This is a genomic window from Terrabacter koreensis, from assembly GCF_054783315.1.
In genome coordinates this window covers 113532-169122 of the sequence record NZ_BAAGQU010000004.1, presented here as the reverse complement: position 1 = coordinate 169122, position 55591 = coordinate 113532, and the positions used below count along the sequence as shown (strand labels likewise).

Below are 55591 nucleotides of genomic sequence, written 5' to 3'. Positions count from 1 at the left end.
ACGGCCACGTTGAGGATGCCGGCGACGTGGCCGTCGGCGTCGTGGATGGCGCCGTAGGACCACGTGAAGTAGGCCTCCTCGAGGAAGCCGAACCGGTCGACGACTAGCAGCTCGTCCTCGACCCAGGTCGCGGGCCCACCCCCGAGCACCCCGTCGAACATGGGGCCGATGACGTCCCAGACCTCGGGCCAGACCTGCCGCACCGGGCGGCCGAGGGCCTCCGGGTGCTTGCTGCGGCCGAGCAGGGTGCGGTAGCCGTCGTTGTAGACCATGGTCAGCTCCGGCCCCCAGCACACGAGCATGGGGAAGCCCGACGACAGGCAGATGTCGACGATGGAGCGCAGGTTGTCGGGCCAGGCATCGACCGGCCCCAGCGGCGTCGCGGACCAGTCGTGGCGGGCGAAGAGCTCCTGCATCTCGACCGAGCGGCGTACGGGCGTGCCGAGATCGGACCCCAGGACTCGGTTCACGGAGTCACCGTCGGGGTATGAGGGGGTCACACGACCTCCGGAAAGTGGAACACGCAACGGCCTCCGGCGGCATACAGCGGGACAGACACCCCGTCTGCTCGAGGCTGGCACAGTGTTGCACACGGCACCGACGAGGGGGCCGGCTCGGGCGCCGGCGTCCGCTGCTCGCTAGCGCTCCGGGCGCCAGACCACCAGCGCCTGCGAGGCCGGCGTGCGCGGTGGGCGCTGCCCGGGCCGGACGGCCACGACCTCCCCGCGCGGACCGACGGCGAAGACCCGTGCGCCCGAGGCTCCGGCCGCGAGGGCCGCGCGGGCCGTGCTCAGCTCTTCGGTCAGCTCCTGGACACGCGACTGCAGCGCGTTCACGTGGTTCTCGAGGTCGAGGATGCGCTGGATCCCGGCGAGCGAGACGCCTTCCTGCGAGAGGCGCTGGACCTCGCGGAGCAGCGCGACGTCGCGCGAGCTGTAGCGACGGCCGCCGCCGCGCGTGCGGGACGGCGAGACGAGGCCGAGCCGGTCGTACTGCCGCAGGGTCTGCGCGTGCATGCCGGCCAGCTCGGCCGCGACGGAGATGACGAAGACGGGCGCGTCGTCGTCGTGGCCGCCGGGTCGGGCGCTCCTGCGAGCCATTCCAGCCACCTCCTCCTCCTCGTCGTTCGTGTGGTTCGTCGCGTATGCCGTCAGGCGCGGGCGCGCTCGAAGAGCTCGGCCCGCGGGTCGTGGCCACTCTCGGCCGCGGCCATCTTCTCGACGGCCTCGCGGGCCTCGTCGGTGAGCCGCTGCGGCACGACGACCTGCACCTTGGCGAGCAGATCGCCTGTGTGGTCGCCGCGCTTCACGCCGCGCCCCTTGAGGCGCAGCACCCGGCCGCTCGGGGTGCCGGGCGCCACCTTGACCTTGACCGAACCGCCGTCGAGCGTCGGGACCGCGACGGTCGCGCCGAGCGCGGCCTCCGCGAAGGTCACCGGCAGGTCGAGGGTGAGGTTGTCGCCGTCACGCCCGAAGACGGGGTGCTTGTCGACGGACACCGTGAGGATCAGGTCGCCGGCCGGAGCGCCAGGATCACCCTGACGCCCCTTGCCGCGCAGGCGGATCCGCTGGCCGTCCTTGACGCCCGCCGGGATGCGGGCGTTGATGCGGCCGAGGTCGGGCGAGCTGAGCGAGACGGTCGAACCCTCGACGGCGTCGCGGAAGCCGATGCGGGTGCTGGCCTGCACGTCGGCGCCGGGGCGGGGCCCCGCGGGGGCTCCGTAGCCGCCGTAGCCGGCGCCGGGTCCGGCCGCACCGCCACCGAACATCTGGCCGAGGATGTCCTCGAGGTTCGGCTGGCCACCGGCACCGCCGGTGCTGAAACGCACGCGCTGCCCACCGCCACCGGCACCGCCGAACGCGGAGAAGATATCCTCGAAGCCGGCGCCGCCGCCACCGGGGCCACCCGCGGTGAAGCGGGCGCCGCCGTGCGACATGGCGCGGATGGCGTCGTACTCGCGGCGCTGCTCGGGGTCGGAGAGGACGGCATACGCCTCGCCGATCTCCTTGAAGCGCTCCTCCGCCTTGGCGTCGCCGACGTTGTGGTCGGGGTGCATCGTGCGGGCGAGCTTGCGGTACGTCTTCTTGATCGTCGCCGCATCGGCATCCTGGGGCACGCCGAGGATGCCGTAGAAGTCCTTCTCGAACCAGTCCTGGCTAGCCAAGGCGCACCTCCTTCGTCACGGTGGGACTCACGCTGCTCCCATCATCGGGTATGCCGCCGGGCTGCGCGTGCAGCCCGGCGGCGGACGTCTCAGGCGGGGTCGGCAACCGACACCCGCGCGGCACGGACGAGCCGGTCACCGATGCGGTATCCCGGCTGCAGCACCTGGACGACGGTCGTGCCGGTGGCACCCTCGGGCAGCTCGGCCTCGACGTGCATGAGGGCTTCGTGCACGTTGGGATCGAACTCCTGACCGGCCTCGCCGAGGCGCTCGACGCCGTAGCGGCCCAGTGTCGCCTCGAGCTTTTCGGCGATCGCGGCGAACGGCCCCGCGGCGAGGTCGCCGGCCTGCCGGGCCATGTGGATGTCGTCGAGCACCGGCAGCAGCGACTCGACGACGCTGCCGACCGCGGAGTGGCGGATCACCTCACGGTCGCGGTCGACGCGCTTCTTGTAGTTGACGTACTCGGCCTGCAGTCGCTGCAGGTCGGCGAGCAACGTCGCGGCCATGGTGTCCTCCTCGGCGAGGGCGACGCCCTCCGACTCCTCGGACTCCTGCGCCGCGGCCGACCCCTTGGGGGCGTGGTCGTACTCGTCCTCGCCGCCGGGCTCGGACGAGGCGCCGGAGCCGCCCTCGTAGTACGTGTGGTGGCGCTTGCCGTCAGCCGGCGCCTCGTCGGCGGCCGGCCCCGGGGTGCCGGCAGCGTCACCGCTGCCGGCACCCTGTGCACCCGTGGCGGTCACGTCGGGCTGCTCGCCCGTCGGGCCGTTGCCGGTGGGGTCGGTCGACTCGGTCACTTGGCTTCCTTGGCCTCGTCGTCGTCGACGACCTCGGCGTCGACCACGTCGTCGTCGGCACCGGCCGACGCGCCCGCCGACGCACCAGCGTGCGAACCGTCCTGGGCGTCAGCGGAGCCCGCGGCGCCGGCGCCCGCCTGCTCGGACGCGTAGACCGCCTGGCCCATGGCCTGCGACTTGGTGTTGAGGTCCTCGACCTTCGCCTTGATGTCGTCGGCGCTGGCCTCGGAGCCCTCGGCGATGGCGGCCTTGAGGTCGGCGAGCGACTCCTCGACCGGCGTCTTCACGTCGGCGGGGATTTTGTCGCCGGACTCCTTGAGGAAGTTCTCGGTCGAGAAGACGAGCTGCTCGGCCTGGTTCTTGACCTCGGCCTCCTCGCGGCGCTTCTTGTCCTCGTCGGCGTGCGCCTCGGCGTCCTTGACCATGCGGTCGATCTCGTCCTTCGACAGGGCCGAGCCGCCGGTGATCGTCATCTTCTGCTCCTTGCCGGTGCCCTGGTCCTTGGCACTGACGTTGACGATGCCGTTGGCGTCGATGTCGAAGGTGACCTCGATCTTCGGCACGCCGCGCGGGGCCGGCGCGATGCCGGTCAGCTCGAAGGTGCCGAGCGACTTGTTGTGCTGGGCGATCTCGCGCTCACCCTGGAAGACCTGGATGAGGACCGACGGCTGGTTGTCGTCGGCGGTGCTGAAGATCTCCGAGCGCTTCGTCGGGATCGCGGTGTTGCGCTCGATGAGCTTGGTGAAGAGGCCACCCTTGGTCTCGATGCCGAGCGAGAGCGGCGTGACGTCGATGAGCAGGACGTCCTTGCGCTCGCCCTTGAGGACACCGGCCTGCAGGCTCGCGCCCATCGCGACGACCTCGTCGGGGTTGACGCCCTTGTTGGGCTCCTTGCCGCCGGTCAGCTCCTTGACGAGGTTCGAGACGGCCGGCATGCGGGTCGAGCCGCCGACGAGCACGACGTGGTCGATGTCGGAGACCTTGATGCCGGCGTCCTCGATGACCTTGTGGAACGGGGCCTTCGTGCGGTCGAGGAGGGACTTGGTCATCTGCTCGAACTGCGCGCGCGACAGGGTCTCGTCGAGGTGGATCGGACCCTCGGGCGTCATCGAGATGTACTGCGCCGAGATGTTGGTGCTCGTCGCGGTGGAGAGCTCCTTCTTGGCGCGCTCGGCCTCGTCGCGCAGGCGCTGCATCGCGATCTTGTCCTTGGACAGGTCCTGGCCGGTCTTGTTCTTCACCTGCGTGATGAGGTGCTGGACGACGACGTCGTCCCAGTCGTCGCCACCGAGGTGGTTGTCGCCGTTCGTGGCGCGCACCTGGATGGTGGCGAAGCCGTCCTCGGCGTCCTTGCCGACCTCGAGGAGGGACACGTCGAACGTGCCGCCACCGAGGTCGAAGACGAGGATGAGCTCGTCCTCCTTGCCCTTGTCGAGGCCGTAGGCGAGCGCCGCGGCGGTGGGCTCGTTGACGATGCGCAGCACGTTGAGGCCCGCGATCTCACCGGCCTCCTTGGTGGCCTGGCGCTCGGCGTCGTCGAAGTACGCGGGGACGGTGATGACGGCGTCGGTCACGGTCTCGCCGAGGTAGGACTCGGCGTCGCGCTTCAGCTTCTGCAGGATGCGGGCGCTGATCTCCTGCGCCGTGTACGTCTTGCCGTCGATCTCGGGCGACTTCCAGTCGGTGCCCATGTGGCGCTTGACGGAGCGGATCGTCCGGTCGACGTTGGTGACGGCCTGGCGCTTGGCGACCTCGCCGACGAGCACCTCGCCGTTCTTGGAGAACGCGACGACGGACGGCGTCGTGCGCCCGCCCTCGGCGTTCGCGATGATGCTCGGCTCGCCGCCCTCGAGGACGGAGACGGCCGAGTTGGTGGTACCGAGGTCGATGCCGACGGCACGTGCCATGGGTGACTCCTTGATGGTCTGGATGGGTCCGGTGTCTGCCGGTCCCGGGGTAGCTGTCCGGAAACTGGCCCTCGCTCAATGTGCTCCGCCCGGCCCGTGATTGTCAAAGCCGGACTCGCAAATCTTGCGTTCACTCGACTCAACTCTTGGTTCGCGGGCTTTGTTCCTCGACCTGCGGACTTTCTGCCGAGGGCCTCCGGAGCGGCGTCAGACGACCCTGCGGAGCTCGAAGGCCTGGCGCAGCTGCGTCACGTCGGCGGCCGGGGCGTGCTCTCGCGCCAGGGCGTACGTCTCGTCGACCAGAGCGACCAGCGCGCGGACGGCATCGTGCGGGCCGGCGACGAGCAGCTGCCGGATGCGGGCGGCGAGACGGTCCGGCCGATGCGGCAGCAGCGACTCCTCCCAGTCGAGCCACTTGTGGAACGGGTGCGGCATCCACACCCGGTTCAGGCCGAACAGCGCGTCGAGCACGCCCTGCACGCCGTCGAGCAGGTCGCGGTGCAGCAGCAGCACGTCGTCGCGGGCCGCGAGCATCTCCAGCCGTTCGCGGCTGCGCAGGTCGAGGCCCTGCTCCACCATCGCCACCGCGAGCGCCTCGGGGTAGTCGGCGCACCGCGCCCGCCACACCTCGATGACGCCCTGCCCGTGCAGCGGTATGCCGTCACGCAGGGCGGTCACGCGCACCTGCAGCTCCGCCTCGGTGTCGCCCACGAGCGCCCGGTCGAGGTAGGTGTCGATCGTGGAGGTGACGAAGCCGCTGACGTCGATCTTGACGCCGTCGACGAGCAGGCCGTCGGCCCACTCGTGCTCGTCCTCCTCGGCGTAGACCCGCTCGAAACCGGCTCCCTCGACGGCCGCCTCGCGGTCGGCCGAGGACGGCGGAGCCGTCCAGTAGACGTCGAGCTCGATGTCGGACGCCGCGTCGGCGAGGCCGCGGGCCACCGACCCGCCGACGAGCGCTGCGGCGACACGGTCGTTGCCGGCATACGCCCGGACCGCCAGGCGTGCGATGTCGACCCGGCGAGCCACCTCGTCGACCTGCTGGCCCGCCGTCATGACGAGACGGCCGCCGGGATGCGCACGCTGGAGACGGTCGTGAGCACGGGGTGCGCGTCGTCGCCGTCGCGCACCTCGCCCCCGCGCCAGACGATCGAGAGGTCGCGCCCCTGGACGGTCAGCTCGGCGAGGCAGTTGTCGAACCACGGGCCGTCGGTGACGCGCCACGGGTAGGCGGGGTCGGGCACGTGCTTCGAGTGGCCGGCGACGAACCGCATCGGCCGCACCAGGCCGCGCGCGAAGAGCGACATCATGACGCGCACGCCTCGCGGCATCGGGTTGCGGATCGGTGAGCAGACCGCCTGCACGATGCGCGAGCGGGCGCCGTGGCGCGACCTCGCGTCGACGACCTCGGCCACATAGGAGTTGTGGACGTCGCCCGACAGGAAGACGACGGTGGCCGGCGGCTTCCCCCGCTCCCCGCGCGCCACCTGCATCACCGACTCGAAGACCTCGACGAAGCCGTCGTTGAAGGCCGCCCAGTGCTCGAGGTCGATCGACTGGCGAGCCTTCTCGGCGCCCTGGGCGATGAGGCGGCCGTGCGTGCCCATGGCGAGCACCTCGTCGATCGCCTCGAAGTCGTGCAGGCCCGGCGGCAGCATGAAGGGCAGCGACGTGCCGATGAGCAGGTGCTCGACGTCGCCGGTGAGCTGCTCGTCGAGCCACCGCATCTCGTCGGGGTCGAGCATCGACCGGTGGTGCGGCTCGAGCACGCGCGCGGCGCGGGAGTCGACGACGACGAGGCGGCTGTCGCCGAGGTCACGGCGGAAGCTCCACCGGTAGACCTCCGGGTGCCGGTCGGAGCGACGGGCGAGGTCGAAGACGGCGTCGGTGAGGTCGAGCTCGGAGCTGCCGTCGACCCAGCTCGCTTCTGCCGCAAGCACCTTCGCGTAGATCTCGTCGTCGGCGAGCTGAGCCGGCGACAGGTTGCCGATGTGCTGGTAGACCCAGTACGACGAGAGACCGCCCATGAGCCGCTCGTGCCACCACGCCGTCCGGTTGATCTCCTGGTGCCACGTCCACGACGTGTTCCAGTCGTCACGGATGTCGTGGTCGTCGAAGATCATGCAGCTCGGCACCGTGGACAGCAGCCAGCGGTTGGCGTCGTCGTTCCAGGCGAGCCAGTAGAGGTGGGCGTACTCCTCGTAGTCCTTGATCTCCTCGCCCGGGGGCGCCTCGATGTCGCGGCGGCCGGCGATGAACTCGCGCATCGCCTCGGACGTCTCGTCGGCGTAGACCTGGTCGCCGAGGAAGGCCACGAGGTCGGGCCACTCCTCCTCGCCCCGGGACAGGGCGAGGGCGAGCGTGCGCAGCGCGTCGACGCCGTTGGTGCGGTGCCCCTCCCGGTCGTGCGGCACCGTGGTGCGGCACGACCCGAAGAGCAGGCGGGTCGGCCGCGACCGGTCGATGGTGCTGATGCGGGACGGCGGGAAGGGGCTGTCGGGCTCGGGCCAGGCGAGCACGCCGTCGACCGTCACGGTGTAGTCCCAGCTGCCGCCCGGCTCCAGGCCGTCGACGACGACGAGCGCGTAGTGGTGCCCCTTGACCGAGAAGGTCGGGGCGCTCCACGAGCGGCCGTCGGCCTCCACGGCCACGCGCGCGGGCCCCGGAGTCTCGACCCACACCGTCGCCTCGGTCTCGCCGACGTAGCGCAGCATGGGTCCGAGGACGAGCAGGCTGGTCGGGTCGGGTCGCGAGGGCTCGTCGGTCATGCCCCAGACTTACTCCACCGCGGCGTCACTCGGGGACGAAAGCGCTGTGAGAACTCTGTGGCTCAGCGCGCGCCGCCCAGGTGCGCCTCGAGGAAGGCGAGCGTGCGCTGCCACGCGTCGGCGGCCACCTCCGCGTTGTACCTCGACGGCGAGTCGTCGTTGAAGAAGGCGTGACCGACCCCGTGGTAGACGCGTGCCGTGAAGTCCACGCCGGCGTCCGCCATGCGACCCTCGAGCTCGGGAACGCCGTCGGTGATCCCGTGGTCCTCCTCGCCGTAGAAGGCGAGGACGGGGCAGGCGATCGTCGCGGGGTCGGCGTGGTCGGGGAACGTGCCGTAGAAGGGGACCGCCGCCCGCAGCCGGGCGTCCGCGGCCGCGAGGGCGAACGCGTACGTGCCCCCGAAGCAGAAGCCCACCACGGCGACCCGACCCTCGACGCCCGGCTCCTCCACCAGCGAGTCGACGACCGCCGTCAGGGCCGGGACGGCCCACGCCGCGAACTCCGGCTGGCGCGCCGGTGTCGTCGCCGCCCGCAGGTCGGGCTGGGCCGCGAGCCGCTGCTCCTCGGTGCCTCGCGACACGAGGTCGAAGAGGCGGGAGCCGACGTCGGGCGTGAGTCCGACGTGGCGCAGCAGGTCGGGCGCCACCGCGACGTAGCCCTGCGCCGCGAAACGGTCGGTGACGTCCCTGACGTGGTCGGTCAGGCCCCAGATCTCCTGGATGACGACGACGGCCCCGCGGGCCTGGCCCGGCGGGTCGGCGCGGTAGGCGGTGAGGTCGTGCTCGGGGAAGTCGGTCATCGTGCCCATGGGACAGTCCTACTCCCTGCTCCGCGAAGCTGGCCCGGCCGGCGGCAGCGAGAATCGGGACGTGACCGATGATGCGCACCCCGGTGCGGAGCCCGACGCCGCCCTCGACGCGGCCCTCGACAGGTGGCTCGCGGCGTGGCTCGGTGCGGTCGAGCGACGCACGACGCCCTCCGGCGCCGAGATCGCCTTTGCCGCCGAGGCGGTCGCCAAGGTGCACCATCGCCGGACCCGCGCCGTCGAGCTCGTCCAGCGCCTCCGTGCGGTCGCCGAGCCCGGGCCGGCCCCGTGGTGGGTGCAGCCCGTCGAGGCCATTCCCCGCACCACTCCCGACGGCCGGCTCGTCACGCTGTGGCCGCGGGTCGAGGTGCTCACCGAGGACGCGCCGGAGCACCCGTGGGCCGACGCGGGGCGGCTGCTCGCCCGCCTGCACCGGACGCCCGTCGAGCCCCCGGTGCTCAGCGCTCTCCCGCCACAGGGCGGCCCGGCCCGTGTGAGCCGCGCCCTCGACCGGGCGCGTCGGCTGGACCACCCTGCTCGCTCGATGCTCGCCGGCCTCGGCAGGCGGCTCGTGGGCGAGCTGACCGGCTCGTCGCCGGCCCCGCCGCACGTCGTGCACGGCGACTGGCACCTCGGCCAGCTCGCGGTGGGCACGGACCGACTGCGCCTGCTCGACGTCGACGACCTCGGTCTGGGCGACCCGGCGTGGGATCTCGCCCGACCTGCCGGCTTCTGGGCCGCCGGGGCGCTCGACGACGCGTCGTGGGAGACGTTCCTCGACGCGTACCGCGACGCCGGTGGACCCGCGGTCGCGAGGGCCGGCGACCCGTGGCGCGTCCTCGACCTGCCGGCTCGCTGCGCCGTGTTCGTCGCGGCCGTACGCACGGCGACCGTCCAGCCGGCTCACAGCGACGACCCAGCCCACTCCCTGTTGGAAGCGTGCGCCCGGATGTGAGGATGGCCCCATGAGCCAGCAACCGCCGCCCTTCCCCCACCAGGACCAGACCGGCGCCGCCTACCAACCGCAGGGCTTCGTCTGCCCCAAGTGCCGGGGCACCATGCGCACCTACGACCGCAACGGCGTGCACGTCGAGCAGTGCGACCAGTGCCGGGGCCTCTTCCTCGACTTCGGCGAGTTCGAGCACCTCAGCCAGCTCGAGAGCCGGTTCGCGGCGCAGCCGCCGCCCCAGCAGTACGGCGGCCCGGCCTGGGGCAACCGGGGCGGCAAGCACTACCGCAAGAAGGGCATGGCGGGACTCTTCTTCTCCAGCTGACGCGGAGGGTGTGAGGATGGCGCCGTGCCCGACCAGCCCGCTGCCGTCGCCGAGCCTGTCACGAGGGCGATCGCCCACGTCACGAGGCTCGCGACCGGGCCGGCGCTGAGCCCCGACCTGCGGGTCACCCTCAACTTCCACCCGGACCGGCTCGTCGAGGACTCGTCCGTGCTCGCGGCGATGGCGCGCGACGGCGTCTACCGCTCCCAGTTCGAGACCGGCACGAGCAACGGCGGGCTCACCGCCCACCCGGGCGGTGACCGCTGGACGTGGGAGAGCCGCATCTTCGGCGGCGCCTACGACGACGCGGACGGCTCGCTGCGACCGAAGTACGGGGCGCTCGACCGGCACCGCTCCCCCGTCGGCGCGGCGCCGCGATTCGGCTCCGCGCACGTGCGCCTCGCGCCGCACACCCTCGCGATCACGACCTTCTGCTTCCCCGACAGCGTGTTCCGTCCCGAGCACTTCGGGGTGGCGGCTGCGTACGCGTTGAGCGAGCTCGCCGACGACCGCCCGGCACTCTTCCCGGGCGAGAGCGAGCCCGACCCGCTCGACGACTACGTGGAGGCCCATGTGCACGGGGTCGTCGACCTCGCGTCCGACGTCGAGGCTCTCGTGCTCGACCCGTCGTTCCGGGGCACCGAGGTCGAGGACGACGCGCAGGCGTGGGACCGTCTCGGCGTCCCCGTCGAGTGGCACGACGGGTGGGTGCTGCCCGTCGAGGAGCTGCGCGCGCACCCCGACTACCGCGGGCCCGAGTTCGTCGAGCTGGGCGAGGCCGTCGCGGTCGACGGGGTGCTGACGCCCCGCATCGTCGGCGACGCGGTGCGCACCGGCCGGCACGACCCGCAGCACCTCAAGCGGGTCTGGCACCTCGTCGCGAGGTTCGGACGGTCGTCACGACCGTCGTGACCGAGGGTGTGCGCGGCGTCGACGAGAACCCGAAACGGCACGGCGGGTCGACCGGCGCCAGCGCCCCCAGCGGCGAGCCCTCGAGACTGCCCGCCATCCCCACCACCCGGTGCAGGTCGGTCGCGCCGTAGAACTCCCGCCGTCCCTCGAGGGCCGTGCCGCGCGTGCGCACGCCGCGCAGGGCGACGCGTGCCACCGGGTCGACCACCGTGGCCCACGCGGGACTCGCGGCGACGCGGAACGGCACGGCACGCAGCAGCCGGCCCAACGGCATACGCCCGCCGACCGTCAGGTCGAGCGTCAGCGACGGGGAGCACACCTGCCACTGCCCTGCGACCCGCGTCACCTCGACAGGCTCCAGGCGCACCTCGTCGAACGCGTACGTCGACTCGATGAACGCGGCGACGTCGGCCGTCGGCGCGAGCAGCAGACGGTGGCCGTCGGCCCGCTCGACCATCGCGTCGCCGAAGGAACCGAGGGGCGTGCGGTCCCACGACCCGACGACGACGCGCACGCCGGAGGTCGAGCCGATGCCGGCGATGCGGCCGTGGAAACGGTGGACGCTCACTCGACCCGGTTCACCGTCTCGTCGACGCCCTCGACGATCTTCGAGTAGTCGTCGGTCGGCGAGCCGCCGAGCACCGACCCCCACGCCGGCACGAGCTCGGCGCCGTAGCGGTGGCCGTAGCCGTCGGGTGGGTCGTGCCCGACGGCCATGTCGGTGGTCAGCTGCCAGAACGTGACGAAGGGGATCCACGTGACGTCGGGGTTGACGTCGCGCCCCCGCGGCTCGCGCAGCCAGTCGGGCTCGGCGCCGAGCAGGGCCGGGTTCCACCAGACGACGGGGTCGGACGGGTGCTGCGCGTAGACGAAGCGGGGGAAGTCCCACGTGCCGTAGTCGCGGCCGTAGTAGTCGTGGGTCAGCTGGTCGCCGCTCGCGGCGAACCGGATGTGGCGGCCGTCGTCGACGACCGGCACGATCTCGGGCGAGCCCTCGTTGCGTCGCGCCGTGAGCGACTCGGCGATGGCGGTGAAGCTCGGGGTGCCCACCCAGACCCCGCCCTGCGCCCGGGCCATCATGTCGTCGGCGTCGGCGAACGCGGCCTGGCCCCCGTAGGCGCCCAGCGACTCACCGCCGACGACGAGCTGCGGGCGCTCGTCCTCGGGCAGCGCCCGCCACACGGCATACACCTTGTCGAAGAGCGCCTTGCCCGCCTCGCGGGGGGTGTCGCGGTCGGTCATGATCGACATCGCGCTCGGCAGGTAGGAGTACTGCATCGCGGCGATGGCGCTGTCGCCGTCGGCGAGGTACTCGACCGACTGCGCCGACCAGTCGTCGACCCAGCCCGTGCCCGTCGTCGTGAACACGGCCAGCACCCGGCGCTGGAAGGCGTTGGTGCGCTTCAGCTCGGCCACGACCGCGTCGGCCACGTCGGCCACGGTGCGGTCGCTCGTGCGGCCTGCGTAGACGCGGATCGGGTCGATGGCGCCGCGCCCGGTCGCCCGCGAGATCTCCGACGCCGTCGGCGCGCTCGTGACGAACATCTGGCCCTGGTAGCCGAGCGTGTCGTAGCGCTCGAACGAGCCGACGCTGCCCGACAGCAGCGGCGAGGTCGGCGCCGACCGGCCGCTCGGCGAGCTCGAGTTCACCTGGGCGGCGACGCCGGCGAACGCCTGCATGCCCCGGTGGAACAGCACGCTGTCGGTCACCCAGGCCGTGGTGAGCGCGACGACGAGGACGGCGATGACGCTGGCCAGCGCCCGGGGCAGCACCTGGCCCGCCGCCTCGGCCAGGTGGTGCGTCGCGCTGCGCAGGCCCCGCGCGATGGCGAGGAACACCACGGAGATGACGGTGGCGAGCGCGAGGGCGAGAGCCCAGTCGAGGGGGTCGAGCGGGGCCAGCCGCACGACGGCCGCGGTGCGGGCCTGTGCGCGCACGTTGGCGACGGTGAGGCCGAGCACGGCCACCCCGCCGAAGACCGGGGCCGCGACGAGCAGCCAGTGCCGGGCCTCGCCACTGACCATGACGCGCAGGTCGATGAGCCGCGCGACGGTGCGCACCACCCATGCCACGCAGACCCCGAGGGCGTAGCCGGCGACGGCGCAGAGACCGCTGATGAGGCCCTGGTAGTACCACGTGCGCGGCAGCAGGCTCGGCGACATGGACGTGAGGAAGTACGCCGCACCGAAGAACAGACCGGTGCGCGACAGGTGCCACCACGGGCGCCCGGCGCGCGCCGGTGCGCGCGGACCGGACCCCAGGGACATGCCTCAACAGTAGGTGGGGGCGTGTGCCGCGCGCCTCCGGTTTGCCCCCTACGGGAACACCCCGGCCGTGCCGGGCAGGATGGGGACATGCGCCACCCCTACGAGCGGACCACGACGTTCAGCCGCGACGGCCTCACCTTCGACGTCACCGACACGGGTCCGCTCGGGGGCGAGGTCGTGGTGCTGCTGCACGGCTTCCCGACGGACCGGTCGAGCTGGGACCGCGTCGCCCGACGCCTGCACGAGGTGGGCCTGCGCACCCTCGCCCCCGACCAGCGGGGCTACTCGCCCGGGGCCAGCCCGAGCGGGCTCGACGCGTACCGCCTCGACGAGCTCGTGGCCGACGTGCTGGCCCTCGTCGACGCGTCGGGGCGCGAGCGGGTGCACCTCGTCGGGCACGACTGGGGCGGCGCACTCGCGTGGCTGGTCGCGGCGAACCACCCGCACCGCATCGCCTCCCTCACCGTCCTGTCGACGCCCCACCCGGCCGCGATGGGCCGCGCCTGGCGCCGCGGCCTCGAGCAGAAGCGCATGTCCTGGTACATGGCCGCGTTCCAGGTGCCGTGGGCGCCGGAGCGGGCCCTCGCCGCGAGCTTCCACTCCGTGCTGACGCGCACCGGGCTGCCCGCCGAGGACCGCACGAGGTATGCCGCCCGGCTGGCCCGTCCCGACGCGCTCGCCGGGCCGATCAACTGGTACCGCGCCGCCCGCCGCTCGCACGTGCGGGCGCACCGCGTGGAGGTGCCGACGACCTACGTCTGGGGCAGCCGCGACCCGTTCCTGGGGCGCACCGCCGCCGAGCTGACCCGCGAGCACGTGACGGGCGACTACGAGTTCGTCGAGCTCGACGCCGGGCACTGGCTGCCCGAGACCCACGACGACCGGGTGGCATCGGCCATCGTGGGCCGCATCACGCGCGATGCGGGGAACACCGACGCGCGCCGGTAGGTTTCACGTCCGTGAAGATCGACATCTGGTCCGACATCGTGTGCCCGTTCTGCTACCTCGGCAAGCGGCGCCTCGAGGCCGCCGTCGCGCAGTTCGAGCACGCCGACGAGCTGGAGATCCAGTGGCACAGCTTCGAGCTGGACCGCGGGGCCGAGGCGGTGTCGGACGTGCCGCTCGTCGACCTCGTCGCCGCCAAGTACGGCACGAGCCGCGAGCAGGCCGTCGCGCAGCACGAGTCGATGGCGGCTGCCGCCACCGAGCTGGGGCTCGAGTTCAACTGGCAAGGGGCCCGCTACGGCAACACCTTCGACGCCCACCGGGTCGTGCACCTGGCGGCCGACCGGGGCCTTGCCGACGCCGCCCACGAGCGGCTCATGCGGGCCTACTTCACCGAGGGCCTCGCCGTCGGCGACCGCGAGACCCTCGTCGGTCTCGCCACCGACATCGGGCTCGAGGCCGAGGTCGTGCGCGAGATGCTCGACTCCGACGACTACGGCAACCACGTGCGCAGCGACGAGGCCACCGCGAAGATGCTCGGCATCGAGTCGGTGCCGTTCTTCGTGCTCGACCGCAAGTACGGCGTCTCGGGCGCGCAGCCGGTGGAGGTCTTCACCCAGGCGCTCGAGACCGCCTGGTCGACCCGGCACGAGGTGCCCGAGCCGGTGGCCGCCGGCGGCGGCTGCGGCGGCGGCTGCGGCGCCGGGGGCTGCGGCGGCGTCTGCGGCGCCTGACCCCGACACCCCGTCCTGCCCCAAGCCTCCCGTGACGCCCCCGGACGCGTAAGGTACCGGTCGCCGGTCGACGAAAGGCGCTCATGGGCAGGCACAACGACCCCGCGGACCGTGGTTCGCGGCGCGCGGTCGTGCTGACGCTCGTCGCCTCGGCACTGCTCGTGCTGGGCGGCGTGGCGGTGCTGCGCTCGGCGGGCGACCTGCGGCTGGGTCACGCCGGGCCGACCGGCCGCACCGGACAGGCCACGCCGTCGGCCACCAGCACCATCGGCGAGACGGAGGAGCCCGACCCGGCGTCCGCCACCCCCACGCCGACGGCCGCGTCCACACCCGCGACGCCCACCCCCGACGCGTCCACGTGGCCGGCCACGTCCTCGCCTCCCACCCCGCGCGACGACGTGGCCCGTGCCGTCGTGACCATCGTCAACGCCGAGCGCGCCCGGGCCGGGTGCGCGCCGGTCACGTCCCACGCAGCGCTCACCCGGGCCGCCCAGGACCACAGCGAGGACATGGCCGCCCGGGGCTACTTCTCGCACACGAGCCCCGACGGGCGCACCTTCGGGCAGCGCATCCGGGCGGCGGGCTGGGCAGGCGGCGCGGTCGCCGAGAACATCGCGGCGGGCCAGGCGAGCGCCGCCGCCGTCATGAAGGACTGGATGGGCAGCGCGGGCCACCGCGCGAACATCCTCGACTGCACCTACCGCACCATCGGCGTCGGCTACGCGACGGGCGGCCGCTACGGCACGTACTGGACCCAGGCGTTCGGGGCGTGAGCCTCCCCTAGGTTGGGGGCATGCAGCCGTGGCACTCACAGGACCGGCACGTCGTCCGCCTCGACTGGGGTCCCACGGCCGCCGACAGGCTGACCACGTATGCCGTCGCCGCCGGTTCGCCCGTGTGCGCCGTCGTCGTCGACGTGCTGAGCTTCACGACCTGCGTGTCGGTCGCGGTGGACGCCGGCACCGCCGTGCACCCGTACCCGTGGAAGGACGACTCGGCCGAGGCGTTCGCCGCAGAGCGCGGCGCGACCCTCGCGGTGCCGCGCAGCCGGTCACGGGACGGGGGCGGGGTGAGCTTGTCGCCGTCGTCGATCCGGGCGGCCGGCCCCCTGCAGGACCTCGTGCTCCCCTCTCCCAACGGCTCGACGATCGCCGCCCGCCTGGCCGGGGCGGGCGCGCAGGTCGTGGCCGCGTCGCTGCGCAACCGCTCTGCGGTCGCGGCGTGGCTCGTCGACTGGCTCGACTCGACGGTCGGGTCGGGCGCGAGGCCCGCCGTGGTCGTGGTGCCCGCCGGGGAGCGGTGGCCCGACGACTCGCTGCGGCCCGCCGTCGAGGACCTCTGGGGCGCGGGCTCGGTCGTCGCCGCCCTCGCCGCGCGGCTCGAGCACCGCGCAGGGCCGCTCCTGCTCAGCCCGGAGGCCGAGGCCGCGGGCACCTCGTGGCTCGCGGTCGAGGACCGCCTGGACGAGTCCCTCGCGGCCTGCGCCAGCGGGCGCGAGCTCGTCGAGCAGGGCTGGCCCGACGACGTCGCCGTCGCCGGAGAGCTCGACTCCTCCGAGAGGGTGCCGCTCCTCGCCGGGGGCGCGTTCACGGCATACGGCCGCTGACGCTCCTCGACAGCCCGGCGGCGGCCTACTGCCCGATCGCCGTCCAGAAGGCCGAGGCCGCGCGGGACGGCCGGCCGGTGCGACGCTCGGACCAGTCCGCCGACGTCATGAGCGCGGTCACGGCGTTGACGCCGATCCAACGCAGCGGCTCGGGCTCCCAGTCGCGCGACGTTCGCCCCGCCCACGGAAGCGTCGCGAGGCCCTCGGGGTCGTCGCCGCGGATCATCGCCGCGAGGGTGAGGCCCGCGAGCGCCGACGTGGCGACGCCGTCGCCGACGTAGCCGCCCGCGAAGGCGAGACCGGTGTGCCGGTCGTGGCGCACCGATGGGAACCAGTCGCGGGGGACGCCCAGGTTGCCGCCCCACGAGTGGGTGAAGGTGACGCCGTCGAGCACCGGGAAGAGCTCGACGAGGATCCGCCGCAGGCTCGCGTGCACGCGCTCGTCGCGGTCGTAGAGCGGCGACACCTTGGAGGCGTAGTGGTACGGGGCGCCCCGCCCGCCGAAGGCGATGCGGCCGTCGCGGGTGCGCTGCCCGTAGATCGTCAGGTGCCGGTTGTCGGCGAAGGTGGTGCGGTTCTCGAGACCGATCTGCTCCCACACGTGGTCGGGCAGCGGCTCGGTCGCCGTCATGAGGGAGTAGATCGGGGCGATGGCGCGGCGACGTCCGGCGACCGTCGGGGTGTAGCCCTCGGTGGCGAGCACGACGTGCTCCGCGCGCACCGTGCCGTGGGGGGTGACGACCCGGTGGCTGCGCACGTCGACCGCGTTCGTGCGCTCGTGGACGACGACGCCACGACGCTCGACGGCGTCGGCGAGCCCACGCACGAGCCGGGCAGGGTGGATCGCGGCGCAGTGCGGCGTGAACGCGCCGCCCAGCGCGTCGGTCACCGCCGCGACCTCGGTGACCTCGTGCGCGTCGAGGAGCCGGTGGTCGTCCTCGCCGAAGCCCCAGGCCCGGTGGTCGGCGGCCTCCTCGCGGAGGCGTTCGAGCTGGGCCGGGTTGCGGGCCACGGACAGGTAGCCGCCCTGGTCGAAGTGGCAGTCGATGCCCTCGGCCGCGGTCACCCGCCCGATCTCGGCGACGGTCTCGTGGAGCCGGTGCTGCATCCGCACCGCCGCGTCTCGGCCGCGCTCGGCCGCCATCCGCTTGAGCGAGGCGGGGAAGAGGGCGGAGCACCAGCCGCCGTTGCGGCCCGAGGCCCCGAAACCGGCGACCTCCTTCTCGAGCACGGCGACGCGGATCGTCGGGTCGGCCGAGACGAGGTGGTATGCCGTCCAGAGCCCGGTGTAGCCGGCGCCCACGATCGCGACGTCGACCTCGGTGTCAGAGGCGAGCGAGGGGCGGGGCTCGATGTCGTCGATCGTGTCGTGCCAGAGGCTGAGTCCCCGGTAGCCGCTCGTGGTCCTGGAGCGCGGCGGCACGGCGGGAGGCATGGCGGGATCATGCCATCTCGGGACACCTCCGCAAGGTCTTCGATCCTGTGGATTTTGACTTGAATCCCCTTCCAAGACCTACGGATTCCGCAGTGGCCGCCAAGGCTGCCGGCCCTTCCGTCGGAGCGCCGTCGCGGGCAGGATGCGCACATGAGCACCGTGGACCGCACCCGCCTGGCCGAGCTGCACGCGCGGGAGCGCCAGGCGTTCGTCGAGGCCCGCCCGCGGTCTCGCGCCCTCGCCGAGCAGGCCCTCGCCCACATGCCGGGCGGCGTGCCGATGAGCTGGATGGTCAAGTGGCCGGGCGACTTCCCGGTCTTCGTCGCCGAGGCGGCCGGTGCCCACTTCACGTGCGTCGACGGCATCGACCACGTCGACCTCTGCCTCGGCGACACCGGCGCGATGATGGGGCACTCGCCGGGGCCGACCGTGGACGCGGTGACGCGCCAGCTCGGGCGTGGCATCACCACCATGCTCCCCACCGAGGACGCCATCGCGGTCTCCACCGGCCTGGCGCAGCGCTTCGGGCTGCCGTTCTGGCAGTTCACGCTGACGGCCACCGACGCCAACCGGCACGCGATCCGCTACGCCCGCCACCTCACGGGCCGCAGCAAGGTCGTCGTGCACAACTGGTGCTACCACGGGTCGGTCGACGAGGCCTTCGCGACGCTCGGCCCGGACGGCGCGACCACGAACCGGCCCGGCAACATCGGGGCGCCCGTGCCCACCTCGGAGACGACCCGCGTCGTCGAGTTCAACGACCTCGACGCGCTCGAGCAGGCCCTCGCCCACGGTGACGTCGCCGCCGTCCTCGTCGAGCCTGCCCTCACCAACATCGGCATCGTGCTGCCCGACCCCGGCTACAACGAGGGCGTGCGCGAGCTCGCGACGCGCTACGGCGCCCTGCTCGTCAACGACGAGACCCACACCATCTGCGCCGGGCCCGGCGGCTACACCGGCGTGCACGGCCTCGAGCCCGACCTGCTCGTCATCGGCAAGTCGATCGGGGGCGGCATCCCCTGCGGCACCTTCGGTTTCAGTCAGGAGATCGCCGTCCGCATCGCGACCTCCGTCGAGCTCGAGGAGATCGACGTGGGCGGCATCGGAGGCACGCTCGCCGGCAACGGCCTCTCGATGGCGGCGATGAAGGCGACGCTCGAGCAGGTCATGACGCCGGAGGCCTTCGCCCACATGGTGCCGCTCGCCGACGCCTGGGCCGACGGCGTGCAGGCCGGCATCGACGCCGTCGGCGCGGACTGGCACGTGACCCGGCTCGGGGCACGCGCCGAGTACAACTTCTCGAAGACACCCTCGCGCAACGGCACCGAGGCGCACGACGCCGACGACTTCGACCTCCAGCAGTACCTCCACCTCTACGCGCTCAACCGCGGCATCCTGCTCACGCCCTTCCACAACATGGCGCTGATGAGCCCCGCCACCACGGCTGCCGACGTCGACGCCCACACCGAGATGTTCCACGCGTGCCTCGAGGAGCTCTTCGCCTAGGGGCCTCCCGGCTGGTCCCAGGGCCGCTCGCCGCGGCCCCGCAGCGCGGCCACCAGGGCCGGGAGGGCGCCTGCGGCCGTCTCGCGCCACACCACGTGGGCGACGTCGGACACGTCGGTCTCGAACGGGTTGAGCTCGACGACGAAGGCGCCCGCGCCGCGGGCGAGGACGGGCAGCCCGGCGGCCGGGTGCACGATCCCCGAGGTGCCCACGACGAGCACGAGGTCGGCCTCCTCCACGAGGGCGACGGACTGCTCCCACGCCTCGAGCGGCAGCAGCTCGCCGAACCAGACGACGCCCGGCCGCACCAGGCCGCCGCAGTGCGCGCACGTGGGCGGGTCGACGCGCTCGACCGGCTGCTCGGGCACGTCCACCACCCCCGCGTATGCCGTCTCGCACCGTCCGCACCGGAAGCTCGTCAGCGACCCGTGCAGGTGCACGACGTCGCGGCTGCCGGCGCGCTCGTGCAGGTCGTCGACGTTCTGGGTCACGACGCGCACCTGCGTCAGCCCGGCCCAGGCAGCGACCGCGCGATGGCCGGCGTTGGGCTCCACGCGCGCGACGGCGCCGAAGCGCGAGAGGTACCAGGCCCACACGAAGGCCGGGTCGCGCTCCCAGGCCTCGGGCGTCGCGAGGTCCTCGGCGGCATACCGCTCCCACAGGCCCGTCTGGGCGTCGCGGAAGGTCGGCACCCCGCTCTCGGCCGACATGCCCGCGCCGGTGACGACGACGACGCGTCGCGCGGCGACGGCCGCCTCGAGGAGCGCCTCCGGAACCAGCATGCGGACAGGCTCGCACGTCTGCGGCGGGGCAGGCCCCGCGAACGCGTCACGTCGGTAGCGTTGCCGCCAACGTCCCTCCGAACGCAGGAGCCCCGATGAGCGGCACGACACCCGAGACGGCACGGCAGCGACGGCGTACGAAGGTCGGCATCGTCGGGGCGGGAGCGGTGGGGGCCACCCTCGCCTACGCGACCCTGATGCGCGGCGCGGCCCAGACGGTCGCCCTCTTCGACGTCAACGCCGCCAAGGTGCACGCCGAGGCGCTCGACCTCAGCCACGGCATCCAGTTCGTGCCGATGGCCCACGTCGACGGCTCCGACGACATCGAGGTCCTCGCCGACTCCGACGTCATCGTGTTCACCGCCGGCGCCAAGCAGAAGCCGGGACAGTCACGGCTCGACCTCGCCGAGTCGACGATCGGCATCGTCCGCTCCATCCTGCCGCGGCTCGTCGAGGTCGCCCCGGACGCCGTGCACGTCATGGTGACCAACCCGGTCGACGTCGTCACGTATGCCGCCCTGCGGGTCTCGGGTCTCTCTCCCGAGCGGCTCTTCGGGTCGGGCACGGTGCTCGACTCGTCCCGACTGCGCTTCCTGCTCGCCGAGCACACCCAGGTCGCGGCCCAGAGCATCCACGCGTACGTCGTCGGCGAGCACGGCGACTCGGAGCTGCCGCTCTGGTCGTCGGCGTCCATCGGGTCGGTGCCGCTGCTCAAGTGGCGCGCCGCCGACGGCACCGCAGCGCTCGACGCCGGGACCCGCAGCCGCATCGCCACCGACGTCGTCGAGTCCGCCTACCGCGTCATCGAGGGCAAGGGCGCCACGAACTACGCGATCGGCCTCGCCGCCGCCCGCATCATCGAGGCCGTGCTCAACGACGAGCGCCGCATCCTGCCCGTGTCGTCGCTGCTCGAGGACTACTACGACATCAGCGACGTGTGCCTGTCGGTGCCGGCGATCGTGCACGCCGGTGGGGTCGGCGAGCGCATCGAGGTGCCGATGACCGACGAGGAGCTGACCGGCCTGCGGGCCTCGGCCGACGCGGTGCGGGCGACGGCGCGGCGTTTCGGCTTCTGACGGCTCCGGCGGGCGAACGACCACCCGGAGCATGATGGGGCTGTGAGCCCCACCGCCGCCCCCGACCCCGACGGGACATCCGCCGGGGCAACCAAGGCGACGATCGAGGCGGCGGGCCCCCGGGACGACACCCAGACCCGCACCACCTACCACCACGGCGACCTGCGTCGCGCCCTGCTCGAGGCCGGCACCGACCTGGCCCGCGAGGGCGGACCCGACAAGGTGGTGCTGCGCGAGGCGACCCGGCGCGTCGGCGTCTCGGCCAACGCCGCCTACCGCCACTTCGCCGACCGCGACGCGCTGCTCGGCGAGGTCGTCTCGCGCGCCCAGGCCCGGGCCGCCGACGTCATCAGCGCGGCCATGGACGCCGTGCCGTCCGACCTCGAGCAGGGCCCGCGGGCGCGGGCACGCTTCCGGGCGGTCGGCGTGGGCTACCTGCGGTTCGCGATGGACGAGCCCGGCCTCTTCCGCACCGCGTTCGCAGTGCCGGTCGACCTCTCCCGGGCGGCCTCGACCGACGCTGCCGGGGCCGACGGTCTCACGCCGTTCCAGCTGCTCTCGACGGCCCTCGACGCCATGGTCGAGGCGAGCGTCATGTCGCCGGACCACCGCCCGGGCGCCGAGCTGCTGGCCTGGTCGGCCGTCCACGGCATGGCGATGCTCGCCCTCGAGGGCCCCCTGCGCGACCTCCCGCGCGGGGCCGTCGACGAGCTCGCGCCCCGTCTCGTGCGCATGGTCGACCTCGGGCTCGGGCTGTCCGACGGGGGCGGCGACGTCGACGACGGCGGTGCCTAGGCTGGCCGGGTGACCAGCCACACCACCGGCGACCGCCCCGTCCTGCACGAGCTCGACCGCGACACCGCGGCCTTCTACCGGCGGCTCGGCCCGGGTCTCTACGCCCCGACCGTCCACGTCCAGGGCGCCTGGCGCGACGACGAGCAGCACATGGCCCCGGTCAGCGGCATCCTCGCCCACGAGATCGACCTGCACGAGCCCCGTGAGGGCATGCAGCTCGCCCGCATCTCGTTCGACATCCTCGGGATGATCCCCTCCCGACCCAGCCGCGTCGAGGTGCGCACCTCCCGGCCCGGCCGCACCATCGAGCTCGTCGAGGCGACGATGCTCGTCGACGACCGAGCCGTCGTGCGCGCCCACGCCTGGCGGCTCGCGGCCCACGACTCCGAGCCCGTCGCAGGTGTCGAGCTCGAGACGATCCCGAGTCCCGACGAGCTCGACCCCTGGTCGGGCAGCGACACGTGGGACGGCGGCTACATCGAGGGCCTCGAGTTCCGGGTGGCCCCCGACCGCCGACCGGGTCGCACGATCGCCTGGATCCGGGCCCTGAACCCGCTGGTCGACGGCGAGACCTGCTCTCCCACAGCCGATCTCGTGCGACTCGCCGACACCGCCAACGGCATCGCGGTGCGTGTCTCGCCGCGCGAGTGGATGTTCCCGAACGTCGACCTCGCCGTCCACCTCTTCCGCGAGCCCGTACGCGGCTGGGTCGGCTTCGACACCCGCGTGACGATGGGGCCGACCGGCCTCGGACTCACCTCGACCACGCTGCACGACGAGCAGGGACCGGTGGGCCGCGCCGAGCAGATCCTCACCGTGCGCCGACTTCCCGCAACCTGACGCCACGGCGCCTCCGAGGTCGGCCCGGGCACGCGACAACCTTCTGCCGTCCGGGCGCGTCTGGAAGGTGAAGGCACAGCGCGCCAAACGGGCATGTGCCTGCCACAATGAAGGGCGCGATCGCGCCGACACACACGCCGCAGCGCGGTCAGAGACCAGGGGACACCATGAGGACGATCCGCATGGACAGCAAGCGCACCACGAACGCCGTCGCAGCCGCCCTCGCGGTCGTCGCCCTCACGGTGGCTGCACCCACCGCGCGCGCCGACGACGCCACGGGCACGCCGACACCGACCGAGACCACGAGCACGAGCACCAGCACAGCGACCACGGGCACGACGACCACGAGCACGACGACCACGAGCACGCCGTCGGCGACTGCCACGACGGCGGATCCGGCAGCGCCCGAGACCACGACGGCGACCGCCACCGCGACCACGACCCCGACGCCTGGCCCGGCGCCTGTGATCTCTACCTCCAGCGGGAGTTGGAAGATCAAGGACCTTCAGGTCCGCCTTCGACTGGTTCGCGCCACATATTGGCCCCGGTCGGTCGACGGGAACTACAGTTCGTCACTCGTCCAAGGCGTTATGGCGTTCCAACGGGACCAAGGCCTCGAGGTAACCGCTGTGGTCGACCAGGCGACCTGGAGCCGTCTCCTGCTGTTGACGCGAAGTTCCAACGCAGTCACGGCCGGCAGCAACGCGTGGCTGATCAGAGACGTCCAGGTCCGGCTGCGGGTCGTCCGGGCCACGTACTGGCCCTTCGCCGTCACGGGCGTCTATCCCGCCTCACTGGGAACCAAGGTCCTCGCTTTCCAGCGCGACCAGAATCTGCCACAGTCCGGGGTTGTAGACCAACGCACGTGGGCCCGACTCGTCTACCTGACCACGTCGCCCGTCACGATTCGAAGTGGCTCCTCCGTGGCCACGGTAAAGGAGCTCCAGCTGCGACTTCGTGCCGTAGGAGTCTGGCGCACTCGAGTCACCGGAACGTGGAGCGCTGTTCTGGCGCAGAGGGTGCTGCACTTTCAGCGCGGCCAGGCACTTCCCCAGACTGGCGCCGTGGACACTCGCACCTGGTCACGCCTGGTCGCCCTGACCTACCGGCCCGGCACGTTCGACCAGCACCGCTACAACGCCGGGCTGCGACCGGTGATGCCGACGGCCGCCTCGCTCGACAGCCGCTGCCGCACCGGTCGGGTCATGTGCGTCGACAAGGCCACCCGCACGCTGACGTGGGTCGTCGACGGCAAGCCGCTCATGGTCATGTGGGCCCGCTTCGGCCGTCCCGGCCTCGAGACCCGCGAGGGCACCTTCCGGGTGTCGCGCAAGTACGAGTACGTCATCTCGAACCTCTACTTCACGCCGATGCCCTACTCGATGTTCTTCTCCGGCGGCCAGGCCGTGCACTACTCGTCGAACTTCGCCCGGCTCGGCTACGCCACCGCCAGCCACGGCTGCGTCAACATCGCCGACATGGTCCAGATCAAGTCGCTCTTCTTCAAGGTGCGCGTCGGCGACAAGGTCGTCGTGCACCACTGACGGTGAGCAAGCTCGGTCAAGCCGAACGAGCCCCACGTCGGGGACGATCGTGACGTGAGTGCCGCCACCGACACCTTCGCCGCCTGGCTGGACGTGCTCGTCGACACCCTCGACGAGCCCGGCCTGACGGGCGAGGAGGTCGCGGCGCGGCTGCACCTGTCGCGCTTCCACCTCGACCGCGTCGTCAGCGCGGCGGCGGGCGAGGCGCCCGGGGCGCTGCGCCGCCGTGTGCTCCTCGAGCGCGCCGCCTTCCGGCTCGCGGCGAGCCGGCGGCCGGTTCTCGACGTCGCGGTCGAGGCCGGCTACGGCTCGCACGAGGCGTTCACGCGGGCCTTCGGTCGCGCGTACGGCCGGGCGCCGAGCGCGTGGCGCGAGCAGCCCGGGCCGATCCACGTCGAGGCGGCCAACGGCATCCACTTCCACCCGCCGGCCGGCATACGCCTCCCGGCCCGGCGAAGGGTCACCGCCATGGACCTCGTCCAGCAGATGGTCGAGCACCACGTCTGGCTCGTCGGCGAGATCATCGACGGCGCCGCCCACCTGACCGACGCGCAGCTCGACGAGCCGATCGTGCTGTCGGTGGAGGACGACCCCGACCCATCGACGCTGCGGCGCGTCATCAGCCGGCTCGTCGGACAGCTGGCGATGTGGAACGCGACGATGGCGAGCCGCGAGTACGACTTCTCGGTCGAGGTCGACGAGTCGCTCACCTCGGCACGGCGCCGCCTCGCCGAGGCCGCGCCGGTGTTCGTCGCCCACGTGCGCGACGCCGTCGAGAAGGGCCAGCTCGACGACGTGTTCGTCGACGCAGCGAGCGACCCGCCGTACGTCTGCAGCTACGGCGCGATGGTCGCGCACGTGCTGACGTTCGCCGCGCACCGGCGCACGCTCGCCGTGCTCGCGCTCGACAAGCACGGCGTCGGCCGGCTCGGCTGGGGCGACCCCATCGAGTGGATCGACGCCGAGGTGCGGGCGACCTGAGCGCCGCGACCTGTCAGTCGACGGTAGCGGTCACCTTCGTGCCGAGCTCGACGGTGCGGCTGACCGTGCACCACTCGTCGTGCGAGCGCTTGACGAGCTTGGGCAGCATCTCGCGGGCCGCGTCGCCGCCGTCGCCCTCGGGGAAACGCACCCGGAAGCTGACGTTGATGTCCTGCAGGTGGTTGCCGTGCTCGTCCTTGACCTTGTCGGCCGTCACGACCACCTCGAAGCTGTCGGGCTCGGCACGCCGCGACGTCACGGTGTCGACGTCGACCGCCGTGCACGCCGCGATGCCGGCGAGGAGCAGCTCGACCGGCGACAGCTCGTCGGTGCCCGAGCTCGTCGTGATCGAGCCGCCGCGCCGGTTGCGGGCGGTGTAGCGGCCCTGGCTGTCGCGGGTCAGGGTGATCTGGCGCAGGTCGTCGGAGCTCATGGGGTGCAGCCTTCCAGAGAGGGGCGGGCAGGGTCGGACGGTGTCGGACGGTGTCAGAGCCACGCGTCGGCGAGCAGCTCGTAGGAGCGCAGCCTGGCCTCGTGGTCGTGGGCGCCGCACGTGACGATCAGCTCGTCCACGCCCGTCGCCTCGACGAAGCCGGTGAGCCCCTCGCGCACCTGGTCGGCCGTGCCGATGACCGAGACCCGTGTCATGTCCGAGACGGCCTGGCGCTCGGCGGGCGACCACGACGCCATGAGCCCCGCGATGTCGCCGCTGGGTTCGGGCAGCGCCGTGCGCCGGCCGGTGACGATGCCGTGGAAACGCTGGAGCACGCTCGTGAAGAGCCGCTCGGCCTCCTCGGACGTGTCGGCGACCATGACGTTGACTCCGGCCATGGTGCGCGGGGCGTCGAGCCCGCCCGGTTCCGTCGAGGGCGTGAACCGCGAACGGTAGACCTCGAGGGCGCTCATCAGCGCGGCCGGGGCGAAGTGCGAAGCGAACGAGTAGGGCAGGCCGAGGGCGGCGGCCACCTGCGCGCCGCCGTGGCTCGACCCGAGGATCCAGACCGGCACGCGCGTGCCCTCACCGGGAATGGCGCGCACCTTGGCGTCCGGGTCCGGGTCGCCGAGATAGCCGATGAGCTCCTCGACCTCGCCGGCGAAGTTCATCGCCGCGGCCTCGTTGCGGCGCAGGGCACGCGTCGTGAAGGGGTCGGTGCCGGGGGCACGACCGAGCCCGAGGTCGATGCGTCCCGGGTGGATCGTCGCGAGGGTGCCGAACTGCTCGGCGACGACGTACGGCGCGTGGTTGGGCAGCATGATGCCGCCGGCGCCGACCCGGATCGTCTCGGTGTGGTCGGCGACGTGCCCGATGAGCACGGCGGTCGAGCTCGACGCCACACCGCGCATGTTGTGGTGCTCGGCCATCCAGTAGCGCTGGTAGCCCCACTTCTCGGCGTGCCTGGCGATGTCGACGGTCGAGGCGATCGCGTCGGTCGCGGTGCCGCCGTTGACGACGGGCACGAGGTCGAGGATGTTGAGCTGGGCTCTGGCAGGACTCACGTGGGTGCCAACCGAGGCGGTGGGCGACGTGTTCCCGACCGGTGGGTCGACCCCGGCGGTCGCCCGCCCGACCGTCACGGCAGCTTCAGCTGGGCGACCTGGTCGTCGTAGTCAGGGCAGAACGCCTGGACGCCCGCTGCCATGAGCTGCTTCGTGCGGAGCGCGTCACCGGTGTTGGCGAGCGGCTTCGAGGCGTCGTCGACGGCGATCTCGCGCAGCTGGACGCCACCGTTGCGCAACGCCCAGCACGTCGTGGTGCCGGTCTCGATGTCGTCGGCGACGCTGGCGCCGGTCACCGAGACGCCGAGCTTCTCGGCAGCGAGGACGAACTGCGCCTCCTCGGCCGAGATCGAGGGCCGCGCGCTGGCGACGTCGGAGGGGACGTCGTCGATCGTGGGGTCGGACCCGCCGCAGGCCGCCAGGGCGCCGGTGACGAGCAGGGCCCCCGCGACACCGGCGACGCGAGCCCGGAGCGCGCGACGCGAGGCGACGGCATACGGGGGCGGCGCGAAGGCTCTGGTCCGGGTATCCATCGTTAGGCTGAACGCGTGAGCGACACCGATCGTCCCCACGACACCGGCTCGGCGCAGCTCGCCTCGCAGGCACCGCTGGCCCGAGGCGCGGTGCTCGTCTCGCTGTCGGGGGCGGTGTTCGGGTTCGTGTTCCTCCCGCAGCTGCTCGGGCTGGCGCTGGCCGGGCTCAGCCTCGCGCGCCGCGAGCCGCACGGTCGCCGGCCGGCGGTCCTGGCAGCCGCCCTCGCCGTCGCGTTCACCGTCGGGTGGGCCGTCGTGCTGGGCCTGCTGTTCAAGTGGTGGGCCACGTCCCGCTGAGCCCTACTGCGAGTACGTCGAGAGGAACTTCTCGAGGCGGCCGACGGCGTCCTCGAGGTCCTCCACGCGCGGCAGGAAGACGAGCCGGAAGTGGTCGGGAGTCGGCCAGTTGAAGCCGGTGCCCTGCACGACGAGCATCTTCTGGTCGCGCAGCAGGTCGAGGGCGAAGCGCTCGTCGTCCTGGATGTCGTGGACCTTGGGGTCGAGCCGCGGGAAGAGGTAGAGGGCGCCCTGCGGCTTGGTCACCGAGACGCCCGGGATCTGGTTCAGCATCTCCCACGCGACGTTGCGCTGCTCGAGGAGGCGCCCACCGGGGAGGATCAGCTCGTTGATCGACTGGTAGCCGCCGAGCGCGACCTGGATGGCGTGCTGCGCAGGCACGTTGGCGCACAGGCGCATGTTGGCGAGGATGTCGAGGCCCTCGAGGTAGTTGCGCGCGTGCTCCTTCGGGCCCGTGATGGCGAGCCAGCCGGAGCGGAAGCCGGCGACCCGGTAGGCCTTCGACAGTCCGTTGAAGGTGAGGCACAGCAGGTCGGGGGCGAGCGCCGCCATCGACGTGTGGGTGGCGCCGTCGTAGAGGATCTTGTCGTAGATCTCGTCGGCCATGATGATCAGCTCGTGCTCGCGCGCCACCTGGGCGATGCCCTCGAGCACCTCGCGCGGGTAGACGGCACCGGTGGGGTTGTTCGGGTTGATCACGACGATGGCGCGGGTGCGGTCGGTGACCTTGCTGCGGATGTCGTCGAGGTCGGGCGCCCAGTCGGCCTGCTCGTCGCAGACGTAGTGCACGGGGGTGCCGCCGGCGAGGCTCGCGGCCGCCGTCCAGAGCGGGTAGTCGGGTGCGGGGATGAGCACCTCGTCGCCGTTGTCGAGCAGCCCCTGCATGGCCATGACGATGAGCTCGCTGACGCCGTTGCCGAGGTAGATGTCCTCGACGTTGAGCGGCGGGAACTCGCGCACCTCGTAGTGCTGCTTGACCGCCCGCCGCGCCGACAGGATGCCCTTGCTGTCGCTGTAGCCCTGCGCGGTCGGCAGCTCCTGGATGACGTCGACGAGGATGTCCTCGGGCGCCTCGAAGCCGAACGGGGCCGGGTTGCCGATGTTGAGCTTGAGGATGCGGTGCCCCTCCTCCTCGAGCCGCTTGGCCTCGGCGAGCACGGGACCCCGGATCTCGTAGCAGACGTTCTGCAGCTTCTTGCTCTGGGTCACCTTGCGCATGAGCCCAAGCGTCGCACTCCCGTATGCCGTCGACCGCGCAATTCCCAGCATGTGGCCCGCCGCTTCGGTGACGTCCGTCTCAGGTGGTCAAGGGAGCCGCCGTCGTCAGCGCAGCAGGCAGCCGAAGGCGGAGGCCGGGCTCGTGGCCGTGAGCGAGTCGACGAGCGACGCGCCGTCCGTCGCGGCCACGTCGACGCTGGCCTCGTGCCCGGCGAGGGTCCGGGTGAGCCGGGCGTAGGCGGGCGGGGTCGCGGGAGCCTGGGTCCACCCCTGCTGCGTGAGGGCGGCGACGAGCTCGGTGGCCTGTGGTCCCGTGGACGGCGGGTAGGTGCGGGTGACGCGGCCCTCCGTGGAGTCTCGGCAGGGCGGGATCTCGCTGTGCCCCAAGGGAGTCAGGGTGCGGTCGAGCACCTCGACCTCGTCGGCCACCGCCTGCCACGCGGCGACGTCGTCGCTGTGCAGCCGTGCCGACCACGCCCAGGCGACGACAGCGAGCAGCGCGAGCAGCACGACGACGAAGGCGATGGCGAACGGGCTGGTCCGCCGGCCCGCCTGGGACGGCGACGGGCGGTCGGCCGGGCTCGTCCGCGTGGGTCGCGCGCGGTCGGACCGGGCCTCGTCGGCGAAGCCGGAGTCACTCACCGGGACAGTGTGGGACACGACCCGGCGTGCCGGGAGCGGCGACGGCAACCTGTCGCCGATCCGTGACTCGGACCGTCACTCACGGCTCGGGCTGCAGCGGCCGGTCGAGGTCGAGCAGGTGGCGCCAGTCGGCGCGGCGAGCGGTGCGCCACCCTCGACGTACGAGCAGGACGGCCAGGACGAGCGCGAACGGCACCCCCACGACGGTCGTCGTGAGTCCGAGGCTGTAGCCCTCGGGCAGGGTCGCGAAGCAGACGGCCGTCGCGACCGCGGCGAGCGGCACCTCGAGACGGCCGGCCCACCCATGGTCGAGCGACACGGCGAAGACGGGCAGCATCCACAGGTAGTACCAGCCGAGGAAGACGGGGGCGAGCACCACGACGGCGAGCATCGCCCAGGCGATGCCGCGCACCGGGCGGCCGAGGTCGTCGGGGTCGGCGCCGGCAGCGGGTTTGAGCGCGGCGAGCCAGACGACGACGAGGAGCAGCGCGAGCACGACGAGCGCGACGGCCCTCGAGGCGTCGATGCCGGAGTCGCGCCACTCGTCGTGGCCGAGCAGGTGCCCGACGGCGCCGACCGCCATGCCGAACGAGGTGGGCAGGGAGGTCCACTGCTCGTTCTTGCCCGGCGTCGACGCCGGGTTGAGCCACGCGAACCCGAGCCCTGTGAGGATGCCGCCCAGCGCCATGGGCACGCCTGCGCAGAGCAGCGTCAGGGCCCCCGCTCGCACGACCCCGCCCCAGCCGTATGCCGTCTCGCGCGGCTCCGTGGACCGTGCCGCCGCGTGGTGGGCCCAGAGGATCGCCACGAAAGGCAGCGCGATGACGGCCGTCACCTTGACCATCGCCCCGAGCGCGACGACGACGCAGGCGAGGACGAACCGGCCCCGCAGGGCGAGGGCGAGGCCGCCGAGCACGGCGGCCACCATGAGCGCGTCGTTGTGCGCGCCCCCGACGAAGTGGGCACCCACGAGCGGGGTGGCGACGCCGAGCCAGACCGCCCGCTCGGGCGACCAGCCGAGGCGCCGGGCGATGTCGGGCACGGCCCAGGCGAGCACGACCACGCCGGCGACGGCGAGGAGGCGGAGCAGCAGCAGGGCGACCCACAGCTCGCCGGACACGGACGCGACGGCGCGGGCGAGCAACAGCCAGACGGGGCCGTAGGGCGTCGGGCTGTCGAGCCACGTGGGCGCGGTCGAGGCGCGCCACGGCGAGTCCAGCTCGCGGACGACGTGGTCGTAGGGGCTCAGCCCCTGGTCCCAGAGCAGGCCCTGGGCGGCGTAGGAGTAGAGGTCGCGGCTGTAGAGCGGCATGGCGACGACGAGCGGCGCGAACCACAGGGCGACGGTGGTCCACCACCAGCGCACCGAGACCGGGGCCGACCGGAGTCGCCACCAGGCGACGACCAGCGCGAGCAGCGCGAGCACCGAGACCGACGCGAGCAGCGGCGAGCCGCCCTTGGGCGTCGACCAGGCAACACCCGGCCACAGGATGCCGGTGTTGGGCCGCGGCAGGGCCCCGGCACCCCAGGAGGCGGCCGCCAGCACGACGCCACCCGCGCACCCGAGCCACCGCCAGACGGCGGGGTTCGTGTCGCCGGCCGCGCGGGCGGTGCGACCGGAGGTGACGGGAGCCGGCTCAGCCATGGGTGACGGGCTCGTCGCCCCACGCGAGCAGGCGCCAACCCGTGGCGGGGTCGCCCTCCATGGTGACGACGTGCGCGTTGTCGAGGCGGCGCTCGTCGAAGAAGTCGGCGGGCAGCCCGAGCGACGCGCTGCACCACACCCGCATGGCCGCTCCGTGGCTGACGGCGACGGCGGACTCGTGCCCGTCGGACGCGATCTGCGCGATGGCCGCGTCGTAGCGCTGCATGAAGCCGGCCCCGCTGTCACCGCCCGGGATGGTGTGGTCGGGGTCGTCGCGCCACCGGACGACGGCGTCGATGTAGGGCTGCCAGTCGGTCGTCATCTCCCAGTCGCCCGCCTGGATCTCGCGCAGGCCCGGGAGCACCACCATCTCGAGGCCGAGCAGCTCGGCCAGAGGCGCAGCCGTCTGCTGGGTGCGCACGAGGTCGGAGGTGTAGATCGCGCCGAGGTCCTCGCCTCCGAGCCGGTCGGCGAGCGCCTTCGCCTGCTCGCGCCCCTCGTCGGTGAGGTCGAGGCCCGGCACCGCGGTGTCGAGCCGGCGTGCGACGTTCGCGTGGGTCTGGCCGTGGCGCACGAGGAAGAGCCGCACCGTCAGAGGCCCTTGACCGTGACGCCGCTGAGGCACTCGACGCCGGCCTTGGGGCCGGTCCAGAAGTCGCGGATGGCGACCGGGGCGCTGGCGCCCGCGGCGAGCTTGACGTCGATCTCCTTGCTGGCGGCCTGTGAACCGTCGGAGAGCTTGAGGACGAAGGCGGCCACCGTGAAGGTGTGCTCCTCGGTGTCGGAGTTGGCCAGCGTGCCGGTGAAGCTCCATGAGTCGCCGGTGGGCTCGCACGAGACTCCGCTGAGGCTCGACGACGCGTCGAAGAGACCGCCGTCGGTCGGCTCGACGGACGGGTCGGCCGCGTCGTCGGTGGGCGTCTCGGCCGTGATGGTCGGTTGCGCCGGCACGCTCACGGTCGGGGCGACCGAGTCGTCGGGGTTGCCGGGGGTCGGCTGCCCGCAGGCGGCGAGCGCCGTCAGGGCCAGCCCCAGCGCGAGGGCCCGGCCGGCGCGCGCGGCGGAACGGGGGGCGCGGCTGTCGGCGAGCGCCCGAGGGTGGCGGGCTGGCATGGGCACGTGGGGCCCCTTTCCTGTCGCGAGGTGTGCGCCGCCCATTGTGCCCCGGAGGACGGTCAGGACAGCGTCAGCCGTGCCGCGACGCCGGCGGCCACGACGAGCAGCCCCGCCGCGAGGGTCAGCGTGTCGGGCAGGCGCCAGGGCGCGGGCCCGGCCCACGTGCGTCGGGTGGCGCCGGCGAAGCCGCGGGCGTCCATCGCAAGGGCCAGCGCCGACGCCTGCCCCAGCGCACCGACGAGCAGGCCCCCGGTGACGGCGACGGCCTCGCGGCCGCGGGCCACCGGCCCGCGGTCGGCGCGCGTGCCCCGCACGCGGCGGGTGGTCATGAGCTCGGCCCACAGCGTGTCGAACGCCTGGACCCGCTGCAGCGCTGCCGTGGCCGCGACCACGGGTCGGGCGGGCAGCCGCAGCCGCTGGGCGAGGTGGTCGCCGAGCTGCTCCGGGTCGATGAAGCCGACGACGACCGCCGAGGGCACGAGGAGGCACAGGACGCGCAGGGCAGCGCCGGCAGCCACCTCGAGGTCGCGCCCGCCGAGGAGCCAGGCCGACCACGCCACGCCGAGGACGGCGAGCGCGGCGGGCGCGAGGCGGCCCAGCACTCCCCGCAGCCGGCCCTTCGGCGCGCGCCCCCGGCCGGGTGCGAGCAGACCGAGCAGACCGAGCAGCACCTCGACGCCGAGCACGAAGAGGCCCTGGCGCCAGCTGTCGAGCAGGGCCGGCAGCGGCAGCACGCACAGGGCGGCCGCGAGCAGCGCGAGCGGCCCGACCCGCGACAGCAGGGGTCGCCGTTCCGGTGCGGGATCGGGCGCCGGCTGGGCAGGCGCCTCGAGCGTGACGACCCGGTCGGCGTCGTCGACGACGCCGGGGTCGTGCGTCGTGACCACGACGGCCGCACCCTCGTCCCGCGCGGCGGCGAGCACGCCGGCGACCGCGGCCCAGGTGAGCCGGTCCTGGCCCACGGTCGGCTCGTCGGCCAGGACCAGTGCCGGGCCGTGGGCCACGGCAGAGGCCATGGCGAGGCGGCGCTGCTCCCCGCCGGAGAGCTGTCTCGGGTCCACGTCGGCGAGGTGCGCGAGCCCCAGGGCCGCGAGCAGCGCGTCGGCGCGCCGCCCGGCGCGCTCGCGGTCCTGCCCGAGCGCCAGCGGTGTCGTGAGCACGTCGTCACGCACGGTGCGCCCGACGATGCTCGTCGCGGCGCGCTGCGGCACCCAGGCGACCACCCGGGCCAGGTCGGTGGAGGCCCACTCGTGCGGTGGCGCCAGGCGGTCGCGCGCGCTGCCACGGTCGCCCGCCTCCGCTGGGGTCAGTGGCAGGGCCGGCTCCACGGCACCGGCGCTGGGGGCCACGAGCCCGCCGAGGGCCGTCATGAGCGAGGACTTGCCCGCACCGCTCGGACCGACGAGGGCGACGGAGCGGCCCGCGCGGGCGTCGAGGTCGGCACCGTCGACCGCGAGCGTCGCGCGTGACGGCTCCCCCAGCCGTCTCGTCGTGTGCTCGACGCGGACGTCCATCGCAGAGACGACGACGCGGCCGTCGGCCACCCTCCCGGCCGCCGCATCGGGCGCAGGGTCGAGGGCGATGGGCAGCGGTTCGGGGTCAGGCACGCCTGGAACCCAGATCCCCTGTGCGGCAAGTGACTCGCCGCGCTGGGCCAGGACGCGGCGTGGGTCCCCGTCGGCCACGACCGCGCCCGACCCGTCGAGCACGACGATCCGGTCGACGAGGTCGAGCCACCCGTCCAGGCGGTGCTCGACGACGACGAGGGTGAGCCCGCGCCGGGCCACCACCTCGGCGACGACCGCGCGCACGCCTGCGGCCGTGGCGGCGTCGAGCATGGCCGTCGGCTCGTCGAGCAGCAGCACGGACGGCTCCATGACGAGCGCGCCGGCGAGGGCGAGCCGCTGCGACTCGCCGCCGCTGAGCGTCGCGGGCGAGCAGTCGGCCGGCATGGTGAGGCCGACCTCGTCGAGGACCGCACGCACGCGTGGCGACATCTCGGCCAACGGCGCCTGCACGTTCTCCAGACCGAAGGCCACGTCGCGCCCGATCGTCGAGGCGACGACTCCGGCACCGGGGTCCTGCAGCACGAGACCCACCGAACCCGGAACCGCTTGCGGCGCAGCGCCGCCCACGGTCACCTCGCCAGAGAGCTCACCCGAGTCGGCGGTGAGCAGCAGGCCGGCGACGGCCCGCAGCAGCGTCGACTTGCCCGAGCCGCTCGGCCCGGCGAGCAGCACTCGCTCGCCGGGGCCGATCTCGAGGTCGAGGCGCTCGAGGACCGGACGCGAGCGCCCGAAAGGTCGCCACGTCAGGTCCTCGACGCGCACCTCGGAGCCGGAGCGCACGGCATACGCCCCGGCCTCGAGGTGTTCGGCTCGCGGTCGCACCGGAAGGTCAGACGGCACGCTGCTCGCGGACCTCCTGGCCCGGTGGGAACGGGTTCAGCGCACCGACCGAGGCGAGCCCGCGGGTCAGTGCGACGGAGAGGAGCGAACCGAGCACCGCGACGGAGGCGCCGAGGAGGAGCAGGTAGGCGACCTTGTAGTCCCAGCCCCAGTCGGTCCAGTAGGAGTACCACTCGTAGACGGCCTCGAACGCACCGCCGAGGAAGCCGCCGAGCAGCAGCGGTGCCCAGCGGTAGACGGCATACCCGAAGGCGGCGAAACCGAGCTCGACCCCGAGGCCCTGCACCAGGCCCGAAACGAGCGTCGTCAGGCCCCACTGGGTCCCGATGAGCGCCGACACGACGGCGGCGAGCAGCTCGGTGAAGACCGCCGCGCCGGGGCGGCGGATGATGAGCATGCCGACGATGCCGGCGACGAGCCACGGCCAGCTGAAGAGGGCGGCGAGGGGCGGGAAGCCCGCCGACACCGCGGCCGACGGTGCTGCGTAGACCAGGCCCCACGCCCAGTACGCGACGCCGAAGGCGACACCGAGGAAGGCGCAGGTGAGCAGGTCGATGGTGCGCCAGCGGGTCAGCGGCCCGCTGGCGGTGATGGTGCTGGTCATGATGGGACTCCCGGGTTCCAGTAGGGGTGGATACCTGGGGGAGGGCACCGCGACGGGCACGCCGCAAGGCGTGGGCCGTCAGGTGACCTGAGAAATACCGACTTCCTTCGCCGGTGCTAACCGGAGCAGGTTCGAGGGTCTGCGGCTCGGCCGTCTGGGCTGCCGCACTCTCAGCGCGTCTCGCGCTCCCCTGTCGTGATGGGTGGTGGTGCTCTTCAGTTGTGGTGGTGACTCTACTCCGGCCGCCATGGGTACAGTCACGCCATGGCTTCCAAGGACTCGAAGAAGGCCGCCAAGCAGCTCTCCCGCACGAAGGAGAAGGCCAAGGCCGCCGCGGCTCCGCGCACGCCCGTGGGCGGCCCGGTGTGGAAGGTCCTCAGCGTCGGCACGACGCTCATCGCGACGAAGCTCGCGACCGACGCCGCCCAGAAGGGCTGGAAGCTCGCCACCGGCCGCAACGTGCCCGTCAAGGGTGACTACGAGCGCGAGCGCACCCGCGACGTCATCCTCTTCACGGCCATCTCGTCGATGGCGGTCTCGGCCGCCCGGGTCGCCGCCGAGCGCGGGGCCGCGACCTACTACCGCCGCTCCACGGGCCACCTGCCCAAGGCCCTCGAGGACGACCAGGTGAAGCCCGCCGACAAGAAGGCCGCGAAGAAGCTCGCCAAGGCGAAGGCCAAGGCCGAGAAGGCGACCCAGAAGGCCATCGACAAGGCCACGGGCAAGCGGTAGCCCGCGCCGGTCCTCGGCGCAAGGGTCCACCGACCAGTACCTGCAGGACCACGGTCCCTACGCTCCGCCGGACCGACGGTGCTCTCCTAGATGTCACGACGACGAGGAGGACACCGTGAGAGCGCATGTCGGAGACCGCATCATCCTGGCCGCGGAGCACGTCGACGAGCCCACGCGGGACGGCGAGGTGCTCGAGGTCCGCGGGCCGGAGGGCGGGCCGCCCTACCTCGTGCGCTGGGGCGACGGGCGTACCGGCCTGATCTATCCGGGCCCGGGCGCCGTCCTGCGCATCGGGGCCGTCGACGACGCGGACGCCGCCACCAGCAGCGCCTCCTCCGCCGAAACGCACGCCGCCGGCTCGGACGCCGACCGACCGCAGCCGCACTCCGTGCACCTGCGCGAGTGGCAGGTGCGGGTCTCGCTGCTGGAGTCGGGCGACGACACGAGCGCGACCGTGGTGCTGGTGGCGGACTCGCCCGACCGGCTCCGGGCCAGCGGCACGAGCCACCGGTCGGCCGACGACACGGCGTCGCGCGAGATCGGTGACGAGGTCGCCGTCGCGCGGGCGCTGCGTCACCTCGCGGACCAGCTGGTGGCGCAGGCCGAGAAGGACATCGAGCGACGCACCGGCGAGGAGGCGCACGTGCGGGCGACGTGACCGGGCCCGGTGCCGCGGCGGCCGACCCCGTCAGGCGTCGCCGACCCGCACCAGCCCCGTCTCGTACGCGAGCACGACCATCTGCACGCGGTCGCGCAGTCCCAGCTTGGCGAGGATGCGCCCGATGTGCGTCTTGACGGTGGCCTCGGCGACGAAGAAGGCCGCAGCGATCTCGGAGTTGTTCAGGCCCCTGCCGACGGCCTCGAGCACCTCGCGCTCGCGCTCGGTGAGCGCGTCGAGCCGCTCGACGCCCGTCGGGCCGGCCGGCGCCTCGAGCACCGGGAGGAAGCGGTCGAGGAGCCGCCGGGTCGGTCCGGGCGCCACGACCGCGTCGCCGGTGTGCACGGCCCTGATGGCGGCGAGCAGCTCGGCCGGACCGGCGTCCTTGAGCAGGAAGCCCGCCGCCCCGGCACGCAGGGCCGCGTAGACGTACTCGTCGAGGTCGAACGTCGTCAGCACGAGCACCTTCGGCGTCTCGCCGCGGGCCACGATGCGGCGCGTCGCCTCGATGCCGTCGAGCCGCGGCATCCGGATGTCCATGAGCACGACGTCGACGTCGCGCCCCGGCAGCGCGTCGAGCGCGGCCTGCCCGTCGGCGCACTCGGCGACGACGTCGATGTCGGGTTCGGCGTCGAGCACCATCCGGAAGCCGGCCCGCACCAGGGCCTGGTCGTCGACGAGCATCACCCTCGTCACCGCGTTCGTCACCGCTGCTCCTTCGTCGGCATGGTCGCCAGCACCTCGAACCCGCCGTGCGGGCCAGGCCCGGCCGTCAGCGTGCCCCCGTGCACGGCCACGCGTTCGCGCATGCCGGGCAGTCCGTGGCCGCGGCCGTCGTCGGCGCTGCCGGCACCGCGCCCGTCGTCCGTGACGCAGATGCGGAGCCGTTCGGGCGTCTGGTCCACGTCGACGACCGCGCTGGCGCCGGGTCCGGCGTGCTTGATGACGTTGGTCAGGGCCTCCTGCACGACGCGGTAGGCCGCCAGGTCGAGTCCCACGGACCTGGTGCGTTCGGCGCCCCGCACGGTCAGCGTCACCGGCACGCCGGCGCCGCGCACGCGCGCCACGAGGTCGTCGAGCTGGTCGATGCCCCCGGTCGGGGCGAGCTCGGCGCCGGACTCGGGGTCGCGCAGCACGCCGACGAGGCGCCGGGTCTCGGTGAGGGCGTCGCGGGCCGTCGAGCCGATGGTCTCGAGCGCGCCCACCGACCGCGCGAGCGCGCCCTCGGGACTGCGCTCGGCGGCATACGCCGCCCCGTCGGCCTGCACGACGATGACCGACAGGGCGTGCGCGACGACGTCGTGCATCTCGCGGGCGATGGCGGCGCGCTCGTCCTTGGCGGCGAGGCGCAGCTCCTGCTCCCGCTCGCGCTCGATGCGCTCGGCACGGTCCTGCAGGTCGGAGAGGCGCTGGAGCCGGGCCCGCTTGAGGTCGCCGAGCGCCCAGGCGGCGAGCGACGCGGCAGCGCACGCGAGGGCCGTGAAGACGAACTCGCCCCAGCCGGGGGCCCGTCCGCTGACGGCGGTGAACCGCAGACCGGCGATGACCGAACCCAGCGCGGCCACCCCCAGGCCGGCGACGCGGACACCGCGGCGCCGGTCGTAGGCGGCGAGCGAGTAGAGCGCGACGAGGAAGGCGAGGTCGCCCGGCAGCAGGTTGCTCGTCGGGATGACGCGCACCGCCAGCGCGATGCTGACGACGGCGAAGGCGAGCGCCGGGCGGCTGCGCCGCCAGACCAGCGCGAGGTTCGCGACCCCGACGACGGCCCACCCGATGCCCTGTCCCTCGCCGAGCACGACGAGGCCGAGCAGGGCGAGCACGCCCGCGAGCGGCACGTCGAGCAGCAACGGCCGGCGCTGCAGCCAGTCGTAGACGTTGCCCTCGGTCACGCCCAGAGCCTACGAGGGCGGCGCGGGCCCGTCGTCAGACCCTGGTCGCACCCGTCGGCGGCGGACCGCACCTGTCTGCATCATCACGCCGCGAGGCCCGGTCGCCGGGACGCGCCCGGGAGGACGATGGAGGTGTCGGGAAGAGGTCAGGAGGGGCCATGGCACGTTCCCAGCAGCCCACGCGGCACCACTCCCCGGGGAAGGGCAGGCGGCCGGCCGCACCGGCGCTGACCTTCCTCGGTGCGGCGGGGACCGTGACCGGCAGCAAGTTCCTCGTCGAGGGCGGAGGCGGTCGGCTCATGGTCGACTGCGGCCTCTACCAGGGCGAGCGCCGGTGGCGTGCCCTCAACTGGGAGGCTCCGCCGGTCGACCCGGCGACCATCGACGCCGTCGCCCTGACGCACGCCCACCTCGACCACTGCGGCTACCTGCCGGCCCTCGTGCGCGGCGGCTTCGCGGGCCCGGCGCACACGACGTCGGGCACCGCGGCCCTCGCCGGTGTGATCCTGCGCGACAGCGCCCACCTGCAGGAGGAGGAGGCGGAGGGTGCCCGGCGCGGCGGCTGGTCGAAGCACGACCCTCCCCTGCCGCTCTACACCGTCGCCGACGCCGAGCGGGCGGTGGCGGCGCTGCGGCCGGTGGGCGAGACCGGCTCGGTGGAGGCCGCTGGGGCGACGGTGACCTTCGTGCGCGCCGGGCACATCCTCGGGTCGTCGAGCGTCCTCGTCGAGAAGGACGGCGCGAGCGTGCTCTTCAGCGGCGACCTCGGCCGCGACGACCACCCGGTGCTCTTCCCCCGGGCCCGGCCACCGGCCGCGCACACCGTCGTCGTCGAGTCGACCTACGGTGACCGCGCCCACCCCGAGGTCGACCCGGAGCACCACGTCATGGCGGACGCGATCCGGCGCACGATCCGCCGGGGCGGCAGCGTCGTCATCCCGGCCTTCGCCGTCGACCGCACCGAGATCGTGCTGCTCGCCCTCGCCGACCTCGTCGAGAGCGGCGCCGTGCCCGACGTGCCGGTGTGGGTCGACAGCCCGATGGCCCTCGCCGCGCTGGAGATCTACCGCGACCCCCAGCACGCGGGCGAGGTGCGCCCCGAGGCCCTCGACCGGCTACGGCGGCTGTCGGGCCTGCGCACGGCCCACACGGCCGAGGAGTCGATGCGCCTCAACAACCCCGGCAGCCCGTGCGTCATCGTCTCGGCGTCGGGGATGGCGAGCGGCGGCCGCGTCGTGCACCACCTCCGGTACCTGCTGCCGCAGGCCCGCAACACCGTGCTCCTGACGGGCTACCAGGCGATCGGGACCCGCGGCCGCGACCTGCAGGAGGGGGCGCGCGAGGTCAAGATCGCCGGACGGTACGTGCCGGTGCGCGCCGAGGTCGTCACGCTCGACGACTTCTCGGTGCACGCCGACGCCGACGAGCTGCTCGCCTGGCTGGGCGAGATGCCGCGGCCGCCGGAGGCGGTCCACGTCGTCCACGGCGAGCCCGGGGCGGCGCGGGCGCTGGCGGACGGCATACGCGACCGGTTCGACTGCCCCGTCTCGGTGCCCCGCTACGGCGAGCGGGTGCTGCTCGACTGAAGGTCTTTCGGCCAGGGCCGCGACGTGGTGTGCTTGGGGTGGAGTCCTTGGAGTGCAGCCCTTCAGGAGGTGTGCCATGGAGGCACGGGTCGGTGACCGCATCACGATGGCCGCGGAGCACGTCGGTCAAGGCACGCGCGAGGGCACGATCCGCGAGGTGAAGGGCGAGGGCGGCGGGCCGCCGTACGTCGTCGAGTGGTCCGACGGCCACACCGGGATCATCCACCCCGGTCCGGGCTCGGTGCTCAAGTGCGAGCACCCCGCAGAGGACGCAGCCGGCTCCTAGAGGTCGAGCGCCCTGACGATCGGCACCCCGGCGCGGTAGGCGAGGTGCAGGTGGCTCGGTGCGTCGAGGACGGCGAGCTCTGCCGGCTGCCCCGGTGCGACCCGCCGGTCGAGGCCGAGCGAGCGGGCCGAGACGGCGGTGGCCGCGTGCAGCGCCTCGGCCGGTGTCATCCCCATCTCGCGCACGGCGAGGGCGATGGCGAACGGGATCGACGACGAGTAGCACGTGCCCGGGTTGCAGTCCGAGGCCAGCGCGACGTCGACGCCGGCGTCGATGAGGCGCCGGGCGTCGGGGTAGGGAGAGCGGGTCGAGAACTCCACGCCAGGTAGCAGCGTGGCCACCGTGGTGCCGCGCGCGGCGGCGAGCGCCTCGACGTCGGTGTCGTCGAGGTAGGTGCAGTGGTCGACGCTGCGGGCCCCCAGCTCGCACGCGAGCCGCACGCCGGGGCCGTGCCCGAGCTGGTTGCCGTGGACGCGGAGTGCCAGGCCCGCCGCGCGGCCCGCCTCGAGGACGGTGCGCGACTCGTCGCCGTCGAAGGCGTGCGCCGAGCGCGGCTCGCAGAAGACGTCGATGCTGGTCGCGAGGCTCGTGGGCCCGTCGGCGGTGACCGCGTCGAGCATCGGGCCGGTCACGAGGTCGACGTATGCCGCGCGGTCCGTCGCGTACTCGCGTGGCACGACGTGCGCGCCGAGGAAGGTCGTGTGCGGGGTCAGCTCACGGGCGATGCGCAGCGAGCGCAGCTCGTCGTCGAGGGTGAGGCCGTAGCCGCTCTTGATCTCGACGGTGGTGGTGCCCTGGGCGCGCATCTCGGCGACACGGCCCGCCACGAGGGCACGCAGCTCGCCGTCGCTCGCGGCGCGCGTCGCCGCGACGGACACCGCGATGCCGCCGCCGTCGTAGGGGGTCCCGGTCATCCGCGCGGCGAACTCGGCGGAGCGGTCGCCGGCGAAGACGAGGTGGGTGTGGGAGTCGACGAAGCCGGGGATGACGGCGCGGCCCCCGAGGTCGCGCCGCTCGTCGGCGTCGGGTGCCTCGGACGCCGGGCCGACCCAGGCGATCTCGCCGTCGGCGACGACGACGGCGGCGTCGCGGACGATGCCGAGCAGCGCGTCACCACGATCTGCGGGGGCGGCGTGGCCGTCACCCCGAGCCGGGTCGTTCGTCGTCAGCTCCGCGATGCCCGTGAGGAGCAGGCTCACACCGGCACCCCTCCGGTGACGCGGTCGATGGCGCCGACGAGCATCCGGCCGACGTCGCCCATGCGGTGGCGCCCGTCGCTGACGACCACGTCGCCTCCGACGACGACGGTCGAGACGTCGGAGGCGACGCAGGCGTAGATGATCTGGTCGTGGGCGGCGCCGGCGGTGTTGACCGTGTCGGTGCGCACCGTCACGAAGTCGGCGAGCGCGCCCTTGCTCAGGTGGCCGCCGTCCGACCAGCCGAGCGACCGGTAGCCGTTGAACGAGGCGGCGAGCAGCAGGTCGTTGGCCGAGAAGCGGTCGCGCTCGTTGGTGATGAGGCGCTCGTGCATCTCGAGGCCCCGCAGCTCCTCGAAGGGGTCGATGATGACGTGCTGGTCGGAGCCGAGGGACAGGGGGCTGCCGGCGTCGTGCAGGGCCCGTGCGGGTCCGATGCCGTCGGCGAGGTCACGCTCGGTCGTCGGGCAGAAGCACGCACCGGTGCCGGTGCCGCCGAGCAGGCCGATGTCGCGGTCCTCGAGGTGCGTGGCGTGGACCGCGGTCGAGTGGGCGCCGAGCGCGCCCGCCTCGTCGAGCAGCTGCGTGGGGCTCGCGCCGTAGAACATCTGGCAGGCGAGGTTCTCGCCGTGCTGCTCCGACAGGTGCACGTGCAGGGGCAGGTCGCCGGCGGCCTCGACGACGCGCGGCAGGTCCTCGCGTCGCACGGCCCGCACCGAGTGGATCGCCGCGCCGAGCCGCACGCGGTCGGTCTCGGGGCGGCGCTCCGACATGCGGGCGGCCCACGCGTCGACGGTGCCGTCGCTGAACCGGCGCTGCCCGGGGTGCAGCTCGACGTGGCCGCCGCCGTTGAGGCCGCCCTCGAGGTAGCAGGTGTCGAGCAGCGTGAGCCGGATGCCGGCCTCGTCGGCCGCCTGCCGCACGGCGAGACCCATGGCGTTCGGGTCGCCGTAGGGGTGGCCGCCGGGCCGGTGGTGCACGTAGTGGAACTCCCCCACGACGGTGATGCCGGCCTGCACCATCTCGGCGAACACGGCCCGCGCGAGCGCGAAGTACGTGTCGGGGTTGAGCTGCTCCGCGGCGGCATACATCTGCTCGCGCCAGCTCCAGAAGTTGCCGCCGCCGCCGTTGACGCGGCCGCGCAGCGCGCGGTGGAAGGCGTGGCTGTGGGCGTTGGCCATGCCGGGCAGGGTCACGCCGGGCAGCCGCACGTCGTCGGGCTGCGGGTCGGCGTCGACGAGGACGTCCTTGATGAGGCCGTCCTGCGTCACGAGTCGCACGCGCCGGGCGAAGCCACCTGTGAGCCACGCGCTCTCGCACCAGAACGCGGTCATCGGGCACTGCCCATGGGGTCGATGTCCTTCCGGGAGCACAGCTCGGTCACGACGGCGGTGAGCGCCGTGACCCCATGGTGGCAGTCCGAGGCCTCCGCCGACTCGGCGGGTGAGTGTGAGATTCCTGTGGGGTTGCGCACGAAGAGCATCGCGCTCGGCACGCCGTGCCTGGCGAGCACGCCGGCGTCGTGCCCGGCGCCGGTGCCGAGCAGCGGGGCCTGCGGCAGTATGCCGCGGAGCCGGCTGACGAGGTCGGTGTCGAACGTCGTGGTGGGGGTCCACGACTCGAGGGTGGTCGTAGCGCCGTGGGTGCCCGCCTCTGCCGTCACGGCGTCGACCGTGGCGCGCACGGCGTCCTCGTCCCGGCCGCGGGCGTCGAGCCACGCGGTGACGTGGCTCGGGATGGCGTTGACGCCGCCGGGCTCGACGACGACCTTGCCGACGGTGGCCACGCACCCCTGCGCGACGGCATACGACCGGGCTGCCTGCACGACGCCGGCCAGGCCGATCATCGCGTCGTGGCGGTCCTCGATGCGGGTGGTGCCTGCGTGGTTGGCCTCGCCGGGCAGGTCGATCCGCCAGCGACCGTGCGGCCAGATGTCGGTGCCGATGGCGACGGCGCGGGCCGGGTCGTCGAGGTCGTCGGTGCCGTCGGGGGCGAGGGCGAGCGCCTTGCCCTGCTCGACGTGCAGCTCGACGAAGGTGCCGATACGGCGGACCGTCTCGTCGTCGCGGCCGAGCGCAGCGGGGTCGCGGCCGGCCTGCTGCCAGGCCCGCGCCATGGTCATGCCGTCGGCGTCGGTCAGCGACCGGGCGCGGTCTGCGTCGAGAGCGCCGGTGATGATGCGCGACCCGGCGCAGGCGATGCCGAAGCGCGCACCCTCCTCGTCGACGAAGTTGACGACGCCCAGCGGCACGTCCGGCTCGATGCCGGCCTCGCGGAGCGCGTCGACGGTGGCGAGGGCGCTGACGACGCCGAGCGGCCCGTCGAACGCGCCGCCGTCGGGCACCGAGTCGAGGTGCGAGCCGATGACGACACCGGCGGACGTGTCGGGGTCGCCCCACCAGGCCCACTGGTTGCCGGCGCGGTCCTCGACGACGTCGAGCCCGCGGGCGGCGCACTCCCCCACGAACCACTCGCGCAGGTCGTGGTCGGTGCGCGTCCAGGCGTAGCGGCGGTAGCCGCCCGTGCCCCGGTCCCGTCCGAGCGGTGCCAGGTCGGCCCACATCCGGTCGAAGCTCGTCGTCATGGTCGACCACCATCCCTCGTCACTAGGCTCCTCTCATGGATGCCGACCGCGAGTCCTCCGCCGAGTCCTCCGCCGAGTCCACTGCCGACCCGACCGCCGAGCAGGTCTCGACACCGGCCGTCGAGGCGGTGCGGGCTGCCGGCATCGAGCACACGGTGACCCGGCACGGGCGCGTCTCGAGCCTCGAGGAGGCGGCCGCAGCCCGAGGCATCGAGCCACGCGACCTCATCAAGACCCTCGTCGTGCGTCGCGCCGAGGACGACCACGTCTTCGTGCTCGTGCCCGGTGACCGCACGTTCTCGTGGGCCAAGGTGCGGGCGCTGCTCGGTACGAACCGCATCTCGATGCCCGACGCCGAGGCCGCGAAGGCCGTGACCGGCTACGAGCGCGGCACCATCACGCCCTTCGGATCGGCGACGGCGCTGCCCGTCATCGCCGACAGCCACCTCGTCGGCCGCACCGTCTCGCTCGGCGGCGGCGGGCACGGCGTCGGCCTCACCGTGCACGGCGACGACGTCATCCGCCACTTCGACGCGACCGTCGCCGACATCTCCGACGAAGAGGTCAGGCGCTAGCCGGGTGCCCACTCGACCGCTGCCCACCAAGCCGTGTGCCCGTTGCGGGCGCACCATCACGTGGCGCAAGGCGTGGGAGCGCGACTGGGACTCGGTGCGCTGGTGCTCTGACGGCTGCCGCAGGCACGGTGTGACGCAGGTCGATCGCGACCTCGAGGACGAGCTCGAGCGGCTGCTCGACGCCCGGACGCGCGACGCGTCGGTCTGCCCGAGCGAGGCGGCCCGTGCCGTCGCCGGCGGAGGGAGCGTCCCCGACGACGGCACGGAGTCCTGGCGCGCGCTGATGGAGCCGGCGCGAATGGCGGCCCGACGGCTCGTGGCCACCGGACGCGCGGAGATCACGCAGGGCGGGCGGGTCGTCGACCCGGACCACGCCAAGGGCCCGATCCGGGTCCGCCGCCCCCGCTGACCACCGACGGTTCGACGAGAGGCGGACGGCATACGGCGGCTCAGCCCTCCTGCATCGGGATGCGGACGCCGCGCTCGCGCGCGACCTGGTCGGCGAGGTCGTAGCCCGCGTCGACGTGGCGGATGACGCCCATGCCGGGGTCGTTCGTGAGCACGCGCGCGAGCTTCTGGGCCGCGAGGTCGGTGCCGTCGGCGAGGGAGACCTGGCCGGCGTGGAGGCTGCGGCCGATGCCGACGCCGCCACCGTGGTGGATCGAGACCCAGCTCGCGCCCGAGCTCGTGTTGACGAGCGCGTTGAGCAGCGGCCAGTCGGCGATGGCGTCGGAGCCGTCGGCCATCGACTCGGTCTCGCGGTACGGGCTGGCGACCGAACCGCTGTCGAGGTGGTCGCGGCCGATGACGATCGGGGCGCTGACCTCGCCGGTGCGGACGAGCTCGTTGAAGGCCAGGCCGGCCTTGTCGCGCTCGCCGTAGCCGAGCCAGCAGATGCGGGCAGGCAGGCCCTGGAAGGCGATCCGTTCCTGCGCGCCACGGATCCACTTGTGGAGGCGGTCGTTGTCGGGGAAGAGGTCGAGCACGGCCCTGTCGGTCGCGGCGATGTCCTTCGGGTCGCCCGAGAGGGCCGCCCAGCGGAACGGGCCCTTGCCCTCGCAGAAGAGCGGGCGGATGTAGGCCGGCACGAAGCCTGGGAACTCGAAGGCGCGGTCGTAGCCACCCTGGCGGGCCTCGTCGCGGATCGAGTTGCCGTAGTCGAAGACCTCGGCGCCGGCGTCCTGGAACTCGACCATCGCCTTGACGTGCTTGGCCATCGACGCGCGGGCCCGGTCGGTGAAGTCCTCCGGCTTCTTCTCGGCGTACTCGGCCCAGTCCTCGAGCGCGACGCCCTCGGGAAGGTAGGACAGCGGGTCGTGGGCCGAGGTCTGGTCGGTCACGATGTCGATCTCGACGCCGCGGCGCAGCAGCTCGGGGAAGACCTCGGCGGCGTTGCCGACGACGCCGACCGACCAGCCGCGGCGCTCGCGCTTGGCCGCGAGGGCCTTCTCGATCGCGTCGTCGAGGTCGACGGCGACCTCGTCGAGGTAGCGGTGCTCGACGCGGCGGTGGAGGCGGGCCGGGTCGACGTCGACGATGAGGCAGGCGCCGTCGTTGAGGGTGACGGCGAGCGGCTGCGCGCCGCCCATGCCACCGCAGCCGCCCGTGAGGGTCAGGGTGCCGGCGAGCGTTCCGCCGAAACGCTTCTCGGCGACGGCGGCGAAGGTCTCGTAGGTGCCCTGGACGATGCCCTGGGTGCCGATGTAGATCCACGAGCCGGCCGTCATCTGGCCGTACATCGTGAGACCGAGGTGCTCGAGGCGGCGGAACTCCGGCCACGTGGCCCAGTCGCCGACGAGGTTGGAGTTGGCGATGAGCACGCGCGGGGCCCACTCGTGGGTCTGCATGACGCCGACCGGACGCCCGCTCTGGACGAGCATCGTCTCGTCCTGCTTGAGGGTCGTCAGGGTGCGCACCATGGCGTCGAAGGACTTCCAGTCGCGCGCCGCTCGGCCGGTGCCGCCGTAGACGACGAGGTCGTCGGGGCGCTCGGCGACCTCAGGGTCGAGGTTGTTCATGAGCATCCGCAGCGGGGCCTCGGTGGCCCACGACTGCGCGGTCAGCTGCGTGCCGCGGGCCGCGCGGACGGGACGTGCACCTTCCATGGCGATCTCCTTGTGCGTGAGGGAAGTTCGGGTCAGTTGAGGGGGCCGGTGACGGACTCGGCGGCGGCGAGGACGTCGCCGGCGACGACCGCCGCGTGCGCACCCTCGATGTCGGGGGCGAGGAACCGGTCGGGTCCGGGGGTGGCGTCGGTGTGCGTGTCGAGGGCCGCGATGACGGCCGCCGCCGCGGCACCGGGCTCGAGGGGCGCCCGCAGCCGTATGCCGCGTGCTGCCGTGAGCAGCTCGATGGCGAGCACCCTGCCGAGGGCGTCGACCGACCGGCGCAGCTTGCGCGCGCCCGACCAGCCCATCGACACGTGGTCCTCCTGCATGGCCGAGCTCGGGATCGAGTCGACGGACGCCGGGACCGCGAGCCGCTTCAGCTCGGAGACCATCGCGGCCTGCGTGTACTGGGCGATCATGAGCCCCGAGTCGACGCCGGGGTCGTCGGCGAGGAACGGCGGCAGGCCGTGGCTGCGGGCCTGGTCGAGGAACCGGTCGGTGCGGCGCTCGGCCATGGAGGCGACGTCGGCGACGACGATCGCCAGGAAGTCGAGCACGTAGGCCACCGGGGCACCGTGGAAGTTGCCGTTGGACTCGACGCGACCGTCGGGCGTCACCACGGGGTTGTCGACGGCAGAGGCGAGCTCGGCCGCGGCGACCCGGGCGGCGTGCTCGACCGTGTCACGGGCCCCGCCGTGCACCTGGGGTGCGCAGCGGAGGGAGTAGGCGTCCTGCACGCGCGTGCACTCCTCGGTGCGGTGCGACTCGCGCATCGGCGAGTTCGCCATGACCGCGCGGAGGTTCGCCGCCGACGCGCCCTGCCCGAGCTGCGGGCGCAGGGCGTGCAGGTCAGGCGCGAAGACGTCGTCGGTGCCGAGCAGCCCCTCGACGCTCATCGCGGCCGAGATGTCGGCGACCTTGAGCAGGTGGCGGAGGTCGTGGATCGCGAGCACGAGCATGCCGAGCATGCCGTCGGTGCCGTTGATGAGAGCGAGGCCCTCCTTCTCGGCGAGCACGATCGGCTCGATCCCGTTGTCGCGCAATGCTGTTGCCGCGTCGGTGGCGGTGCCGTCCTCGAGCCGCACCGGGCCTTCGCCCATGACGGCCAGCGCGCAGTGGGAGAGCGGGGCGAGGTCGCCGGAGCAGCCGAGCGACCCGAACTCGTGCACGACGGGGGTGATGCCGGCACTCAGCACGGCGGCATACGCCCTCGCGGTCTCGAGGCGCACCCCGGTGCGTCCCGTGGCGAGGGTCGAGAGGCGCAGCAGCATGAGGGCGCGGACGACCTCGCGCTCGACCTCCGGACCGGTGCCGGCGGCGTGCGAGCGCACGAGGGAGCGCTGCAGCTGGGCGCGCAGCGGCGTCGGGATGTGCCGGGTCGCGAGGGCGCCGAAGCCGGTGGAGACGCCGTAGTGGGCCACCGTGTCGTTGGCGAGCGCCTCGACGACCTCACGGCTGCGGGCGATCTCGGCCTCGGCCTCGGCGGACAGCTCGACGCGCGCGCCGTGGCGGGCGACCGCGACGACGTCGTCGGCGCTGAGCGGGCCGGTGCCGACGATGACGGTGGGGCGTTCGTTCATGGGTCCCATCGAACCGCCGACGCACTGGCGCGGGCGGCCGTCGAGGCGCACAATTGTCTCGGATGCGAGACGACGGCGATCGCGAACAGGAGGTGGCACCGTGTCCAACGCCCCGGCCGCCGCCAACGCGCTCGACGTCCTCGAGCACCTCTCGCGCCACGCCGAGCCCCTGCCAGCCGCCTCCATCGCGCGTGACCTCGGGCTCCCCCGCAGCTCGGTCTACCACCTGCTCAAGGTGCTGCACGGCCGCGGCTACGTCACCCACTACGTGGAGGAGCGGCGCTTCGGTCTCGGCCAGGCGGCCTACGAGCTGGGGTCGGCCTACCAGCGGCAGGCGCCGCTCGCCCGCGTCGCCCGGGCGGCGATGCGACGCCTCGTCGACCAGTGCGGTCGCAACGCCCACTTCGCCACGCTCGACGGGCGCGACGTCATCTACCTCCTCGAGGAGCGCGCCCCCGGCCAGCCGATGCTCGTCACCGACGTGGGCGTCCGTCTTCCCGCCCACCTCACGGCGAGCGGGCTCGCGATGCTGTCAGCCCTCCCGGCCACCCAGGTGCGCGCGCTCTACCCCGACCGGGCGTCGTTCGTGCAGCGCAGCGGCGGTGGCGGGCCGCGCTCGCTCGCCGAGCTGCGCAGCATCCTCGCCCGCACGCGTGCCGACGGGCACGCACGTGAGGAGGGCACCGTCACACCCGACCTCTCGTCGGTCGCCGTGCCGGTGCTCGACCGCGGCGGCCGGCCGCTGGCCGCGGTCGCGCTCACGCTGCGCACCGCTGATGCCTCGTCGGAGCACGTCGGCGACCTCGTCGCCCGGGCGCGCGTCGCCGCGGAGGACGTCGGTCGCCGGCTGAGCCCGAGCGCGGTGATGACCCGGCGCTGATCCCGGCTTTTCGCCGGCTCCTTCCCTAGGGTGCAGGGATGGACCTCTTCCTCGTCGGCGGCGGGTGGGACGACGATCGTGCCCGCGACGTCTACGGCGGCTTCGTCGACGCAGCAGCGCGCAGAGCCGGCCGGACGCCCCGCGTCCTCCTCGTCGTCATGGGCACCGACCCCGAGTCGCTCGAGTACCACGAGCGCTACCGGCGCGCTCTCGGGCTCGTCGGCGGGCACGAGCTGGAGATCGCGCGGGTCGAGGAGGGGTCGCAGTTCGACGCGTCCGCCCTGGAGGGCGTCGACGGGCTCTTCGTCGGCGGTGGACCGACGCCCGAGTACCACGCGTCCCTCTCGCCCGCGTACGCCGAGATCCGCACGCGCGTCCACGCGGGCCTGCCGTATGCCGGCTTCTCCGCAGGTGCCGCCGTGGCCGGCACGCACGCCGTCATCGGCGGGTGGCGGGTGGACGGCCGACCGGTCTGCCCCGAGGACAGCAACGAGGAGCTCGACCCGCTGACCGTGGTCGGGGGCATCGGCCTCGTCGACGGGGCGGTGGACGTGCACGCGGCGCAGTGGGGCAACCTGTCGCGACTCGTCGCCGTGGTGCAGGAGGGCCTCGCACCGCGTGGCGTCGCCATCGACGAGGACACGGTCCTCGGGCCCGGTGGTGTCGTGCGAGGTGCCGGGCACGTGTGGGACGTCGAGCGCACCTCCGACGGGGCGGTCGCGGTGCGGCGCCGCTCGGCCGGTCAATAGGCTCGGGGCATGCGCGCCATCACGATCCCCGAGCCCGGAGCCGCCGACAGCCTCGTCCTCGACGAGGTGCCCGACCCCGAGGCGGGGCCCGGTCAGGTGCTCATCGACGTCGTGGCGGCGGGGGTCAACCGCGCCGACGTCATGCAGCGCCTCGGGCACTACCCGCCGCCGCCCGGCGCGCCGGAGTACCCCGGCCTCGAGGTGAGCGGCCGCATCGCCGCCGTCGGCGAGGGCGTCGGGCAGTGGCACGTGGGTGACGAGGTCTGCGCGCTCCTCGAGGGTGGCGGCTACGCCGAGAAGGTAGCGGTGCCCGCCGAGCAGGTGCTCCCGGTGCCCCGCGGCGTCGACCTCGTCGACGCGGCGGGCCTGCCCGAGGTGGCCGCCACCGTGTGGTCCAACGTCTTCCTCGTCGCGAACATCCAGCCCGGCCAGGTGCTGCTCGTCCACGGCGGCAGCTCGGGGATCGGCACGATGGCGATCCAGCTGGCCAAGGCCGTCGGTGCCCACGTCGCCGTGACGGCCGGCAGCCAGCAGAAGCTCGACGCGTGCCGCGACCTCGGAGCGGAGTTCCTCGTCAACTACAAGGAGGAGGACTTCCTCGAGCGCCTGCGCGAGCTGACGAAGGGCCACGGCGCCGACGTCATCCTCGACAACATGGGCGCGAAGTACCTCGGCCGCAACGTCGAGGCGCTCGCGACGAACGGCCGGCTCGTCACCATCGGCCTCATGGGCGGCCGCCGGGGCGAGCTCGACATGGGCATGCTCCTCGCCAAGCGTGCCGCGGTCATCGCGACCTCGCTGCGAGCCCGCCCTGCCACCGAGAAGGCTGCCATCGTGGCCGCCGTGCGCGAGCACGTGTGGCCGCTCGTCGAGTCGGGCGACGTGCGCCCGATCATCCACTCGCGCCACCCGCTCGAGCACGCCGCCGAGGCGCACCGCGAGATGGAGGCCTCGGGCCACATCGGCAAGATTCTCCTGACCACCTGAGCATCACTGTGCCGCGGGACGATCCGGCTGTGTCCGACTCGTCCCGTGTCGCCCGCGCGGCCACCGGCGTACCGTCGTCACGTGGACCACTTCGCCACGAAGCGGCCCTCCCACCACCACACGAGTACCGGGAGGCACCTGCAGTGTTCATCCAAGTGATTCAGGGCAAGACCCACGACGCGGACCGGCTCCACGCCCGCATGGACGCCTGGCGCGACGAGCTCGAGCCGGGCGCCACCGGCTGGCTCGGCGGCACCTACGGCATCGACGACGACAACGAGTTCATCGGCGTGGTGCGCTTCGACTCGCGGGAGTCGGCGATGCGCAACAGCGAGCGCCCCGAGCAGGGCGCCTGGTGGGCCGAGACGGAGCAGTGCTTCGACGGCGAGGTGACGTTCCACGACTGCGACGACGTGACGATGATGCTCGACGGCGGGTCCGACGACGCGCAGTTCGTCCAGGTCATCCAGGGCCGCATCAGCGACCAGGAGAAGTTCCGCATGATGCGCGACATGCCGATGGACACGCTCCACACCGAGCGGCCCGACATCCTCGGCGGCACCATCGCGGTCGACAAGGACGGCTGGTTCACCCAGACGATGGCGTTCCGCACCGAGGCAGAGGCCCGCGAGGGCGAGAAGAAGGCCATGCCGCCCGAGATGATGGAGCAGATGGCCGACATGGACAAGGCCATGAGCGACGTGCAGTACCACGACCTGCACCACCCGTGGTTCGCGACGGCAGGCGCCCGCTGACGGATCGGGAGCCACGCGGCTGCGACCGAGCGGCGCGCTGAGCGCAGCGACGGGGTCCGTGCGTCCTGACGGGGACGCACGGGCCCCGACCTCGTGCCGCCGCTGGGTGAGGCAGGATGGGACGCATGAGCGACGACGCGAGCCGCCAGGGTCAGGTCACCGACGACGGCGCGACGAACGACGATCCCCGCATCGTCGTCGTGACGCCCGACGGCATGGGCGTCGCGACACCCCTCACCGACGGCAACGACGGGAGCGACGAGGGACACGGCCGGAGCCGCGAGCGTCGCGAGTCCGACGAGCAGCGCGAGCGCACCAACCCGGCCGACCTCGTCGAGGAGCCGGCCAAGGTGATGCGCATCGGCTCGATGATCAAGCAGCTGCTCGAGGAGGTGCGCAACGCACCGCTCGACGAGGCCGGCCGCCGCCGGCTCGCCGACATCCACCACCGCTCACTCGAGGAGCTCAAGGACGGCCTCGCGCCAGAGCTCGTCGAGGAGCTCGACCGCATCGCCCTGCCCTTCCGCGACGACTCCCCCACCGACGCCGAGCTGCGCATCGCCCAGGCCCAGCTCGTCGGGTGGCTCGAGGGCCTCTTCCACGGCATCCAGACGGCGCTCGTCGCGCAGCAGATGGCGGCGCAGCAGCAGCTGCAGCAGATGCGCGCCCTGCCGCCCGGTCCCGGCGCGTCCTACGGCACGCCCCCCGGCACCCACCCGGAGCCGCACCCCGGCGAGGTGGGCCCGACGGGCCAGTACCTCTGAGGCCGGGGTGCCGTCCGGGGCGCCCCGTCAGAGCCAGCTGGAGCGTTCGCGCTCGGTCGGGACCACGGCGGTGTTCCACTGCGAGAACGGCCGCTCGAGCTTGTAGCGGCAGTCGGGCTGGCGCAGCAGCACGACCGGCTCGGCGTTCGCCGGGTTGTCGAGCGACTCGAAGTACTCGACGCTCCAGTGGAACCAGCGCATGCAGAAGAGCCGCATCGTCAGGCCGTGCGTCACGATGACGACGTTGCGGGGGGCGGCGGGCGTCTCGAAGTTGCGGTGCATCGACTCGAGGAACGTCGACACACGGTCGTAGACGTCGGAGCCCGACTCCCCGTGGGTGAAGCGGTAGTAGAAGTGCCCGTAGCGGTCGCGCAGCGCCTTCTGCTCCGCGATGTCGGCCGGGTCCTGGAAGTTCGCCCAGTCCTGCTCGCGCAGGCGCGGCTCCACCCGCACGTCCCGCTCGGCGACCGGTAGTGCGAGCGCCGCGAGGGTCTGTCGGGTGCGCACGTAGGGCGAGACGTAGACCTCGACGGACTCGCCGTCGAGCACCTCGCGCAGCCTCTCGCCGGTCGCGCGCGCTTGCTCGAAACCCTTGTCGGTCAGGCTGATCCGGTGGTCCGGCACCCGTTCGTAGACCGTGTCGTCGAGGTTTCCCTCCGACTCCCCGTGCCGCACGAGGATGATCCGGTTCGGCCGGTGCTCGAGGCTCACCGGTTCAGACTACGGTCGCGCCGACCCCTTGCTGCCCAGGGCGCGACGAGCAGCAGCAGCCACGCGAAGCCGACGACGAAGCTCGCCACGAGGATGACGACCCCGGCCGACCCGCCGAGAAGGCGCTGCCCGAAGGCGAGCAGGACGGCATACGCCATCAGGAGCGCGCCGACGACGGCCTTGCGGTGGACGGGTCCCACGTCTGCTCCTCGCGTCGTCGCCGGGATGGCCCCATGGCAGCAGGCCGACGTGAACGGCGGGTGCTCCCGAGGTGACAGGTCAGGGTCCGGTTAGGGTGAGGCGGTGCGACAGGTGCGGAACCTGCTGGCCGGCGACAGCCCTTGGCTGCGCCGCGGGTCGCACGTGCTCAAGTGGCTCGCCGTGCTCGCGGCGTGCTACCTCGGCGGGGTCGCCGCGACGAACCTCGCGCCAACGGTGGCCGAGACGTCGCAGTACCGCGCCGTGCTGCGGCTCGACCCCGTGCCGCGGCACTCGCCGGTGCTCCACGCCCCGACGATCGTCGGCGACGTCGACGTGCAGTTCGCCTCTCCCGTCGTCGCGCCCGGTCTCGACGTGCAGGTGGCGGTGCGCGAGGAGATCACGAACCTCTTCACCCGACCGAACGTCGACATCAAGGCGTTGCAACCCTCGAACGACGAGATCTCGGCGGCGATCGGGCAGGCCGCGCGGGGCGTCGGGCTCCGCTTCGTCCTCGGCGCCGGCGCCATCGCGGTGCTGCTCGCCCTCGCGTCGCACTACATCCGGCAACGCAACACCCGGCGCCACCACGTCGCGTTCGTCGCCTCGGCGATGGTCGTCGCGACGGCCGGCACCTTCGCGGGGATCGCCGTGACCTACCAGCCGGCACGCTTCGCGGAGTACCGCACCAGCGGTGTGCTCGGCGTCGTCCAGCGCAACGCGGGCCTGCTCGCCGACGTCGAGGCCCGCGCCACCCAGGTGACGCCGTACTTCCGCAACCTGCTCGCCGTCACGCAGGCCCTCCAGCAGAAGTACGTCGCCGGCACCGTCGAGGGGCCGCCCTCGGCCCGCTTCCTGCTCGTCTCCGACATCCACGGCGCCAACCAATACGCCCTGATGCGCACGATCATCGAGCAGGAGGACATCGACGCCGTCATCGACAGCGGCGACCTCGTCAACTTCGGGCGCGTGCAGGAGGGCGACGCCGCCGGCATCTACCGCTCCATCCAGTCGCTGGGCGTCCCCTACGTCTTCACGAGCGGCAACCACGACCAGTCGTCGCCGACCGACCGGGCCGTCCTCGCCCGCATGGCGCGCATCCCCAACGTCGTCCTCCTCGAGGACGCCGCGGGCGGCCTGCGGGAGCTGTCGTTCCACGGCCTGCGCATCACCGGCTTCAACGACCCGCGCTACTTCGGCGACGACAACGCCGACCCCACGGCCAAGGCGAAGCCGGCCGCGGAGCGCTACAACGCAGCCGTGGCCGACGAGCCCGAGCCCGACCTCGTCGTCACCCACGAGCCGTATGCCGCCGAGCAGGTCGAGCGCGGACGCCTCCTCGTCAACGGGCACATCCACACCCCCGCCCTCGAGGGCAACCGCATCCAGGTCGGCACGTTCACCGGCGGCGGGGTCGTGTCGCACTACTCCGAGGGCGCGGGGCAGGAGCTCAACGGCCAGCCGTACTCCTTCGACATCGCGCAGTTCGGCACGTCGTGCGAGCTGACCTCGCTCACCCGCTACTCGTTCCGCAACCTGCTCGAGGGACGGCCGGCGTACGACAGCGTGCAGGTCGTGAGCGGCGCGCGCATCGACCCCTACCGGCCCCCGGCCACCGTGCAGCAGCCGGGCCAGACGCAGCCCGACCCCGAGAAGCGCATCTGCAGCCGCCTCGAGGACACGACGTTGCGACCCATCCCGGTGGCGGCGTCGGCCCCGTCGACGTCGACGATCACCCCGTAGCGCTCACCCCTTGAGGTCGGGGAACTGGTCGTCGCGCCACTCGAGGTCGGGCTGGCTGCCGCCGAGCGCCTCGAGGTCGCGCTCGCGGCCACGCAGCTCGACGCGGCGGATCTTGCCCGAGATCGTCTTGGGCAGCTCGAAGAACTCGACCCGGCGCACCCGCTGCCACGGCGCGAGCTTCTCGCGGGCGTGGGCGAGGATCGAGCGCGCCACCTCCTCGCCGGGCTCGTGGCCGGGGGCCAGGGCGATGTACGCCTTGGGCACGGCGAGGCGCACCGGGTCGGGTGACGGCACGACCGCCGCCTCGGCCACCGCGGGGTGCTCGATGAGCACCGACTCGACCTCGAACGGGCTGATCTTGTAGTCGCTCGCCTTGAAGACGTCGTCGGTGCGCCCGACGAAGGAGATGTAGCCCTCGGCGTCGACCGAGGCGACGTCGCCCGTGTGGTAGAAACCGCCGGCCATGGCGTCGGCGTTGCGCTGCTCGTCGCCCTGGTAGCCGGTCATGAG

General features: G+C 73.2%; 59 protein-coding genes and 1 riboswitch (2 of these 60 only partly in view). Of the genes, 26 read left to right on the top strand and 33 right to left on the bottom strand.

Annotation, left to right across the window (positions count from 1 at the left end; translation table 11 throughout):
• From ACYVNR_RS03515 to ACYVNR_RS03480, 8 genes are all read right to left on the bottom strand, one after another.
• A protein-coding gene (locus ACYVNR_RS03515) for an ATP-binding protein (RefSeq protein WP_461046597.1) crosses the window boundary here: on the bottom strand, positions 1-470 show its start. The gene continues 2605 nt to the left of window position 1, outside the view; the window shows 470 of its 3075 coding nt (coding positions 1-470); the start codon lies at positions 468-470; its stop codon lies off the left edge, out of view.
• A 168-nt stretch (positions 471-638) separates the two neighbouring features.
• Positions 639-1100, bottom strand: a complete 462-nt coding sequence (locus tag ACYVNR_RS03510; RefSeq protein ID WP_045191233.1) for a heat shock protein transcriptional repressor HspR — start codon at positions 1098-1100, stop codon at positions 639-641.
• A gap of 50 nt (positions 1101-1150) precedes the next feature.
• Positions 1151-2164: a DnaJ C-terminal domain-containing protein gene (locus tag ACYVNR_RS03505; protein ID WP_045191232.1), complete on the bottom strand. Its 1014-nt coding sequence runs from the start codon at positions 2162-2164 to the stop codon at positions 1151-1153.
• An 89-nt stretch (positions 2165-2253) separates the two neighbouring features.
• Positions 2254-2961, bottom strand: coding sequence for a nucleotide exchange factor GrpE (locus ACYVNR_RS03500; RefSeq protein ID WP_461046595.1), 708 nt, complete (start codon positions 2959-2961; stop codon positions 2254-2256).
• Positions 2958-4868 carry a molecular chaperone DnaK gene (dnaK, locus tag ACYVNR_RS03495; RefSeq protein WP_045191230.1) on the bottom strand — a complete coding sequence of 637 codons (1911 nt, stop codon included), beginning with the start codon at positions 4866-4868 and terminating at the stop codon, positions 2958-2960. Before dnaK ends, ACYVNR_RS03500 begins: the two co-directional genes overlap by 4 nt.
• 207 nt (positions 4869-5075) lie before the next feature.
• Positions 5076-5924: a hypothetical protein gene (locus ACYVNR_RS03490; RefSeq protein WP_461046593.1), complete on the bottom strand. Its 849-nt coding sequence runs from the start codon at positions 5922-5924 to the stop codon at positions 5076-5078.
• On the bottom strand, positions 5921-7636 hold the full coding sequence (locus tag ACYVNR_RS03485; RefSeq protein ID WP_461046591.1) for an alkaline phosphatase D family protein: 1716 nt from the start codon (positions 7634-7636) through the stop codon (positions 5921-5923). The genes ACYVNR_RS03490 and ACYVNR_RS03485 overlap by 4 nt, the downstream gene beginning before the upstream one ends.
• 62 nt (positions 7637-7698) lie before the next feature.
• Positions 7699-8445, bottom strand: coding sequence for a dienelactone hydrolase family protein (locus ACYVNR_RS03480; protein ID WP_045191226.1), 747 nt, complete (start codon positions 8443-8445; stop codon positions 7699-7701).
• 61 nt (positions 8446-8506) lie between these two features.
• Here ACYVNR_RS03480 and ACYVNR_RS03475 point away from each other — a divergent pair, with 61 nt between their 5' ends.
• From ACYVNR_RS03475 to ACYVNR_RS03465, 3 genes are read left to right on the top strand one after another with little or no spacing between them, the layout of a single operon-like run.
• A complete protein-coding gene (locus tag ACYVNR_RS03475; protein WP_461046589.1) occupies positions 8507-9397 on the top strand; it encodes a phosphotransferase family protein in 891 nt (296 codons plus the stop codon).
• A 10-nt stretch (positions 9398-9407) separates the two neighbouring features.
• Positions 9408-9716: a TFIIB-type zinc ribbon-containing protein gene (locus ACYVNR_RS03470; RefSeq protein WP_458802713.1), complete on the top strand. Its 309-nt coding sequence runs from the start codon at positions 9408-9410 to the stop codon at positions 9714-9716.
• Positions 9717-9740: 24 nt separating this feature from the next.
• Positions 9741-10628 (top strand): DUF3626 domain-containing protein, encoded by an 888-nt coding sequence (locus ACYVNR_RS03465; protein ID WP_461046587.1) that lies wholly within the window; start codon positions 9741-9743, stop codon positions 10626-10628.
• Here ACYVNR_RS03465 and ACYVNR_RS03460 read toward each other — a convergent pair.
• Complete coding sequence (locus tag ACYVNR_RS03460; RefSeq protein WP_461046585.1) at positions 10573-11196, bottom strand: hypothetical protein; 624 nt, start codon at positions 11194-11196, stop codon at positions 10573-10575. The genes ACYVNR_RS03465 and ACYVNR_RS03460 overlap by 56 nt on opposite strands.
• Positions 11193-12896: an alpha/beta hydrolase gene (locus ACYVNR_RS03455; protein WP_461046583.1), complete on the bottom strand. Its 1704-nt coding sequence runs from the start codon at positions 12894-12896 to the stop codon at positions 11193-11195. Before ACYVNR_RS03455 ends, ACYVNR_RS03460 begins: the two co-directional genes overlap by 4 nt.
• A gap of 87 nt (positions 12897-12983) precedes the next feature.
• On the opposite strand from ACYVNR_RS03455, the gene ACYVNR_RS03450 reads away from it, so the two are divergent.
• The 4 genes from ACYVNR_RS03450 to ACYVNR_RS03435 all read left to right on the top strand — a co-directional run bounded on the left by ACYVNR_RS03450 (position 12984) and on the right by ACYVNR_RS03435 (position 16181).
• Positions 12984-13844: an alpha/beta fold hydrolase gene (locus ACYVNR_RS03450; protein WP_461046582.1), complete on the top strand. Its 861-nt coding sequence runs from the start codon at positions 12984-12986 to the stop codon at positions 13842-13844.
• An 11-nt stretch (positions 13845-13855) separates the two neighbouring features.
• Positions 13856-14575, top strand: coding sequence for a DsbA family oxidoreductase (locus ACYVNR_RS03445; protein WP_458802718.1), 720 nt, complete (start codon positions 13856-13858; stop codon positions 14573-14575).
• An 83-nt stretch (positions 14576-14658) separates the two neighbouring features.
• Entirely contained in the window at positions 14659-15348 is a 690-nt protein-coding gene (locus ACYVNR_RS03440) for a CAP domain-containing protein (protein WP_052677316.1), read from the top strand.
• Positions 15349-15368: 20 nt separating this feature from the next.
• Positions 15369-16181: a 2-phosphosulfolactate phosphatase gene (locus ACYVNR_RS03435; protein ID WP_461046579.1), complete on the top strand. Its 813-nt coding sequence runs from the start codon at positions 15369-15371 to the stop codon at positions 16179-16181.
• A 25-nt stretch (positions 16182-16206) separates the two neighbouring features.
• On the opposite strand, the gene ACYVNR_RS03430 is transcribed toward ACYVNR_RS03435, so the two are convergent.
• Positions 16207-17616 carry an NAD(P)/FAD-dependent oxidoreductase gene (locus ACYVNR_RS03430; RefSeq protein ID WP_461046577.1) on the bottom strand — a complete coding sequence of 470 codons (1410 nt, stop codon included), beginning with the start codon at positions 17614-17616 and terminating at the stop codon, positions 16207-16209.
• 150 nt (positions 17617-17766) lie between these two features.
• On the opposite strand from ACYVNR_RS03430, the gene ACYVNR_RS03425 reads away from it, so the two are divergent.
• Positions 17767-19122 (top strand): aspartate aminotransferase family protein, encoded by a 1356-nt coding sequence (locus tag ACYVNR_RS03425; RefSeq protein ID WP_461046576.1) that lies wholly within the window; start codon positions 17767-17769, stop codon positions 19120-19122.
• Here the strand turns inward: ACYVNR_RS03425 and ACYVNR_RS03420 are convergent.
• On the bottom strand, positions 19119-19904 hold the full coding sequence (locus ACYVNR_RS03420; RefSeq protein ID WP_458802725.1) for an SIR2 family NAD-dependent protein deacylase: 786 nt from the start codon (positions 19902-19904) through the stop codon (positions 19119-19121). The genes ACYVNR_RS03425 and ACYVNR_RS03420 overlap by 4 nt on opposite strands.
• Positions 19905-19999: 95 nt before the next feature.
• Between ACYVNR_RS03420 and ACYVNR_RS03415 the strand changes: the two genes are divergently transcribed.
• From ACYVNR_RS03415 to ACYVNR_RS03405, 3 genes are read left to right on the top strand one after another with little or no spacing between them, the layout of a single operon-like run.
• Entirely contained in the window at positions 20000-20980 is a 981-nt protein-coding gene (locus ACYVNR_RS03415) for an L-lactate dehydrogenase (protein WP_458802727.1), read from the top strand.
• A gap of 42 nt (positions 20981-21022) precedes the next feature.
• A complete protein-coding gene (locus ACYVNR_RS03410; RefSeq protein ID WP_458802730.1) occupies positions 21023-21775 on the top strand; it encodes a TetR/AcrR family transcriptional regulator in 753 nt (250 codons plus the stop codon).
• Between the two features lie 9 nt (positions 21776-21784).
• Positions 21785-22615 carry a thioesterase family protein gene (locus tag ACYVNR_RS03405; RefSeq protein ID WP_461046573.1) on the top strand — a complete coding sequence of 277 codons (831 nt, stop codon included), beginning with the start codon at positions 21785-21787 and terminating at the stop codon, positions 22613-22615.
• A gap of 148 nt (positions 22616-22763) precedes the next feature.
• Here ACYVNR_RS03405 and ACYVNR_RS03400 read toward each other — a convergent pair whose 3' ends face one another.
• Positions 22764-23054: a hypothetical protein gene (locus ACYVNR_RS03400; RefSeq protein ID WP_461046571.1), complete on the bottom strand. Its 291-nt coding sequence runs from the start codon at positions 23052-23054 to the stop codon at positions 22764-22766.
• Between the two features lie 25 nt (positions 23055-23079).
• Here ACYVNR_RS03400 and ACYVNR_RS03395 point away from each other — a divergent pair, with 25 nt between their 5' ends.
• Positions 23080-24159: a L,D-transpeptidase family protein gene (locus ACYVNR_RS03395; RefSeq protein ID WP_461046569.1), complete on the top strand. Its 1080-nt coding sequence runs from the start codon at positions 23080-23082 to the stop codon at positions 24157-24159.
• Positions 24160-24213: 54 nt separating this feature from the next.
• Complete coding sequence (locus ACYVNR_RS03390; protein ID WP_461046567.1) at positions 24214-25140, top strand: helix-turn-helix domain-containing protein; 927 nt, start codon at positions 24214-24216, stop codon at positions 25138-25140.
• A gap of 13 nt (positions 25141-25153) precedes the next feature.
• Here the strand turns inward: ACYVNR_RS03390 and ACYVNR_RS03385 are convergent, their stop codons facing one another.
• The 3 genes from ACYVNR_RS03385 to ACYVNR_RS03375 all read right to left on the bottom strand — a co-directional run bounded on the left by ACYVNR_RS03385 (position 25154) and on the right by ACYVNR_RS03375 (position 27170).
• Positions 25154-25573 (bottom strand): OsmC family protein, encoded by a 420-nt coding sequence (locus ACYVNR_RS03385; protein WP_045191214.1) that lies wholly within the window; start codon positions 25571-25573, stop codon positions 25154-25156.
• A gap of 53 nt (positions 25574-25626) precedes the next feature.
• A complete protein-coding gene (locus ACYVNR_RS03380) occupies positions 25627-26637 on the bottom strand; it encodes an LLM class flavin-dependent oxidoreductase (protein ID WP_461046565.1) in 1011 nt (336 codons plus the stop codon).
• Positions 26638-26711: 74 nt separating this feature from the next.
• Complete coding sequence (locus tag ACYVNR_RS03375; protein ID WP_461046563.1) at positions 26712-27170, bottom strand: hypothetical protein; 459 nt, start codon at positions 27168-27170, stop codon at positions 26712-26714.
• A gap of 15 nt (positions 27171-27185) precedes the next feature.
• Between ACYVNR_RS03375 and ACYVNR_RS03370 the strand changes: the two genes are divergently transcribed.
• Complete coding sequence (locus ACYVNR_RS03370; protein ID WP_045191210.1) at positions 27186-27467, top strand: hypothetical protein; 282 nt, start codon at positions 27186-27188, stop codon at positions 27465-27467.
• A gap of 3 nt (positions 27468-27470) precedes the next feature.
• Here the strand turns inward: ACYVNR_RS03370 and ACYVNR_RS03365 are convergent, their stop codons facing one another.
• From ACYVNR_RS03365 to ACYVNR_RS03335, 7 genes are all read right to left on the bottom strand, one after another.
• A complete protein-coding gene (locus tag ACYVNR_RS03365; RefSeq protein ID WP_045191209.1) occupies positions 27471-28685 on the bottom strand; it encodes a pyridoxal phosphate-dependent aminotransferase in 1215 nt (404 codons plus the stop codon).
• Positions 28686-28790: 105 nt separating this feature from the next.
• The gene (locus tag ACYVNR_RS03360; protein ID WP_461046560.1) at positions 28791-29327 is read right to left on the bottom strand and encodes a hypothetical protein; all 537 of its coding nucleotides are present in this window, start codon (positions 29325-29327) and stop codon (positions 28791-28793) included.
• Between the two features lie 79 nt (positions 29328-29406).
• A complete protein-coding gene (gene mptB / locus ACYVNR_RS03355; protein WP_461046558.1) occupies positions 29407-30972 on the bottom strand; it encodes a polyprenol phosphomannose-dependent alpha 1,6 mannosyltransferase MptB in 1566 nt (521 codons plus the stop codon).
• A complete protein-coding gene (locus ACYVNR_RS03350; RefSeq protein ID WP_045191206.1) occupies positions 30965-31561 on the bottom strand; it encodes a histidine phosphatase family protein in 597 nt (198 codons plus the stop codon). Before ACYVNR_RS03350 ends, mptB begins: the two co-directional genes overlap by 8 nt.
• A 2-nt stretch (positions 31562-31563) precedes the next feature.
• Positions 31564-32091, bottom strand: coding sequence for a hypothetical protein (locus ACYVNR_RS03345; protein WP_461046556.1), 528 nt, complete (start codon positions 32089-32091; stop codon positions 31564-31566).
• Positions 32092-32147: 56 nt separating this feature from the next.
• Positions 32148-34496, bottom strand: a complete 2349-nt coding sequence (locus ACYVNR_RS03340; protein ID WP_461046554.1) for an ATP-binding cassette domain-containing protein — start codon at positions 34494-34496, stop codon at positions 32148-32150.
• Complete coding sequence (locus ACYVNR_RS03335) at positions 34486-35100, bottom strand: ECF transporter S component (protein WP_045191204.1); 615 nt, start codon at positions 35098-35100, stop codon at positions 34486-34488. Before ACYVNR_RS03335 ends, ACYVNR_RS03340 begins: the two co-directional genes overlap by 11 nt.
• 85 nt (positions 35101-35185) lie before the next feature.
• A riboswitch (TPP riboswitch) is annotated at positions 35186-35302 on the bottom strand.
• A 62-nt stretch (positions 35303-35364) separates the two neighbouring features.
• Between ACYVNR_RS03335 and ACYVNR_RS03330 the strand changes: the two genes are divergently transcribed.
• Both ACYVNR_RS03330 and ACYVNR_RS03325 read left to right on the top strand, forming a co-directional pair.
• Positions 35365-35832 carry a DUF4235 domain-containing protein gene (locus tag ACYVNR_RS03330; protein ID WP_045191203.1) on the top strand — a complete coding sequence of 156 codons (468 nt, stop codon included), beginning with the start codon at positions 35365-35367 and terminating at the stop codon, positions 35830-35832.
• A 115-nt stretch (positions 35833-35947) separates the two neighbouring features.
• A complete protein-coding gene (locus ACYVNR_RS03325; RefSeq protein ID WP_461046552.1) occupies positions 35948-36490 on the top strand; it encodes a dsRBD fold-containing protein in 543 nt (180 codons plus the stop codon).
• A 30-nt stretch (positions 36491-36520) separates the two neighbouring features.
• Here ACYVNR_RS03325 and ACYVNR_RS03320 read toward each other — a convergent pair whose 3' ends face one another.
• Both ACYVNR_RS03320 and ACYVNR_RS03315 read right to left on the bottom strand, forming a co-directional pair.
• Complete coding sequence (locus tag ACYVNR_RS03320) at positions 36521-37174, bottom strand: response regulator transcription factor (RefSeq protein WP_461048278.1); 654 nt, start codon at positions 37172-37174, stop codon at positions 36521-36523.
• 20 nt (positions 37175-37194) lie between these two features.
• Positions 37195-38379, bottom strand: coding sequence for a sensor histidine kinase (locus ACYVNR_RS03315; protein ID WP_461046550.1), 1185 nt, complete (start codon positions 38377-38379; stop codon positions 37195-37197).
• Between the two features lie 158 nt (positions 38380-38537).
• Between ACYVNR_RS03315 and ACYVNR_RS03310 the strand changes: the two genes are divergently transcribed.
• Together ACYVNR_RS03310 and ACYVNR_RS03305 are read left to right on the top strand one after the other, a co-directional pair.
• Complete coding sequence (locus tag ACYVNR_RS03310; protein WP_461046548.1) at positions 38538-39965, top strand: MBL fold metallo-hydrolase RNA specificity domain-containing protein; 1428 nt, start codon at positions 38538-38540, stop codon at positions 39963-39965.
• Positions 39966-40041: 76 nt separating this feature from the next.
• A complete protein-coding gene (locus ACYVNR_RS03305; protein WP_045191200.1) occupies positions 40042-40251 on the top strand; it encodes a DUF1918 domain-containing protein in 210 nt (69 codons plus the stop codon).
• On the opposite strand, the gene hutI is transcribed toward ACYVNR_RS03305, so the two are convergent.
• Genes hutI through ACYVNR_RS03290 form a run of 3 tightly spaced genes read right to left on the bottom strand, consistent with a single transcriptional unit; the run spans position 40248 to position 44031 of the window.
• Positions 40248-41450: an imidazolonepropionase gene (gene hutI / locus ACYVNR_RS03300; protein ID WP_461046546.1), complete on the bottom strand. Its 1203-nt coding sequence runs from the start codon at positions 41448-41450 to the stop codon at positions 40248-40250. The two genes, ACYVNR_RS03305 and hutI, sit on opposite strands and share 4 nt — an antisense overlap.
• A complete protein-coding gene (locus ACYVNR_RS03295) occupies positions 41447-42781 on the bottom strand; it encodes a formimidoylglutamate deiminase (RefSeq protein WP_045191198.1) in 1335 nt (444 codons plus the stop codon). The genes hutI and ACYVNR_RS03295 overlap by 4 nt, the downstream gene beginning before the upstream one ends.
• Positions 42778-44031, bottom strand: coding sequence for an allantoate amidohydrolase (locus ACYVNR_RS03290; RefSeq protein WP_461046544.1), 1254 nt, complete (start codon positions 44029-44031; stop codon positions 42778-42780). The genes ACYVNR_RS03295 and ACYVNR_RS03290 overlap by 4 nt, the downstream gene beginning before the upstream one ends.
• 35 nt (positions 44032-44066) lie before the next feature.
• Here ACYVNR_RS03290 and ACYVNR_RS03285 point away from each other — a divergent pair, with 35 nt between their 5' ends.
• A complete protein-coding gene (locus ACYVNR_RS03285) occupies positions 44067-44606 on the top strand; it encodes an aminoacyl-tRNA deacylase (protein WP_461046542.1) in 540 nt (179 codons plus the stop codon).
• A 4-nt stretch (positions 44607-44610) separates the two neighbouring features.
• On the top strand, positions 44611-45015 hold the full coding sequence (locus ACYVNR_RS03280) for a DUF3253 domain-containing protein (protein WP_082080936.1): 405 nt from the start codon (positions 44611-44613) through the stop codon (positions 45013-45015).
• 40 nt (positions 45016-45055) lie between these two features.
• Here ACYVNR_RS03280 and hutU read toward each other — a convergent pair whose 3' ends face one another.
• Both hutU and hutH read right to left on the bottom strand, forming a co-directional pair.
• Positions 45056-46711, bottom strand: a complete 1656-nt coding sequence (gene hutU, locus ACYVNR_RS03275) for a urocanate hydratase (protein ID WP_045191195.1) — start codon at positions 46709-46711, stop codon at positions 45056-45058.
• Between the two features lie 32 nt (positions 46712-46743).
• The gene (hutH, locus tag ACYVNR_RS03270) at positions 46744-48294 is read right to left on the bottom strand and encodes a histidine ammonia-lyase (protein ID WP_458802774.1); all 1551 of its coding nucleotides are present in this window, start codon (positions 48292-48294) and stop codon (positions 46744-46746) included.
• 100 nt (positions 48295-48394) lie between these two features.
• Between hutH and ACYVNR_RS03265 the strand changes: the two genes are divergently transcribed.
• From ACYVNR_RS03265 to ACYVNR_RS03245, 5 genes are all read left to right on the top strand, one after another.
• Positions 48395-49174 carry an IclR family transcriptional regulator gene (locus ACYVNR_RS03265; RefSeq protein WP_045191194.1) on the top strand — a complete coding sequence of 260 codons (780 nt, stop codon included), beginning with the start codon at positions 48395-48397 and terminating at the stop codon, positions 49172-49174.
• 38 nt (positions 49175-49212) lie between these two features.
• A complete protein-coding gene (locus ACYVNR_RS03260; RefSeq protein WP_461046539.1) occupies positions 49213-49923 on the top strand; it encodes a Type 1 glutamine amidotransferase-like domain-containing protein in 711 nt (236 codons plus the stop codon).
• A gap of 9 nt (positions 49924-49932) precedes the next feature.
• Positions 49933-50910 carry an NAD(P)H-quinone oxidoreductase gene (locus tag ACYVNR_RS03255; RefSeq protein ID WP_461046537.1) on the top strand — a complete coding sequence of 326 codons (978 nt, stop codon included), beginning with the start codon at positions 49933-49935 and terminating at the stop codon, positions 50908-50910.
• Positions 50911-51053: 143 nt separating this feature from the next.
• Positions 51054-51665, top strand: coding sequence for a hypothetical protein (locus ACYVNR_RS03250; RefSeq protein ID WP_045191191.1), 612 nt, complete (start codon positions 51054-51056; stop codon positions 51663-51665).
• 125 nt (positions 51666-51790) lie between these two features.
• Positions 51791-52429, top strand: a complete 639-nt coding sequence (locus ACYVNR_RS03245; RefSeq protein WP_045191190.1) for a bacterial proteasome activator family protein — start codon at positions 51791-51793, stop codon at positions 52427-52429.
• Between the two features lie 27 nt (positions 52430-52456).
• Here the strand turns inward: ACYVNR_RS03245 and ACYVNR_RS03240 are convergent, their stop codons facing one another.
• Positions 52457-53140, bottom strand: a complete 684-nt coding sequence (locus ACYVNR_RS03240; protein ID WP_461046535.1) for a histidine phosphatase family protein — start codon at positions 53138-53140, stop codon at positions 52457-52459.
• Complete coding sequence (locus ACYVNR_RS03235) at positions 53137-53340, bottom strand: hypothetical protein (RefSeq protein ID WP_045191188.1); 204 nt, start codon at positions 53338-53340, stop codon at positions 53137-53139. Before ACYVNR_RS03235 ends, ACYVNR_RS03240 begins: the two co-directional genes overlap by 4 nt.
• 103 nt (positions 53341-53443) lie before the next feature.
• On the opposite strand from ACYVNR_RS03235, the gene ACYVNR_RS03230 reads away from it, so the two are divergent.
• Positions 53444-55081 (top strand): metallophosphoesterase family protein, encoded by a 1638-nt coding sequence (locus ACYVNR_RS03230; RefSeq protein WP_458802783.1) that lies wholly within the window; start codon positions 53444-53446, stop codon positions 55079-55081.
• Positions 55082-55084: 3 nt separating this feature from the next.
• On the opposite strand, the gene ACYVNR_RS03225 is transcribed toward ACYVNR_RS03230, so the two are convergent.
• Positions 55085-55591, bottom strand: partial view of an AMP-binding protein gene (locus tag ACYVNR_RS03225; protein ID WP_461046533.1) — the 3' portion only. The gene runs 1293 nt beyond the window's last position; only the last 507 of its 1800 coding nucleotides appear in the window; the start codon falls outside the window, past its right edge; its stop codon occupies positions 55085-55087.

What these genes read in the sequence shown, in the direction of transcription:
- ACYVNR_RS03440 (WP_052677316.1), top strand. Translation starts at nt 14,659, where the DNA reads ATGGGCAGGCACAACGACCCCGCGGACCGTGGTTCGCGGCGCGCGGTC.
- ACYVNR_RS03260 (WP_461046539.1), top strand. Translation starts at nt 49,213, where the DNA reads ATGGACCTCTTCCTCGTCGGCGGCGGGTGGGACGACGATCGTGCCCGC.
- ACYVNR_RS03510 (WP_045191233.1), bottom strand. Translation starts at nt 1,100, where the DNA reads ATGGCTCGCAGGAGCGCCCGACCCGGCGGCCACGACGACGACGCGCCC.
- hutH (WP_458802774.1), bottom strand. Translation starts at nt 48,294, where the DNA reads ATGAACGAACGCCCCACCGTCATCGTCGGCACCGGCCCGCTCAGCGCC.
- ACYVNR_RS03435 (WP_461046579.1), top strand. Translation starts at nt 15,369, where the DNA reads ATGCAGCCGTGGCACTCACAGGACCGGCACGTCGTCCGCCTCGACTGG.
- ACYVNR_RS03375 (WP_461046563.1), bottom strand. Translation starts at nt 27,170, where the DNA reads ATGGATACCCGGACCAGAGCCTTCGCGCCGCCCCCGTATGCCGTCGCC.
- ACYVNR_RS03335 (WP_045191204.1), bottom strand. Translation starts at nt 35,100, where the DNA reads ATGACCAGCACCATCACCGCCAGCGGGCCGCTGACCCGCTGGCGCACC.
- ACYVNR_RS03365 (WP_045191209.1), bottom strand. Translation starts at nt 28,685, where the DNA reads ATGCGCAAGGTGACCCAGAGCAAGAAGCTGCAGAACGTCTGCTACGAG.
- ACYVNR_RS03470 (WP_458802713.1), top strand. Translation starts at nt 9,408, where the DNA reads ATGAGCCAGCAACCGCCGCCCTTCCCCCACCAGGACCAGACCGGCGCC.
- ACYVNR_RS03285 (WP_461046542.1), top strand. Translation starts at nt 44,067, where the DNA reads ATGGATGCCGACCGCGAGTCCTCCGCCGAGTCCTCCGCCGAGTCCACT.
- ACYVNR_RS03385 (WP_045191214.1), bottom strand. Translation starts at nt 25,573, where the DNA reads ATGAGCTCCGACGACCTGCGCCAGATCACCCTGACCCGCGACAGCCAG.
- ACYVNR_RS03450 (WP_461046582.1), top strand. Translation starts at nt 12,984, where the DNA reads ATGCGCCACCCCTACGAGCGGACCACGACGTTCAGCCGCGACGGCCTC.
- ACYVNR_RS03295 (WP_045191198.1), bottom strand. Translation starts at nt 42,781, where the DNA reads ATGACCGCGTTCTGGTGCGAGAGCGCGTGGCTCACAGGTGGCTTCGCC.
- ACYVNR_RS03305 (WP_045191200.1), top strand. Translation starts at nt 40,042, where the DNA reads ATGGAGGCACGGGTCGGTGACCGCATCACGATGGCCGCGGAGCACGTC.
- ACYVNR_RS03480 (WP_045191226.1), bottom strand. Translation starts at nt 8,445, where the DNA reads ATGGGCACGATGACCGACTTCCCCGAGCACGACCTCACCGCCTACCGC.
- ACYVNR_RS03430 (WP_461046577.1), bottom strand. Translation starts at nt 17,616, where the DNA reads ATGCCTCCCGCCGTGCCGCCGCGCTCCAGGACCACGAGCGGCTACCGG.
- ACYVNR_RS03420 (WP_458802725.1), bottom strand. Translation starts at nt 19,904, where the DNA reads ATGCTGGTTCCGGAGGCGCTCCTCGAGGCGGCCGTCGCCGCGCGACGC.
- ACYVNR_RS03485 (WP_461046591.1), bottom strand. Translation starts at nt 7,636, where the DNA reads ATGACCGACGAGCCCTCGCGACCCGACCCGACCAGCCTGCTCGTCCTC.
- ACYVNR_RS03245 (WP_045191190.1), top strand. Translation starts at nt 51,791, where the DNA reads ATGAGCGACGACGCGAGCCGCCAGGGTCAGGTCACCGACGACGGCGCG.
- ACYVNR_RS03290 (WP_461046544.1), bottom strand. Translation starts at nt 44,031, where the DNA reads ATGACGACGAGCTTCGACCGGATGTGGGCCGACCTGGCACCGCTCGGA.
- dnaK (WP_045191230.1), bottom strand. Translation starts at nt 4,868, where the DNA reads ATGGCACGTGCCGTCGGCATCGACCTCGGTACCACCAACTCGGCCGTC.
- ACYVNR_RS03255 (WP_461046537.1), top strand. Translation starts at nt 49,933, where the DNA reads ATGCGCGCCATCACGATCCCCGAGCCCGGAGCCGCCGACAGCCTCGTC.
- ACYVNR_RS03425 (WP_461046576.1), top strand. Translation starts at nt 17,767, where the DNA reads ATGAGCACCGTGGACCGCACCCGCCTGGCCGAGCTGCACGCGCGGGAG.
- ACYVNR_RS03490 (WP_461046593.1), bottom strand. Translation starts at nt 5,924, where the DNA reads ATGACGGCGGGCCAGCAGGTCGACGAGGTGGCTCGCCGGGTCGACATC.
- ACYVNR_RS03330 (WP_045191203.1), top strand. Translation starts at nt 35,365, where the DNA reads ATGGCTTCCAAGGACTCGAAGAAGGCCGCCAAGCAGCTCTCCCGCACG.
- ACYVNR_RS03310 (WP_461046548.1), top strand. Translation starts at nt 38,538, where the DNA reads ATGGCACGTTCCCAGCAGCCCACGCGGCACCACTCCCCGGGGAAGGGC.
- ACYVNR_RS03320 (WP_461048278.1), bottom strand. Translation starts at nt 37,174, where the DNA reads ATGCTCGTCGACGACCAGGCCCTGGTGCGGGCCGGCTTCCGGATGGTG.
- ACYVNR_RS03455 (WP_461046583.1), bottom strand. Translation starts at nt 12,896, where the DNA reads ATGTCCCTGGGGTCCGGTCCGCGCGCACCGGCGCGCGCCGGGCGCCCG.
- hutU (WP_045191195.1), bottom strand. Translation starts at nt 46,711, where the DNA reads ATGGAAGGTGCACGTCCCGTCCGCGCGGCCCGCGGCACGCAGCTGACC.
- ACYVNR_RS03415 (WP_458802727.1), top strand. Translation starts at nt 20,000, where the DNA reads ATGAGCGGCACGACACCCGAGACGGCACGGCAGCGACGGCGTACGAAG.
- mptB (WP_461046558.1), bottom strand. Translation starts at nt 30,972, where the DNA reads ATGGCTGAGCCGGCTCCCGTCACCTCCGGTCGCACCGCCCGCGCGGCC.